Genomic DNA, 57,671 nt, shown 5'->3' on the forward strand with positions numbered 1-57,671 from the left:
CGTTAAGAGCCTTGTGCCGGATGGCCGGAATCCGGCCCCCCGGTGGAAGCTTTGCGCGCGTGATCCGGCGTGTGCTCCCGGTATATGTGGCCGTGCGCCCGGCCGTGCGCCTGTGCCGTGGCCTGGCCCCGGGGCTTGCATGGGGGCCGTGGGTCCGCCCACGCCCCGGCAGGCGGCTATGACGGGAAAGTGACGGGTCCAGGAGTTCCGCTGCCACAATCCCCGCGGGTGGCGGACCGGCCCGGGAGGTGGTCCGCCCCTCCCGGGCCGTCGCCCCGCGCGGCCCGCGACTCCCGCTGCCCGCAGGCACCCGTCCGGTCCGCCACCGGACCCACCCGCCGCCCCGCACCCCCTCCGCCGCCGGCCCGATCGCCTCCGACGCCCACCAGCACGCCAATGCCCGTCAGTTGACGCAGTGGCATATCAACTGCGGTATGTGCCGCGGAATTTGGCGCGAACCAGATGTTTCGCTCCGCGCTGCCGGACGGCCGCCCGCCCGCACCCGCAGCCACCGCAGACCGCCGTTTTCCCTTCGCATTGCGCCCACTTGCGGTCCGCGACGCGGCACTCCTTGGTGCACCCATGCGCCTCTTTGCGCGCTTCCACGTGGCAGCATGGTCTTTCGGACGTCGGACGTGGCGGCGGGCGGGGCGAAGAAGAGCGGTGGTGCCCGCGCCGGCTGTCCACACCCTGTGGAGGCGGCGATGCGGTGGTTGGTGGGGTGGAGCAGTGCCACCGCAGGTGCTTTTTCCGGCGGTCGCGCCCGCACCCTGCTGCCCGTTGCCGGCCAACCTCTGTGGTCGGGACCCGATCCGCTGTGGGCCGTCGGCGACTGGCGGCCCGACGAGATCCGCGTGGTCCACGCCGACCCCGTGCAGGGCGGCGCCAACGGCAGTGCGTACGGCGGCACTTACCCCGGCCACGACGGGTTCGGCTCCTACGGCTCCGCCGCCGGCTCCCGCAACGGCCGCCCCGGCTACGGCGCTGACGGCGGCCCGTCCGCCGCCGGCGACCCCTACGGCCGGAACGGCTCCCCGCACGGCATCGCCCGCCTCGCCGTCCTCGGCCGCTGCGGCGCCACCGACGCCCAGTTGCGGCTCGGCCTGGTCGCCGCCCGCGGCGGCGCGCTGCGGCACGTCACCGCCTGGCCCGGCAGCTACACCGCCGTCCTCCAACTCGGCCGCCGCATCACGGTGCTGGGCGACCTGGCCGGCGCCCGCCCGGTCTTCCACACCCGCTGGTCCGGCGGCACCGCCTACGCCACCGCCGCCCTCCCGCTCGCCGACCTCATCGAGGCCGGCCTCGACGTCACCCACCTCGCGGCCACCCTGGCCTGCCCCGACTCGCCCGAGGCGCTCGGCGACGGCACCCCCTACCTCGGCGTGCGCCGCGTCCCGCCCGGGCACGCCCTCATCCTGCGCGACGGCTCCCCGGAGATCGCCGGCTACGAACCCACCGCCTCGCTCGCCGTCGGCCACCAGCCCGCCAGCGCCGCCGAAGCGGAAGCCGCCGTCGAAGGCGTCCGCGACGCCCTCGTCGAAGCGGTGCGGGCCCGGCTCGCCCAGCCCCGGTTCGTCCCCGACCCCGGCGAGGCTCCCGCCCCCGGCATCGGCGCCGACCTCTCCGGCGGCAGCGCCTCCGCCACCCTGGCCCTGCTCGCCGCGGGACTGCCCGGCATGCCCGGGATGCTGCCCGGCGCCCCCGGCTCCCTCGCCGGCGAACGCCTGCTCGCCGTCACCTTCAACGACCTCGCCGCCGGCGGCCAGCCCGGCCGCGAGGCCGAACTCGCCCGCGCCGGGGAACTCGCCGCCGACCCCCGGCTGCGGCACGTCGTCGTCGCCGGCGGCGACGAGGCCCTGCCCTACGCCGACCTGACCGGCGACAGCCTCGGCCGCCTCACCGACGAACCCGGCCCGTCCCTCGTCGTCGCCGAACGCCACCGCCGGCGGCTGTCCGCCGGCGGCGCCGACCACCTCATGGGCTACGGCGCCCGCCAGGTGCTCGACGCGCACCCCGCCCGCCTCGCCGACCTGCTCATGGACCGGCGCCGCCGCCACCTCGTACGGCCCGTCGCCGCCCTCACCCGCGCCGACGTCGCCATGGCCGGCCACCCGCTGCGGGTCCCCTTCACCGTGCCCGTCACCGTCTACCGCGCCGCCCGGCGGCTGGCCCGCACCCCCTACCAGCGCGGCGTCGAGGACACCGCGACCGCGCTGCTGCGCCACGAGGCCGCCGCCCCCCTCATGCCCGGCGGGCCGCTCGCCGCCTCGCTCGCCGCGATGACCTGGGTGCGGCCGGGACCGGCCGCGCGCTGGCTCACCGGCGAGGCCCTCGCCGAGGTCTCGGCCCGCCTCCAGGACGCGGCCCGGCGCCCCTGGCCGCTGGAACGCCCCGGCGAACGGCGGGCCCGCGCCGCGCTCGCCCGCCACGCGGCGGACTTCCGCGTCCTGGAACAGGCCGCGGCCGTCCCCTCCCAGCGCCTGCACGCGCCGTTCCTCGACAACCAGGTCGTCCGCGCCTGCCAGGCGCTGCCCGGGGCGCTCCGCGTCCGCCCCGGCGCCCGCGCGGACGTCCTGCGCGAGGTCCTGCTCGGCGCCGGCGTGCGCGACCTGCCCACCGGCTGGGGCGCCCCGTCGCCGTCCGGCGCGGGCCCCTCACGCATCGGCCTGCGCTCCGCCCTCGACCCGCTCCTCGACCTCTTCGAGGCCCCACTGCTGGCCGACGCCGGGCTCGTCGAGGCCCGCGTGGTGCGCGACGCGCTGTCCGCGGCGGCGGACGGGGCGGCCGTCCCGCTGGACGGGCTCGCCGAACTCGTCTCCACCGAGCTGTGGTTGCGGCGGTTGCTTGCTCGGCGGGGGTCGTGCTGGACCGGCGCGGGGGCGCCGGAGCAGCGGGCGGTGGCGTCGGGGGTTCAGCGGCTCACGTTGTGACGCGAGCCTGAATCGGTCCCCTCGGGTTCGCCTTTTTGTCCCACCCGCCCACCCGTTGAACTCGTCCGTCGAGTGGACGTTTCTCGTGGTTGGGTCGGTGCCGCCCCGGGAGTATCTCCTCGGAACTGTGCGTGCGGCTTCTTCCTTTCGGTGGGCCGGGAGTGTGCACAGTTCCTGCGGGGACACTCCCGGACCGTCCCCTCCCGCTTCGTCGGCGGCTGCCGCCCGGTAGGGGGTGAACAGGTACTCCCGGGTTGCCCGGGAAGAGCCCCTCATCCCCCACCGGCCGTCAGCCGCCGACGAGAGCGGAGGGGACGGTGGGGCGGTGTCCCCGCAGGAACTGTGCATGTGCCCTGGGTGCCGTGCTGGAAGGAGCCGCACGCACAGTTCCGAGGAGATACCGGGCCGGCGGCCCCGACCCACCCACGGGAGACGTCCACTCGACGGACTGGTTCAACGGGTGGGCGGGTGGGAGAAAAAAGGCAACGGCGTGACAACCCGCCCCAGGTTGTCCGAGGGGTACCGCAGAATGGGAGGACACGCACCGAGAAGGGACCCGCACACCATGGCCGTATGGGACGACGTCATCGGCCAACCCCGCATCGTCGCCGACCTCACCGCCGCGGCCACCGCCGCCGACCGCATCGTCGAGGAGCACCTCGACGCGGAGGGGACGGGGCCGAACGTCTCCGGGATGACGCACGCCTGGCTGTTCACCGGGCCGCCCGGATCGGGACGCTCGACCGCGGCGCGGGCCTTCGCGGCGGCGCTGCAGTGCACCAGCCCCGACAAGAAGCTGGGCGCGGCCCCCGGCTGCGGGTTCTGCGACGGCTGCCACACCGCGCTGATCGGCACGCACGCCGACGTGGAGACGGTCCGCACGGACCTGCTGTCGATCGGCGTGAAGGAGACCCGGGACCTGGTGCGCCGCTCCAGCCTCTCGCCGGCCGGCGGCCGCTGGCAGGTGATCCTCATGGAGGACGCCGACCGGCTGACCGAAGGCGCCGCGAACGTCCTGCTCAAGGCGGTCGAGGAGCCGGCACCGCGCACCGTGTGGCTGCTGTGCGCGCCGTCCGTGGAGGACGCCCTGCCGACGATCCGGTCCCGCTGCCGCCTGCTGACGCTGCGCACGCCGTCCGTGGACGCCGTCGCCGACGTGCTGATGCGCAGGGACGGCATCGACCCGGCGCTGGCCGCCCAGGTCGCGCGGGCCACCCAGGGCCACATCGGCCGGGCCAAGCGGCTGGCCACGGACGAGCAGGCGCGGGCCCGGCGCGCGTCGGTGCTGCGGGTGCCGCTGCGGGTCGCGGACGTCGGGGGCTGCCTGCGGGCCGCCCAGGAACTCGTCGACGCGGCCGCTGACGACGCCAAGGCCGTCGCCGAGGAGGTCGACGCCAAGGAGACGGAGGAGCTGCGGGCCGCGCTGGGCGCCGCCGCGGGCGCGGGCAGCCGGATGCCGCGGGGTACGGCCGGCGTGATGAAGGAGCTGGCCGACCGGCAGAAGCGGCGTGCCACCCGCACCCAGCGCGACACCCTCGACCTGGCGCTCACCGACCTCGCCGGCTTCTACCGCGACGTGCTCACCCTCCAGCTCGGCGGTCCGCCCGACCGCGTCGCCAACACCGAGGCCCTCGACGGCATCGAGCAGATCGCCACCGCCTCCCGTCCCGAGCAGAGCCTGCGCCGCATCGAAGCGGTTCTCGCCTGCCGCGAGGCTCTCTCCGCCAACGTCGCCCCTCTCCTCGCCGTGGAAGCCCTCACCCTCGCCCTCCGCGCGGGCTGACCCCCACCGACCGCCACCCGGTCCGCCCCTCGCGCCCAGCCCGACCGCGGGCTGCGGGTCGTCACCGTGCCGGAGGGGCAGTTCGGTCCGTGCCGGACCACCGGCCGGTGGGGGGTTGCTCGCGCAGTTCCTCGCGCCCCTGCGGGGGCGCACCTCGCCGGACGAGAGCCGGTCACGGTGGCGGGTCGGTGTGCCCGCGGCGGTGCGGCACAACAGGGGCGCGGGGAACTGCGCGCCCAGCCATGAACCGGCCGTGCGACGGCAACGCTCCTTTGCCGGGCAGTCGTGCCCCGTCAGGGGCGCGGGGAACTGCGCGACCGGGCACAGTGGAGCCGCGCGTCGTCCGCGGCCGGGTGGGGCAACCCCTGGCGCACCCCGCACAAGGGAAGGCGGCGTACCCCGGGGACGGAAGGCGGAGCCACCCCCGCAGGGGGCAGGGCAACCCAGGGGCGGAAGGCGGGGCCACGCCCGGAGGGGGAGGGTGCGGGCAGTCCGGGGAGTGTCGTGCGTTCGGGTGACAGCGGCCCCGCCCACCCCGCGTCTCCCGCCGCACCGCCCCACGGCAAGCGATGGTGCAAGACAGTGCGCCCACTGCCCACATGGGCGCCCGAGCCGTCCTAAGAAGGTGCCGCCGTGGCAGACACCCTCCTCACCGTCCCGCTCCTCGCGGCGGCCGCCGCGGCCGCCGCGGCAACCGTCCTCCTCGCCCACCGCACCCTCCGCTACTGGCGCAACCAGCTCGCCGGCCGCCCGTACGAGCTGCCCGTCGACCGTCTCGGCGCGGCCCTGCGCGCGACCGCGGCCACCACGACCGCCGCCCTCGCCGCGACCCTGACCGTCACCGTGCTGCACGCCGGCCCCGCCCCGCACACCACCGCCGCGGCCACGGCCTCCAGCTCGGCCACCGCCGCGCACCAGCCCCCGCCGACACCGAAACCGCCCCCGCCTCCGCCGCGTACGCCGGAACCCGCGCCGCCCCCGCCGGAGGTCCGCACCGCAGGCCACCCCGCGGGCGGCACCCTCCAGGTCCTGCGGGACGGCACCCGGGTGTGGCTGCCACCGCACTACGACTCGCCGCGCGCCGCGGCCATCGCCTATCCCGTCGTGGTCGCGCACACCGGCGACGACCCGGACCTGTACGAGGGGTTCGCGCTCGGCGCGCAGCAGCACGAGGCGGACCTGTTCGTGCTGGTGATGCCGCCCACCTGCGCCCCCGCGCCCGGCTCCCAGGGCCCCTCGCCCGACACCGTGCTCGCCGAGGTCGCGTCCCGCTACCGCACCCTGACCTCGGTCAAGGCCCGCGGCGTCCTCGGCGTCGGAACGCAGGCGTCCTGCGCGGTCCAGGAGGCGCTGACCTCGGCCGGCCGCTACGGCGCCGCCGCCGGCGTCTCCGGGACCTACGGCGCCGCGCCGTCGCCCGCCACCGGGAAGGCCACCGCCGCCTGGACCGGCGCGGCCGCCCACCCGCCGCTGCTGCTGGCCACCGGCGCGGGGGAGGACGGTGCGCGCGACTCCGGCCGCCGGTTCCGCACCGCCCTGCACCCGCAGGGCGACGCCGTCCGCGTCCTGGACGGCATTGCGCCGCGCAGGCAACTGTTCGCGGAGGTCGCCGCGTACTTCACCGAGAAGCTCGACGGCCCGTCGCGGATCACCCACCCGCACACCTGACCCGGGCGACGGCCGGCCGGGAAGCGTCCGGTTTTCGCATTCACCCAAAAAGCGACAGGATGGACGATCATCGACCCCGCCCGGCCGATACGCTCGCACTTCACCCCGACGGGAGGACCCGAGCCGCCGATGCCGCACCTCACGCTACGCACGTTCAAGCGACCGACCCCGCAGGCGTCCCCGCAGCCGTCCCGGCAGGGACCGGCCCGGGCGGCGTCCGGCGCCCGCCGCGGCCTGCCCCTGCTGAGGTTCCCGGCCGCCGTCCTCGCCGCGGCCGGCCTGCTGCTGTCCGGCTGCACCTCGGGCAGCGGCGGCCACCCGGCCTCGGCGTCGTCCCCGCAGTCCGGCGCGGGCTCGTCCACCGCCTCGTCGTCCGCGACCGGGGCGCCCTCCGCCGACCTCGCGCCGTACTACGGCCAGAAGCTGACGTGGCACAGCTGCGGCGCGACCGGCTTCGACTGCACGACGATGAAGGTGCCGCTGGACTACGCGCACCCCGACGCGCACGACGACCTGAGCCTGGCCGTCGCCCGCAAGCAGGCCGCGGGCCCCGGCAGCCGCCTCGGCTCGCTGCTGGTGAACCCGGGCGGGCCCGGCGGCTCGGCCATCGACTACCTGCAGTACGCGGCCCTCGGCTACCCCGCGCCGGTCACCTCGCGCTACGACATGGTGGCCGTCGACCCGCGCGGCGTCGCCCGCAGCGCCCCCGTCGAGTGCCTGACCGACAAGCAGATGGACGCGTACACCGCCGTCGACACCACCCCCGACGACTCCGCCGAGGTCAACAAGCTCGCGTCCGCGGACAAGTCGTTCGCGCAGGGCTGCGAGCAGCACTCGGCCAAGCTGCTCGACCACGTCTCGACCGTCGATTCCGCGAAGGACATGGACGTCCTGCGGGCCCTGCTCGGCGACCAGCGGCTGAACTACGTCGGCAAGTCGTACGGCACGTTCCTCGGCGCCACGTACGCCGGGCTGTTCCCCAAGCGTGTCGGGCGGCTGGTGCTGGACGGCGCGATGGACCCGTCGGTCGACGCCCTGGAGAGCAGCCGGGCGCAGGCGGGCGGCTTCGAGGTGGCGTTCAAGGCGTTCGCGGGCTACTGCGTCAAGCAGGCCGGCTGCCCGCTGGGCACCACCACGGTCGCCGATGCCGGCACGCACCTGGACGCGCTGTTCAAGAACCTGGACGCGCACCCGCTGCCCACCGGCACCCCCCGCAAGCTCACCGAGGCCCTCGGCACCACCGGCGTGATCGCCGCGATGTACGACCAGAGCTCCTGGCCCACCCTGCGCGACGCGCTGAGCAGCGCCCTCAAGGGCGACGGCGGCCCGCTGCTGAAGCTCTCCGACAGCTACTACGAGCGCGACGACAGCGGCAAGTACAGCAACCTGATGTACGCCAACGCCGCCGTGAACTGCCTCGACCTGCCGCCGGCCCTGCGCTCCCCGGCCGACGTGGAACGCGCCCTGCCGTCGTTCGACAAGGCGTCCCCGCACTTCGGCACGACGCTGGCCTGGTCGTCCCTCGTCTGCGGCTACTGGCCGGTCAAGGCGACCGGGCACGCCGCCAAGATCACCGCGCCCGGCGCGGCCCCGATCCTGGTCGTCGGCACGATCCGGGACCCGGCCACCCCCTACGCCTGGGCCGTCTCGCTGGCCGACCAGCTCTCGTCGGGCCACCTCCTCACCTACGACGGCGACGGCCACACGGCCTACGCCCGCGGCTCCGACTGCATCGACACGTCGGTGAACGCGTACCTGCTGGACGGGAAGGTGCCGGCGAAGGGCAAGACCTGCACCTGACCCCTGGCGGGGGTGCCCGGGCCCCCGGGGCGCCCTGAACTCCGGAGTGCCCGGGCCTCCTGGCGGGGCGCGGCCTGGTCCCGGGCCTCGCCTCGCGCCGGCCGGGGCGTGCCGTCTGACCAGCCCCGCCTCATGATCCCCACCCTGGTCGGACCACCCCCCGGAACCCTGTAGACTTTCCCCCGCTGCTGCTGCCACCCTTGGTGCTCGCAGTTGCCAGCAAGCCGCCTTAGCTCAGTTGGCCAGAGCAACGCACTCGTAATGCGTAGGTCTCGGGTTCGAATCCCGAAGGCGGCTCCACCCAAGGCCAGGTCACATAGCCCGTGACCTGGCCTTTTGGCTTTTCCGGCATGCGCCGCATCCGGCCGCTCGGACGGTGGTGACCGGCTTGCGTGAGCGATGCGTGAGCGGACCGCTGACCAACGCCCCCAACTGTCGTCGACGCTCCTACGTGGCAACGTGGGATCTTCTGGCTGCCTGGTATACGTGCCCCTACAGGCCCCTGGGGTTCGCCTCGGTCATAGGAGGCGTGCCGAGCGCCTGCTGTACGGCAGCCGTGAAGCGTGCCCGACTGAGCTCCCGGGCCTCCCTATTTTGGGTGAGGGCGCTCACCAACTCGGCTGCATTTTCCACCGCGCCTACGAGCTGCGCCGCATCTGCTCTCAGCGCTCTCAGCGCTTCCTCGGACAGTCTCTGGTACTGCTGGCCGCTCCTCATCACCTCTCCCAACAAAGGGTGACCGTCAAGATCTCGCAGGCTCCCCCCTTGATCGAAATTCGCTTGCATGAGCGCAGCAAGTCGCTCCCTGTGCCTCACGAACTCATTGGTGGCCTCTTCGAAGGTGCCATCTGGCGTTGGCGAACTGTCGATTGCCGTAAGCGTGGCTTGTGTCATTTCAATAAATCTGGTGGTAATTTCGACGTCGCGCTGCATCGTCTCGGTCAGTTTGTGTGCTTCACGCGTGACTTCCGCGGGGCCGAGGAGTGCGATGCGTCGCGAGCGTTCTGCCATGCGGTCTGCGGCGTTCCTGAGGGGTACAAGGTCCGTCGGATCTGGATCATGATTTTCGGCGGATTCCTGAGTGACCCTGAGGCACTCGTCCCATGCTGCGAGGAAGCTCTCGTAGGTGTCGAAGCGCTGCTGTCTTAGCCAGTGGCCGTGCTCTACAGCACCCTGATCACGTACCTGTTGTCTAGCGGCTTCGGCGTTCTGTTCGGCGCCGAACCTGGCTGACCGTGCTCCGATGAGAGCGCCCACAGCAGTGGCAGCCAGTCCAATGACTGCAATCACGAGGGGAACCACGTAGTCCTTCACGACAGCTCATCATGTCGGTGCGCCGTGCCGAGGGAAACCCCGACGGGAGCAGACAAAGTGGGCCAAGGCCGCGACTCTACTTCTTGGACCTCTTCCGCTTGCCCTTCTTTCCGCTCTCGGGCTGTGCCTTTTTGGTCCGCTGGGCCTCCCTCTTGGCCTTCTTCGACTTGCGTGCGGCTTCATCGGCTTCCGCCTTCCGTTGAAGCGGGATGAGCTTGGCGGTGGCTTCCGCGGCGCGCTTGCCGACCTCGGGCAGGACGCTCTGGTAGATGTCCCGCGTGATCCGGGTGTCGCTGTGCCCGAGGGTGTCGGAGACGACCTTCACGTCGACGCCGGCGGCGAGCATGAGGGTGGCCGCGCCGTGGCGGAGGTCGTGCAGCCGGATCGGCGGCAGGCCGGACGCGGCGACGAGCCGCTCGAAAAGGTCGGTCACCTTGCCCGGGTGCAGCCAGGATCCGTCCTCCTGTGTGAAGACGAGCCCGGTCTCCACCCAGGCCGATGCCCACTCCTCCCGGTCGGCGTCCTGCCGCTCGCGGTGCCGCTTCAACACCTCCACGGTGTCGTCGTCCAGGGCGATCACGCGCAAGCCGCTGTCCGTCTTTGGCTCGGACGTCTCGACCTGCCAGCCGTCCTGGACGAGCTGGGCGGAGACGGTCAGGGAGTGCGCGTCGAGATTGGTCTCCGACCAGGGCTGACCGCACGCCTCACCGCGCCGCAGCCCGCGGAACGCGATCAAGTGCCACATCGCGTACAGCCGGTCCTCGGCGACGGAGTCCAGGAACGCGCCGGTCTGCTGGGGCGTCCAGACCATGACGGGGGAGGGCTTCTCGCCGCTCCTACGCCACTTCTCGACCCGCTCGTCTGTCCACACAAGGGCCTTGGGTTTGCGTACGGGGTCGATCTCGACGTGGGCGGCCGGGTTGAAGGTGATGATCTGCTGGCTGATGGCGTCGTTGAGCGCCGCCCGCAGAGTGGCCTTGACATGTAGCCGCGTCGCCGGACCAGTCACCCGCCGAATCGCCGGCATGGCGTCGATCGCTTCCTTCATCGCTTTGCGGCGTGCGCGATGCTCGGCTCCTTTCCATGGAACGGTGGCCAGTTCGGCTACCGCTGCTTTCCGCTGGGCGTTCTGCTCCAGGACCTCGGCGTTGCCGTCGGCGATGGCGGTGAACATGTCGCTGAGGTGGCTGACCCGCAGCCGGTCGAGACGGTGGTGCCCGATACGCGGCTTGAGGTGGATGCGGATGTCGGTCTCGTACCGGCTGATGCCCGACTTCCGTATCCGCTTGGCGGCGAACATCCCGGCCAGCAACCTCCTGGTCGTCGATGACGACGGCGGCATCCTCCTTCAGCGGCGCCGGAACACCGGCGAGTGGGCCCTGCCCGGTGGAGCTCAGGGCATCGGCGAGACAGCCGCCCAGTGCGCGATCCGCGAGTGCCTCGAAGAGACCGGCATCATCGCGGAGATCACCGGCTTCCTCGGCATCTACACCAACCCCAAGCACATCGTCGCCTACACCGACGGTGAGATCCGACAGCAGTACGAGAACACCTACATCGGCCACCCTGTCGGCGGCGAACCCACCATCAACGACGAAGCCGACGGCGTCCGCTTCGTCCAGCCGGCAGACCTCGACGCCTACGACATCCACGCCAGCATGCGCCAGTAGATCGGCGATTACCTCGCCGGCACCTACCCCTACCTCGGCTGAGCCGCTGCCAGAGCCGCTTGTACCCGCTCCACGGCCGCGAAGATCTCCGGCTCCGCCCGCCGGATGAGCCGCCCGACCACCGGTGCTGATCGGGGACGAATCGGGCCCCGGCCAGCGGATGAAACCCGTGACGGCCAACCGGGGTGCGTAGCCGACATCGTGAAGGGCCGCCGCGCTGCGCACAGGAGGTCGGTCCTGAGGGCGGCCGCGCACAGGGCCATCAGAGATGGGCGAGGCACCAGTTGTTACTCTGGATGCCCGGGCGCTCACTGGACCCAGGGGGGATCTTGAGTGATCTGACAGCAGACACCAAGCGCATTCGCGACTGCTCTCGCGAACTGCAACGGATCTACGATGAGTTCACCGGCCACGCCAACCCTGCCGACGGCTACTCTCTGGCCGAGCTGGGAGATTCCCGGATCACCGGCGCGTTTCATTCCTTCGGCAGCAACTGGAAGATTCACCGGGAGCACCTGGCCGATCAGATCCGGACGCTCGGCGTCGCCACCGAGGACGCGGCCGACACCTACGACGGGGTGGACAAGGCCCTGGCAGATGCGCTGCGCCGCGAGGACGCCGCGGCGAAGCTGCAAGGTCCTCCCGAGTGAGGCGCCCGCCCGTCCACGAGTGGGCCGTCCTCGACGAGGACACCGATCCGATACCGGGAGACCCGGATGCGGTCGCCCTACTCGGTACGGCGCTCGGCGAGACCGCGGAGCGGATCTGGCGTCAGGCTGGTGAGATCAACGCTCTCGCTTCGGTGGAATCGTGGAAGTCCAAGGCGGCCGACCGCTTCCGGGACGCGGCGGGTTCCGCTGAGGGAACCCTGCGCAAGGCCTATCACCGCTATCACATTGCCGCGCAGGCCATGGGTTCTCAGGTCCGGGAGGGTAGTGAGGCGGACTGGGCGAGCGCCCTTGAACAAGCACAGCAAATGGCGGACAAGGCGCTCAAGGACGCGCAGGCCGCCGACTCCGACCACAAGGCAGCGGCCACCAAGATTGCTGCATTGCCCCAGGGCACCGATCCCTCTGATCCGACGCTGACCGGTCTCAAGAAGAAGCAGCAGTCAGCCGCGTCAGCCTTGGGAGATGCGAAGTCGGCCCTGCAGGCGGCTAAGGACGTTCGGGACAACGGTGCCAAGGCCGCAGCACAGCGTATTCACCGAGCCATCACTCACGACGGGCTTCACGACAGCCGGTGGGACAAGATGCGCCACTCCGTGGGTGATGCCCTGTCCGATGTCGGTCATGCTCTGGAGGATGTCGGCGAGACCGCGCTCTCGGACCTCGCCTCGATCGGCAACGCGATGGCCCACGACGCGGGGGCCGTGATGGAGGTCCTAGGAGGCATCGGGCTGGCCACGCTCGGGGCCGGCGGGGAAATCGGTGGGGTTGTTCTCGACGCCACGGGTATTGGCGCACTCCTGGGTGTGCCGGCCGCCGTCGTGTCGGCATCGGCCATCGCGGGTGGGTTGAGCCTGGCGGGCCTCGGCGCGAGCACCATCGCCCACGACGCGGCAGGCCCGGACCGTGTGAACATGACCTCCGACGGTGGTTCCGGGGGCGGGGGTGACTGGGACCCGTCCGCGACCGAGTCGCGCACCGGCCCTTCGAACGAACCCAACCCCGATGCCTCACCGCGCGGGCGCCGGACTCCGATCAACGACAGCGATGCCCCGGAGAACAAACTGGCATTGCAGCGTGAGAACGAGTCGGCCGATACACTGGCCAAATCCGGGTACGACGTGGAGCAGAACCCCGATATTCCCGGTGACAAGAACCCTGACTACCGAGTGGAGGGCCAGGTGTTCGACAACGTCGCTCCCTCGACTGGAAATCCTCGCAACATCGCCAGCAGGATCTCCCAGAAAGTGGAAGACGGCCAGACCGACCGCGTTGTGGTGAACCTCGCAGACAGCTCAGCAGACGTCGGTAAACTGCGTTCCCAGCTTCACGACTGGCCGATTGATGGACTGAAAGAGGTCATCGTCATCGACAAGCAGGGAAACGTCCTGCACCTGTACCCGTAGAACATCGAGACGGACACATCTGACATGGCAATTTCCCACAGCTTCAGTATCGCTACGACCATGCCGGCGGCAGAGGTCGCAGAGGCGCTGAAGGATCGCGGCGCCGATATCGGCATCTTGGCTGGAACCGTGACGCCCGAGCTGTTGCTCGACCCGGGAGCGGTCTCAGAGCACGGCACCTGGATCCGGGTGGTTGTGACCCGCCCTCAGCCGTGGAGCCCGCTGGTCACCGACTTCGGCATCACGCCGAGCGTGCGGGTGGCGTTCGTGCTCGACAAGGAAGCGGACTTGGCTGTCCAGGAGGACGACATCGTCCACCTGGTGGCCGCTCTGCTGGAGCGGGTTCCCGGCGATGCCGCACTGGAGTTCCACGACGAGATCATCTGGCTGCTCCGGCGCGGTGGCGACGTGAGCCTGAACGAGCGGGACGACCTGTGGCCACCTCGGCGCCTCGCTGTGATGCGTCAGCCGTACCGCCGCGCAACGTACGCCTTTTCAGAGGAGTGATCGTGAAAGGGTCATCGATACGATGAGTTCCGACGACGCCTCCGAGGATGTTCGGTCCGCCGCGATGCCTGAAGGGCCCAGATCTCAGGTCTGGTTCAGAACAGACTCGTCACAATCCACGGCTGGAGCAGGACTGTGGCGAGCCGACAACCGAGTCGCCGGCCTGTTCCTCGGACACGCAGCACTGTTCGCCCAACTCCTGGGAGTTTCCTCGGGAATCGGCGACGTGGTCAACGGCGAGTGCTGCGTGGATACTTCCGTGCTCAACACGTTCTGTGCCGTCGCCTTGGCCGAGTACGGAGCGACGGACCAGGGGATCCAGCGCACTCTGACGGTGGGATTCATCGCCACTGCCCTGGTCCTCTTGGACCGCGCCGGACGCCCGGTCCCCGCCTGCGTCGCGCCTGAACAACAGGCTGCGTGGGGGGCTCTGCGGGATCAGCACTCCGCTGCCATGCTGCGCTGAGGCAGGAGCGCCGACAGCGAGCCCCCTTCCCGGCGCCCACCAGCGTGACGGCTACTCGGAGACGTGCGACCGCCCGAGATGGGGGCTCGAAACCGAGAGTCGTGAGGCGCAATACTGCCGACGGGCAATCCGGTCTCAAGGACTCGGCACACCACGCAGGTCGTAGTAGGCCCGCAGCGCGGCCTCGGTACCGGAGCCGATGGCGGTCATGATGCGCTGGAAGCGGCTGGAGCGGAGGTCGCCGGCGGTCATGATGCGGGGGTGCTGGTGGTCGGGTGGGCAGTAGCCGGTGGCGTCGGTGACGATCGCGCCTGCAGGAGGGACGGGGGCGCTGCCCAGGTTGAGGTAGGCGGCTGCGAGGGACTGCGTGCTCTGCCGTCCTTCGCGGTCGGTCCATTCGGCGGAGATCTGGGCGTTCGCCCCGGCGCGGACGGAGAGGCTGGCGATGGGATTCAGGGTGACGCGCGGGTCGTGGCGGACCTCGTCGACCTTGTACTCGTCCTCGGGCGGGTAGGCCACCAGGACTGGCAGGTCGAGTGCCGGGTGGACGCGGAGGAAGGTGCCGAGCGGGCGGTCGGCGCCGATGACGAGCAGTGGGCCGTGGTGGTCGTCGGGGACCTTTGCTCCCCATAGCGTGGGAAGCAACAGGCCGTCGGGGACCGTCAGCCAGGGGACATCCCCCGACCCCAGCGGGCCGACTCCTGTTGCCACGACTGCGTACGGCGCGACGAGCCGGCTGCCGCCGTCGAGGAGGACGGCGACGTGGTCGTCGTACGCCTGCACTTGGACGGCCCGGACGCCGAGTTGGATCTCGCACAGCTCGGTCCGGGCCAAGTCCTTGGCGATGGCCGCTGCCAGCTCCGGGCCGCTGGAGTGGCCGCCGACGACGTTGTTGATCGCTCCGATGTGCTGAAGTTTCGCGCACAGCGCGTCGGCCTCGACCAGAACCGAGCGCATGCCGACGCTCGCGGCCATCAGAGCGGCGGCGCAGCCGGCCGGCCCTCCGCCGACGATGATCAGTTCGGTGGGGACGTCGCGTGCTTCGCTCGCTGCCATGTGAACTATTCCAGCACCGGGGCCCGTAGCCGCGGGGCGAGTTCCCGCAGCACCTCCTCAGTGGTGACGAGTTGCCGGCGTCCGATGAGGCGGCGGGCCACGAGGAGACCGGCGTCGTGGACGGCGGGGCCCGCATCGCTGGCCGAGGCGTCGGTGACGATCCAGGGCGTGTGCCCGCGCTCGAAGGCGTCTGCCGCGGACTTCAGGACGCAGCTCTCGGTGGCGATCCCGCAGAAGACGAGATCCGTCCACCCGGCCTCGGCGATGATCGCCGCGCCCTGCTCGGTGTAGAGGGAGTAGGCGGGCTTGTCGATGACCGCGTGGGCGGCCGCTGTGGGTTCGACCAGCTCGGGCACGATGTCGGTCTCGGGGGCATGCCGGAGGCGCGTCCAGTCGAAGAACCGCTCGAAGGGGCTGTCGGCGTAGTTGAGATAGCGGGTGAAGACGACCGGCCGCCCCGCGGCAGCCCACCTCTCGACCAGGGCGACCACCGTGGGAACGACATGCTTGCTGTGATGGTTGACGAACCCGTTCTGCATGTCGATGACGATCAGCGCCGCGTGGTCGATGTCCATGGCTGCGGTTCTCCCGTCGTCCTCACGTCATGCTGTCCCGGAGCGCTTCCTGCGCGGCGCGGAGTCGTTCCGCGAGTCCGCTTGTCTTCATGATGGCCTCTCGCATGAGGACGTGCTGCGCGGTCTCCTGGGCGCGGGCGGTGGTGAGGCGGGAGAGGGCCGCGCGGAGGAAGCGCCAGCCGAACTCCTCGGACGTGGAGGGGTCCTGTCCGTCCTCGACGCGTTTCTGTATCTGTCGGGAGAAGCACCAGAGAGCTTGGACGGTGAGTTCGCAGGTGATGAGCTCGTCGACGGTGAGGCTGCGCTCGCTGGAGTGGGCTCTGTAGGCGACGCCGGACCAGCCCGCGTAGCCGGTGGATACGCCGCGAATACCGAACGAGACGATGTCGGGGTGGTCGAATCCGTTGGCGAGCAAGGATTCCTCGACCGACGGGTGGAGAGCGTCGGCGCCGCTGGGGACTCCGCGGTCGACGAGGACGGAGGGGGTGGACAGCAGCCGTAGCGCTGTGTCGAGCTCACGGCCCGCTGCCCACGGGCTGGACGTCACCCAGTAGAGGGAGAGGATGTATTCCGGATCGATCTGCTGCCCCGGAGCGGCTCCCAGCAGTTCCCGCGTCTTGGTGCCGGCCCAGGGCAGGTCCGTTGCGTAGGAGCGGTAGCGCCACACCGCAAGCTCGGTGAGCGAGGCCGGAGTCTTCGGCTGCCTGAGATGGAAGACGGCGACACCGCAGCCGAAGACGTGCAAGGTGCAGGTCGTGTCTGCGTCAGGGTGGTCCACCTTCGCCGAGGACGATGCCAGCCAACGGCCAGAGCCCGTGCCCATCTCGGCCTGTAAGCGTTGCGCCTGCGTCGCACCGATGAAGACAGGCAAGAACTTGTGCGAGTCGACCCCGATGCGTCCGTCGCCGGGTGCGGTGGTCTCCGGCTGCCCGCCCAGCGCCTCGGCGAACCGGATGCGGATCTCGTCGGTCGCACGACCGAGCGCGGTGTCCAGCATCGCCTGGGAGTCGGGTCGAGGGCAGTAGTTCTCCCCGCCCGCCTCCCACTTGGAGATCACCCGGTCGCTGACGCCCAGGTGAGCGGCGAAGTCACGAATGCTCATCCGCATCGCGGCACGCAGCAGCCGGGCCTCTCGTCCGGACCAGCTCTGCACCGTGACCACGATCTGCCCCTCCCCTCGTCCACCGCGAAATACCCAGCGTAACGAGTCGTGTTCGGCGACAGTACGGCGTTTGTGCGGCATCCGTACGTCACTTCCGGTGACCGGTGTGGAGCATGCTGTTCACCCGGCCAGCGCAGGCCGGGTGAAACGGCAGACACGAAGGAGTTGCGGCATGCCCGACATCGTCAAGCGCAGTGCCCGCGCCATCTTGCTCGACGGCGACGATCTGGTCCTCATCAAGCGCACCAAGGCCGGCCGGGACCCGTACTGGGTCACCGTCGGCGGCGGCGTGGAGGAGGAGGACGACAGCATCGAAGCCGCCCTGCACCGGGAGGTCTTCGAGGAGTTGGGCGGCACGCTCGAGCGCGCCGAGCTGGTCCACCTGATCACCGACGAACTGGACGGCGGCATCGGGATCCAGCACATCTTCGCCGCGCGCCTTGCCGGCATGGACGTGTCGGTGCGGACGGGTACGGAGTTCTCCAAGCCCGAGCGCGGTGACTACGAGATCGTCCGCATGCCGTTCACGGCCGACAGCATCCACGGACTCAACCTCATGCCGCCGGAGCTGGCCGAGTTCGCGGCATCCAACGTCGACGCGATCGGCTCCGTCCTCAACACGCCGATCCGCAAGGCGTGATCGGCGATGGGGAAGATGCCGGAGTTCATCAGCCTCAACGGGCCGGACAACGTGGGGAAGACCACGCAGTTACGGCAGTTGGCCGGGCGCTGGACGGGATTCCAGCTGCTGGGCGCCGTGCACGAGCATGACCCCGGTCCATGGGAGCGTGCGTCGGAGGCCGGCGACTACGCGACCTGGTGGTTCGAGAAGTCCACGACCGTAGAGCTGACCAGCATGCTGATCAGCGGCCACGCGAAACGCGCAACCGCCCGCACACCCGGCCGCACGGGCCTCCTCGACCGCGGCCTGCCCATGCTGATGGCGGTGGCCGCTGCGACCAGTGTCGTCAAGGAGGGCCTGTCCGCGCGCGAGGCCCTGTGGACCGTCCGGGAGATCGCGGCGCCCGTCCCGGCCCCGCAGGAGACCTCGGTGCTCCTCATCCCGTCGCTGCACCCTGAACGCAGCTACGCCATCACCAGCGTGCGCGAGGGCCGTGCGTGGACCGGGATCTACCCCAGGTACCAGCGAGTGCTGCACGAGATCCTGCTGCGCCAGGCCGAAGAGGGCACGTATGCCCTGGTCGTGGACTGCGAAGACCGCAGCCTGGATGAGGTCCACGGGTGCATCGTTGACGGCATTGCGCTGCCTCTGCCGACTCCGCCGCTCGGGATGGAGGATGACCGATGACGACCATCGCCCCGAGCCCTCCGCCGCTGCTGCTCCCCCCGGGCTTCTCCCGGGCAGCCGCGACGTTGACGGAGAAGGACCTGCGCCGTCTCGACGACGCGATCACCCGCCTCCACACGGTCAACGCCCGCCTGTGGAGAACCGAGGACCAGGTAAGGGCCACGAACCTGCCGGCCGAGCGGGTCGCGGACTTCAAGCGCGAGATCGACCAGCTCAACGCCGAGCGCAACGCTCTCGCCGAGCGGGCGGACGAGGTCCTCGGCCCGCTGGCCGGCAACGCGCACGCCGATGCACCGCTGCACACCGAAACCCTGGCCTCCGTACTGGACCGCCTCTCCGTCCTGACCCTGCGCATACAAGATCCGCAAGTGGCGATCTTCGCCGAACCTCATTCGGCAGGAAGAGGCCGTGGGTTCAAATCCCGCCACCCCGACGGTATAGCAGCAGGTCAGGGCCCTGATCCTTCCGAGGATCAGGGCCCTGAGTCGTTCCCGGGGGCGTCTTGGGAGCCATTTGGGAGCCAACCTCAACATCCGGCTCCCCAGCGGGAGCGGTCCGGCTCGGCGGAACGCCTGAGACGGCCCCCACGACGGCGCTACGGTCGCCTCCACGGACTGCCGACCCGGGGGGGGCGCCACATGCAGGAAAGATCAGCGGAACAGGGCTTGGGGGCCGTGACGACGTCGGGAACTCTCATCGCCGGCGAAGTCTCACTGCCCGAGGTCATGTCCCGACTCCAGCAGGCCCGCCCGGTCTTCCACTCCGAAGCGGACCTCCAGCACAGCTTTGCGCGCGTGCTGTGGGAGCTGGCCCCCAAGATCCAGTCCAGGCTGGAGGTCCGCCAGAACGCCCCGGAAGCCACCGGCGCCGAGTACCTCGATCTGCTGTGCATCGGACCGTCAGCCCGCACGGCCATCGAGTTCAAGTACTTCACGACGCAGTGGACCGGAACCGCCGGCCAACCCCCGGAGGAGTACGCGCTGAAGTCCCACGCCGCCACCGACCTGGCGCGCTTAGGCTTTGTCTCCGACATCGCCCGCCTGGAGCGCTTCGGCAACCCCAACCAGAACGGCCTGGCCCTCCTCATCACCAACGGAGTCGGCCTGTGGACCCCGCCGAAGCAGAACGACACCCGAGACCGCGACTTCCGCCTCCACGAGGGACGTACCCTCACAGGCCAACTCCTCTGGGGCGGCGGCTACCCAGACAACACGCGAACCCTGTGCGGCTCGTACTCCCTCACCTGGCAGCCGTACGCGCTGCAAGACGGGCGTTGGGGCGAGTTCCGCTACCTCGCCATCTTCACCGATCCGCAGCCCAGCCAGAGCTGACGGTGCGCTTTGGCATCATGCCCGTATGGACTTCGAGCTTCCGCATACCCGGCCGAGCCCCTCAGCCAGGCGTACCCGGAACTCTGACGCCGCTACCTGATGGTCGTCTTCGACGGCCTGCGCCCCGAGGGCGCCCACCCCCTCCCGCACCCACCGCCCCCGTTACAGCCGTATTAGGCCAAGGCCGCAGCAAGCCCGACACCCCCTCCGCTGGCCAGCCCCCGCGGATCGCGACGGCCACCCGTTCGTGCTGGCGACGAAAGCTTCGAGCCTGTCGCGCTTGAGGTAGAGGTCCCAGCAGTTGTCCGCGAGGCCGGCCGGGCCGAGGGACTCCGGCAGGATGCTCGGATCCCACTGCTCGGCGACAAACTTGGCCGCGTCGCTGATTGCCGGAGGGTGCACACCGCAGCGAGGTTGCGCCCGTTGAGCTTCTTTCGCTCCCTCGCAGGTAGCCGGTTTCAGCCCCTTGTCCCTGCCCATCCCATAAGCTGTTCTGTTCGCCGTCCGCTGGGGGAGCGGACTCCGGAAGATCCCATGCCACAAGACGAGGAACCAACCAGAGGGGTAAAGGGGTGGACGGCATCGCGCGGCGTGCTCGGGTGCAAAGGATGCATACCGAGGCGCAGAAGTGGGCTGACGCACTGATCGACTTAGGCCCGTACAACACACTGTTGCATTTCAGGGACACCAAGAGCACCACCGTCGACATCACTGACTGCCCCCAGGAGGCCCTGGGCCGCGTCGTGGCCGGCGGCAAGGTCCGCCTGGCATCCCTCTTTCCTGACTCTGTGGACCACAGCACCGCGTGTGCTCGGGCACGCGGGTTGCGCCGGAAGGTCGTAGAACTGGACGAGGAGCAGGGCGTGGAGGCGGGGCGTCTGGCCCATGGCCTACTCAACATCGCTGTTCCGACGACCAGGGGCGTTGTGCCCGTGCCGCCGCTTCGCGCCCCGCTCCTCCTGCAGCCGTTGACGATCTTGCCGCGCACCGTGGCTGAGAACGACTTCGTACTGCAGACAGGTGGCGAGGTCGAGATCAATCCCGTCCTGCTCTACGCTCTCGACCGGCAGTACGGGATGGACGGCAACGCGGAAGATCTAGCCGCGAAGGCGGCCAACGCGTTGGAAGAATGCGTTGTTCCAGGCGACCGCTTGGGAACCGTATACGAGCTGTTCGAGCAGGCACTCCGCCGAAGCAGGCTGACCGTCACGCTGGAGAACCGACTCGTCGCAGGCGTTTTCAACTTCGACCGGCTGCCCATGGTCAACGACCTCCGCAACTCAGCCGAACTGCTCGCTGAGCACCCGGTCATCGCCGCACTGGCCGGTGAGGAGGAAGCAACCCGGTCTCTCGAGGCCCCCAGCGGCGGTCGTGAACCTGTCGGCGCGGATGAGATCCACCCCCGCTCGGAGTACCTCGTCCATGACGCGGATTCCTCCCAGCAACGGGCTATCAGTGCTGCGCTGGCCGGAGAGCACCTGGTCGTAGAAGGACCTCCTGGAACAGGCAAGAGCCAGACCATCGCCAACCTCATCGCGGCGTTCTCTGCCCAGGGGCGCAAGGTGCTGTTCGTCGCGGAGAAGCGCGCTGCCATCGAGGCGGTGACCGACCGGCTGGCCCGAGTGGAACTGAGCGGTCTTGTTTTCGACCTCCATGCGAGCAAGCTGAACCGGCGCCAGATTGCGCAGCAGCTACAGGAGAGCTTGGAGCGTGCCGGCCAGGAACAGAAACCGCGCTTGGGGGACCTGCATCATCGACTCGATTACTTCAGACAACGGTCGGGAGTCCACATTCAGGAGTACCACCAGCCCCACAGCCCGTGGCAGGTGAGCGCCTACGACGCGTTGACTGCCTTGCCCGGCTGTCCGCCGGCGCACCACACCCGTCGACGGATACGCGGCCACGCCTTGCAGAGTATGGATCGCACCGCCTTGGAGCGCGCTGAGCGGGACCTTCGGAGATTCGTCTCCACCGATGGGCTGCAAATCCGCCGTGGCGAGTCACCATGGGCGCGCACCGCAGCGCGGGACATCGACGAACTGAGACCGGCGCTGGACGGCTTGGATGTGCTGACTGGTGCGGTGTTCTATGACACCCGCCGCGAGATGGACGAGCTCATAGTCACGGCAGGGCTACGGCCTCCTGCAGGCATAGCCGGGTGGCAGGAAGTCCTGAGCCTTGTGCAGGCAGTCGCAGCGACTCTCGAGCAGTTTCAGGAGGGTGTATACGGACCGCTCTTGCCTGATCTCATCGCGGCGACGGCCGATCGCGCGTGGCGGCGCAGCAACAACGCGAAGCTGGGATGGACCCGTCGGCGCCCACTGCTCAAGGTGGCGCGCTCTCTCCGACGCGACGGATTACGGGATCGTCGGGCGCTTCATCAGTCGCTCTCCGGTGCCTGGGCACACAGTCAACACTGGAAGGCCCTTGCAGCTACGGCGGACGCCACACCTGCGGCCGTACCGGGGTTGGCAGATGCCATGCAGCATTTCAGCCTCGTCCGCGAACGTCTCCTCGCGGTGGCGATGTGTGCACGGCTGGAGGGCTGGGAGACCAAGCCGACTCAAGAGGTCGCCGACGAGATCGAAAACCTGGACAACGACCGGCAGACGCTGCTCCATATGCCCGAGCACAACCAGCTCACCGACCGTCTGCAAGCCGCGGGCCTCGGTCCACTGCTCGACGACCTTGCGCGCCTGAACGCTGATCCCGACACAGCCGTGGGCACGCTGCACTTTCTCTGGTGGGCGTCGGTTCTCGACGAGATCACACTCAAGTCCTCCTACATCCGCGGGTTCAACGCACGTGAGCACGAGCACAATGTCGCCGAATTTCGGCGGAGTGACAGCGAGCATCTGGCCGCTAACGCTCAACGTGTCCGTTATCAGGTGGCCACCCGGCTACGGCAGGTCCGTGACGTGAAGAAGGACCAGAACGCGCTCGTACGCAGCCAGGCAAACCGCAAGACACGCCACCTATCGCTGCGCAAACTACTCGAAAGCGCCCCGGACGTCCTGCTTGCGGCAAAGCCCTGCTGGGCGATGTCGCCGTTGGTCGTCAGCCGCGTCCTACCAGCTCGCCGGCTGTTCGACGTGGTGATCTTCGACGAGGCGAGCCAGGTCCTGCCGCACGACGCCATCGCGTCGATCATGCGCGCGCAGCAGGTCATCGTTGCGGGCGACCCTCATCAGCTGCCTCCCACGTTCTTCTTCACTCGACAGCACAGCGGTGCTGTTGACCAGAACGACGCGAGTGAGGAGGAAGAACTCGTCGATGTCCCACCCGACGCCTTCGAGTCGCTGCTGGACATGCTCAGTAGCAAGCTCCCGCAAGTTCATCGGTTGCGCTGGCACTACCGGAGCACCGACGAGCGCTTGATCGCGTTCTCGAATCACCATATCTACGACGACGACCTGGTCACGTTTCCAGGAACGACGGTCGAGAGTCCGGTCCGTCTTGTCTCGGTGAACGGTCACGCGGAGCCCGGTCAAGCAGGTTCGGCCCCAGAGGAAGTCCAGCGTGTCGTAGAGCTGGTTCTTGAACATGCAACCGTCCGTCCGAACAAGAGCCTGGGCGTGATCACCATGGGCCAACGCCACGGCGACCGCATTGAAGCCGCCCTGCGCAGCGCACTGAGCGACCGCCCGGAACTCTCGGAATTTTTCAGTCCGGAGGCAGGTCCAGGGAAGCGATTCTTCGTCAAGAATCTCGAGCGCGTCCAGGGTGACGAACGCGACGCCATCATCCTGAGCATCGGGTACGCCAAGGCCGCCAGCGGTCGGCTCAACATGTCCTTCGGGCCGCTGATCAATGAAGGCGGTGAGCGGCGACTGAACGTCGCCGTCTCGCGAGCCAGAGAGTCCATGACCCTCGTCAGTTCATTCACCCATCAGGACTTCGATCCAGAGCGACTCAGGGCAACCAAGCACCGGGGACCGGGTTTGCTGCGCGATTTCATCGAGTACTGTGCCAACCGCGGAGACCTGGGGCGCACGAGCACACTGCATGCGGAATACAAGCTGAATCCGTTTGAGCAGCAAGTATTCGACGTACTGGAAGCGCAAGGCATCCCGGTGACGCCCCAATTGGGCGTGGGTGAGTATCGAATTGACTTCGCTCTCGGGCATCCCGAACGTCCGAGTCAGATGCTTCTTGCCGTGGAGACGGACGGCGACCGCTACCATCGAGCACCCAGTGCCCGTGACCGGGACCGGCTGCGTCAAGCTCATCTCGAGCGCCTCGGGTGGCGCTTCCACCGCATTTGGGCCGCCGACTGGTTCCGTAACCCAGCCCACGAAACTGCAAGGCTGGTAGAGGAGTGGAAGAGCGCTGTACAGGACGTTCAGCGAACCCCGGCCCTATCAGAACCACAAGCACCGTCACCGCCTGCCTCCGAAGACCAGAGTGAGGCTCGGCGCAGGCCACGCCCGGCGGTCGTGGCGGGCATGCGCATCATTGAGTACTCCGACAGGGACCTGACCGCCGTCGCTTCCTGGATTCTAAGCGACGGCTTCCAACTCGACCGCGATGCGCGCGTAGCGGAGGCCATGGCCGAGCTGGGCTTCAAGAAGCGCGGCAAGGTCATCGTCGATCGCCTGGAGCGAGCTTTTGATCGTGCTCAGCAGATCTCTGACAAGGAGAATCTGGGATGACGCGGACACTCGACCCGATGACGGTGGAACGCCTCGCCCGCCTCATCGTCGACATTGATGGTCCGTTCGAGCGTCGTGGCTACCAACTTGCCCAGCTCTTGGAGCGAGTCGATTGGCCGGGCAGGGAGGAGTACGACGGCTCACCTCGAGTCGCCTGGCTGACCACCGTGATCAGGGAAGGTACCGACGACTTCGCTGCTGTAAGCAGGCTGCTCTGCCGTGTCTGCGACCCGCTCGAATACGACGACGGACTGCCCTCGGCGGACGTCATGCGCAAAGAACTAAACCTTGTGCTCGCCTCGGAACAACTGGCGGTCATCTACGTTGCCGGCCGCCCGGTCCTCAGCAAAGTCACGGCCGACGGCAGTTCGACGGTCTTCAACGTTCCCGACGACCTCGAATCACGCATCCGTCAGCTCGTCAGCAGCGAGGCTTTCCTAGCCCAGTTGATGACTCGAGTGAAGGAAGCGCGCATCTGCGAGGAGCACGGCGCCTACGGCCTGGCCCTGATCGGTATTGGCAGTTTCACGGAGGCCATGCTGCTTGACGTTCTCACACATCGGGATCCGAGCCTCCTGCAAGGCATCCCCGTGCCCAACACCACAAAGACCTCGCCCCCCGAGCGTGCCAGCTTCTCGCTGCTACTGGACACTGCCAGGAACCGCGGGTGGATACAGATGGATGCTCACGACTTCATGAGCATCGTGCGGGAATACCGGAACTTCGTACACCTGCGCGCACAGCAGAAGCGGGGCGTGGATCCCGACCGAGACACTGTGGGGCTCTGCTGGGGTCCGGTCCTCGCCGTCATCAATGACTTGGAGGCCAGTAAGCAGTAGGCCCCGCGCATTCGAGTACTCAGCGACCCTTCGCCCAACATGGGCGAAGGGCAAAGCTGTTCGGCGGGGACCATCGACTGCTTGCTCCTGGGCGGCCAGCTCGGCTGCGGGTCCGCCACGCCCGTGGTGGACCCCACTGCGGGGCGGGGCCTCTCTCTGTTCTGTTCGCCGAGTGTGGATTGCCTGCCAGACCCGACTTACCGCAGGGCCATTCGCCGCTGTAGTCGTCGGCCGCGACGAGGAGAGTCAGCAACTGCCGCGCCTCGTCGATGGCGATCTCGTGGAAGTCCAGGTGCACTCCGCCCCAGTCATGGAAGCACGTGCGGCCGAGATCGCGGAGGCGGTAGAGACCGCTGGCCGAGTTCACCACGGTGAACAGCGCCATATCGATTACGTCCCCCAGAGAGTCCGGAAGGTCGCCGTGCTGGCACGCCCAGCGCCGCAGCGTCTGCGTGGCACGTTGCAACTGAGAGGCTGGTACCCGTCCGGGCTGACCAAGCGAAGCCAGTAGGGGCCGTGGCGGGTGCCGTCCGGGGCGACGCCGCCGCCCGCGTAGTCATCGCGGAACTGTTCGTGGGCGATGACCACTGCCAGCAGTTCCCCGTCTTTGCCGCCTTGCCGAAAGCGGAAGGACTTCAGGTCGACCCACCGAAAGCCGTGGGTGCTGCCCTCAGGGCCAACATGGTCCCGGAAGTTCACGAAGGTCGGGCCCACGAAATCCATCTCGATCACTGAAGTACGCTACCCCGAGGGCGGCTTGGCGGCCGACGGCGGCTTCACGGAACCCCGACCAGACCGGGTGCCACCGAATCTACGTCCTTCGGTGGCACCGGCCGTGCCCAGCGACTTGTTCCTACCGGCTCCCCTCCCGTGCACGCAGCAACCGATCGAGCGTGTCCACCGGTGAGGTGGGATGCATGCTCAGCCGGGCGTCGAGCGCGGCCTCCCACTGCGCGGTGAGGCCGGCCATCAGCCGCTGACGCATGGCCGGCGTGACGTGGGCGTACCGCGCCGAGACCGAGCCGTCGAACTGGCCCATGCGGTCGTCCATGAGGACCTTCTCCGTGCCCAGGTCCTCCATCACCGTCCGGTGGGTGTGCCGCAGGCCGTGCGGGGTGAGCCCCTTGGCGACCGGCGCCCAGCAAGCATCGGCGCGCGCCCCTGGGAGTTGCGTCCCCGCACCGGGATGCCGGGCAACGGCTCGCCGACGAGCGGCACAGGTCGGGATCCGCCGCTCGCCGGATACCGTCCCGAGACGGCCGGGGCGAACAGCCACGTGGCGAAGCTGCTGCGGCGCCAGTGCGGGGTGTGCCCGACGATGGTGCCGCCACGTACGAAGCCAAGGTCGGCGATGGCCTTCTCCACGCGGGTACGGGTGGCCTCGGTGACCCGGTCGGGGTGTTGAGGACGTTGGAGACAGTGCCGGCGGACGTACCGGCCCGCCGGGCGACGTCGACGAGCTTCGCGCCATCGTGGCCTCCGGTCGTTGCCGCCCGCTGGCCTCGGAAGACGTACGTCTTGCCGTGGCAGGAGCACGGGGTCGGCTTGGTCTGGGCGATGCGGTCGGCCAGCAGGGCCGTCAGCCAGGGCGGCAGGTCGATGGTGCGGTAGCTGTCGTCCTTGGGCCGGCAGCGCACCATTTCACCGTCGTCGAGCCTGTACAGCTGCCACTCGACGCGTATGGCGCCGGGGCGTACGAAGCCGGTCTCCAAGCCGACGACTTCGCCCCAGCGCATGCCGGTGAAGGCCATGAGGATCACGGCGACGAACTCGTCGTCTCGTCCGGACAGGAGGGCGGCTCGCTCGGCGATGAGCAGGGCGCCGAGCGGATCGGTGATGATCTTCTCCGGTCCGCGGTTAGGGGAGCGGCCGGCGCGCTTGCCCCGCCCGCGCCGTGTCGTGGCCGGGTTGGCCTCGATGAGGCCTTCGTCGACGGCGTCGGCCAGGATGAGGTGGAGCACCGCCCGCCAAGTCTTCACGCTGGTGGCGGCGTACTGCGCTTTCTCCTTCTTCTCCCACAGCGCGACGTCGGTCCGCAGGATGCCGCCGAGTGCCTTGTCCTCGAAGTCGGGGAGCAGGTGCTCCTCGATGTGGCGCCGGTAGTTCTGCATGGTCGATGCGGCAAGGTCCTGGGCGGCGTACCACCGGCTGGCATACTCGCCGAACGTCTCCTGGCCGAGTCCCGGATCTCGCCACTTGCCGCGCCGAAACGCGAACTCGGCCTCGTCCGCTGCACGCTTCGCCTCCCGCTTGGTCGGGAACTTGACCACCGCACCTGCCGCGTCGACGACGGCGCCGTGCTTGCCTGATGCGGTCTTGAACCGGCCGCGCCAGTAGCTTCCCCGCTTCTCCGCGAAACCCATGGTTCCTCCTCTCCAGTGTCGCTCTACGCGGCCGTATCGAACTGGTCGCGGCGTAGCCGACGGGGAGGACGCGCGCGAAGGCGTTCTACCTGGGCGGGATGGGCAGCCCTGGACACGGGTGCCCGGGGAACCGGCCTCTGAGCGGCCACGTCGGGCGTCGGCATCGGTGTCGGGCGCTCCTCGTTGAGGCGGATGATCTCGGCGAGGTGCTCTGCGGTGAAGCGGTACGCGCGGCCGACCCGTGTGAAGGGGATGAGGCGTCGGCGGGCGCGGTCCTGGACCCACCAGGCGGAACAGCCGAGGACGTCGGCTATCTCCTCGGGTCGGTAGAGCCGGGGCACCGTGGCCTCACGGTGGGGGCGTTCAGGCATGGGCGGTCGCTCCCTCCGCGCGGGCGCGGGCAGGGAGGTCGCGGGCATGGTGGGGTGACGCACGGGGTGTCCACTTCTGGCGGCGTGGGGAGCGGCAACTCCGTGGGCTCGCCGGTGTGGTGCTCAGGGATGGGCGGTGCGGTGCGGGGGCTTCGAGGCGGGGCTATTCGGTGTCCTTCTGGTTGGGGCTGGGGCGGTTGCGCAGTTGGTCGGGCTGGGGCAGGCCGGTGAGTTCTTCGGCGACGGCGACGGACGCGGCGGCTTCGGCTTCTTCGCGGACGTCGGGGTGTTCGTCGAGGTAGGCGTCGAGAGCGTCGCGGGCCTGGGCGGCGGCAAGGTTGGCCATGTGGGAGGCGCGGTAGGCGCGTCTGATGTCCTCGACCAGCTCCATCGCGCGGGCATGGGCGGCGAGCCTCGGGGGGCCGACGAGGTTGGCCAGGGAGATGCCGAAGACCTCGGCGAAGCCGAGGGCGTCATCGACAGTGACCCGGCGCTGGCCGTTCTCGATCCGCCAGACCGCGGAGGGGTTCATCTCGTAGCCGGCGGCGTTGAGGCGGTCAGACAGGGCGTTGGTGCTCCAACCGCGGGAGTCCCGTTCGAGCTTGATGCGCACCGCGATGTTCTCCTCGCTGGCGAGCTGGTTGACGCCGGCCCGGAGCCCCAGCGGCCCATCTCCCGGAAGGAGGTGGGGAACCGCACGTCGGACAGCAGCCGCGCGGCGCGCAGCTCGTCCGCCCACGCCGCCACGGTCCGCGCGGTCTCGGCGAACGCTGCGGGGTCGGGCAGGGCGATCCGCAGGCGCAGGTGGTGGTCGGGGTCGCGGAAGCGGACGAACCACCACGGCGGGCCGTCGAGGCGTTTCAGCAGGTCCGGGATGTGCCGGGCCAGCAGCTCGTCCTGGCGGCGACGGTCGCCGTACAGGGTGGCCAGTAGCAGAGTGGAGACGCCCGGGGTCTGGGTCTGCTCGGTGGACAGGGCGCGGGCGGGCGTCGGCGTCGGCAGGAGCGGCCATGCCGGCGGGCGGGTTGCTTTGAGCGGCACGACGACCTCGTGTGCCCGGCCCCCGCACCACCCGTAGGCGTCGGCGGCCGGTGCTTCGGCCAGCACGTGAGATCCGGTGTGCTCAAGGTGCAAGCGCAGCAGACGGCGGTGCGCACCGCGGTCGAGGTCGAGGAGCAGGCGGCGGTCGTCCTCGATGAGCTCGACGCGGGCCGGCATGCGGCGCCGGTCCCGCCACTGCTGCAGGGTGTCTGTCCAGTCGGTGTCGTCGTGGCCGGGCAGTTCTGCAGCGTCCAGCCGCCACCGGGCTGGCGCGAGGATCGTGCGCCCGTAGCGGACCCGCGGCAGGAACGGCAGCGCGCTGGCGGCACCCCAATCGAAGGCGATGACCTGCGCGCACTGCGCGCGGGACAGTTCGGTCAGGAACCGCACCAGCGGCGGGGTGTGCTCCTGCAGGTTCAGTGCGTGCATCCCGGCCGGCTCGATGCGCAGTCCGTGCCGGGGCGCGGCCAGATACATGCGGCGGCCGTCGCAGGCAACGGCCAGGTCGTCGGGGCCGAGCACGCCGGCGGTGGTGGGGCGGTGCTCCCCGACGCTGATCAGGATGGGCAGGACCCGCGGGGTACGGGTGACGTGGGCGCTGGAGGCCAGCAGCGGCGGGAACGAGAGCTGGGCTGCCACGGTGCGTGGGTCGGCGGTCGGCAGGTCTGCCAGCTCTGCCGTCAGTCGCTCGCGGTCGTCTGGTGCGAGGACGGGCAGGAACCGGCCGGTGGTGACGCCCACACCACGGGAGACGCTGGCCACCTCCAGGCGGAACCGTCCCCGGGCCAACTCCTCGGTGCTGGTCGCGTGTACGCGGAGGCCGATCTCGATGTGCGGCGGGACGCGGGGCGTGTCCGGGCCCAGGTCGAGGGCTGCGATCACATCGTCGGTGAGCACGATCTCGTCGCGGCCATCGAGGACGGCGGCCTGGGCCAGCCGCAGCAGCGTGTCGTGCCGCTCGTTCAGGCGGGACCGGCGAACGCCAGGCTCGCCCGGGTACCCGTCGGGTAAGCCGGTGCCGCTGTCGGCGACGACTTCGGCCAGCGGCACCATCGTGCCGATGCCGTACCGCTCGTAGAAGCGGCGCTGGTACGCCTTCCACGCCTCCGTGCCGTACGGCAGGGCGCTGACCCGGGCCAGGACGCCGGCGGCACGCTCGATCTCTCGAACCACGCCTTCGGGCAGCTCCACGTCGGCGTCCAGGCGCAGGTCCAGGGCCAGCGGGTGGCGGCGCAGGTTCGGCACCAGGCCGCGCATCCGGGCCGTAGCGCGTTCCCGGCCGTCCGCGGCGCCGCAGTCGCCCAAGGCCCGGTGCACGGCCTGCAGGTGACTGCTGACGTGGGCGGCACCGATCGCCTCCAACTGCCCCAGCAGGTAGGCCAGCGCGTCCGTCTCGGTGCTCGGCGCGCGCAGGTTCGTGATCAGTACCTCGTTGCGGATCAACTCCCCCACCAGGCGCTGGGCCCGCGCGACGTCGGCGGCCGGGAACTCGGCGGCCAGCTTCTCGGCCAGCAGCCCGGCGCCGATCGGCTCCCTGGCCGCCTCCACCACCAACTGCACCGGCCCGGTCAGAGCCAGGGACGCCTCGACTGCTCGCTGGCGCGTGCCGTCGACGTCCGAGCGGTAGGGCACCACCAGGCGGTCACCGCGCCGGGCAGCTGTGTTGTTGAGCACCACCTGCAGGCGGTCGACCAGCTCGGGCGCGGACTCCAGCTGCTCGATCACCCTCGCCAGCCACTTCGCGCTGGCCCGGCCGATGGCGGTGTGGCCGGTACCCCAGCGGGCGGCTGCCTTGGTCCCGAGAGTTGCGGTGGTCACGCCTGCGAAGAGGCCGAACGGGGTGGCCCGCTGTTCGGCACGTAACGCGTAGCGGGCGACGGAGGAGACTGCGCGGCGCGCGTCACGAGCGGGCGGCGAGGTGGCGGCGCACAGGGCTTCCACCTGGGAGGCCAGGGCAGGGCTGGCGTGCGACAGGGCCTCGGCGATGTCCGTCCGGGACCAGGTGTCGCGCAGCCACGCGAGGCGGTCTTCCGCACCCTGGGGTGAAGTGTCATCGAGGTCCGGGCACGGGGGCAGGGCAAGGTCCGGGCGCGCCACCGCGCGTACGAGCGCGGTGCGGCCGGCACGGAACGCGGTGCTCGAAGCCATCCGATCCTCCTGTTTCAGCCGGCGGCCGGTGCCCTTGGGCAGGGCACCGGCCTGGGGTGCGCGCCTTGGGTCAGGCCGCGTTGGTGACGCAGGCCCCGCAGCTGGAGCCGCAGCCGTCGTCGGTCAGGTTGACCAGCCCGGCGGTGTCGCCGACCTCGACCAGGGACACGTCCAGGTCGAAGGTGTCCGGCGCGGCCAGGGCGGCCGTCGGGGCCGCACTGGTGATGTGCGTGATGTTGGGGCTCATGCCAACTCCTCGTGTGGACTCGTGTGGAAGGGAATGGTGCTGCCCGGCCCGAGGTGCCATGCCCGCAACGGGGAGGTGCTGGCTGCTTGTCTCGGGCCGGGGCCTTGCGCCGCCCTGACGCGCCGGGCTCACGGCATCCGGCGCGCCGGGGCGGCAGTCTGTGGTCTCAGCGGGGTGTGAGCAGGACCGCGAACGCCCCAGCGAGGATGAGGGTGGGGATGGCCAGTCGGCTGGCCAAGCGACGCCGGATGCCGGACTTCTTGCGGCCGTGGGTGTGCCTGCCGTGCGGGACTTGGTGGATGGGCCGCGCTGGCGCGCGGTATCCCCCCTCGGCAACGGGCAGGCCCTGCACGAACACCTCGTACCTGGCCTGGTCGTCACTGAGGAGGAGGGTCACCGGCCGGCCGTCTCGCAGTCGGTAGTACGCAGACTGCTGCGCCCGGGAGGGTCATCCAGCCAGGCCCTGGCTGTCCTCTCCGCGGGGCCGTCGAGCTGCACAGCGGTCTCCCACACACGTCGGCGGATCCACTCCTGTGCCGCCTCCGGCGTGCGCGCTGTGCAGCTGGCTAACCAGTAGCGGCGCCGGTATCCGTCGCGCTCGAACGCGGTGTGGTTGCCGCGGTACTCCAGGCGTGGAGGTGCGTGGCGTGCACTCCAGGCGGTAGCGGTTCCTGTCGTCATGGGCGGCTCTTTCCGACGGTCGCCCACACGGTCTTGCCGGTCGGCTCACGGTCGCGGGTGCCGAAGTCGGCCGCTGCCGCCCGCACCAGCATCAGGCCGCGCCCGCTCTCCGCGTCGCTCGCCGCGGTCCCGGCCCGGGGGCGCTCGCGGCTGGGGTCGGAGACCTCCAGCAGCAGTTCGGGGCCCTCGTCGGTGATGCACACAAACACCATGTGCGCGGGGTCGTCGTAGTGGCAGTGCCGGATCGCGTTCGTCAGCAGCTCGCTGGTGATCAACACCGCGGTGTCCACCGCGTCTTCGGGTACGCCCCAGCCGGTCAGAGCCCGGCTCACCTGGTGGCGTGCGATGCGCACGGCCTTCGGACGCGGGGTGAACCACATGCTCCACGTCCGACGAGCGGCTGGCGATGTCCAACGGCTCGACGTACCTGCTCCTGGGCGACGGTCCCAACGCCGAGGCCGCAGCACAACGGGCCCTGCAGCTCATCGAGCGCCGCCCCGCCGCCCAGCAGTCCCCGCCCGTGCTCGGCGGTGCCGCAGCCAACCACGCCGCGGCCCGCCTGCTGAGCGGCGATCTCGACGGGGCCGAAGATGCCCTGCACCGGGTGTGGACCATCCCCGCACAACAGCGCGTCCACGGGCTGCTGGAGCGCACCGCCAGTGTCCGCCACGCCTTGACCGCCCGGCAGTTCCAGGGCTCGGCGACAGAGCAGCGGCGCTGGGCGAACGCCTGGAGGACTTCCACCGGGCCTCGGCGCAGCGCGCACTGGGCCCGGACAACCGGCCGGCCCTGGAAGGGTGAGCGGCCTCTGCTGAGCCCGTTACCGAGCACAGCCAAAACGCGGGCCTCCCGCTCGGGAGCCATGCCGTGCTCGGCCCAACGCGGGTGGTCAACCGGCCGCCCGTCAGCCCGGAGCCACGCCCAGGTGTCCGACACCGTCTCCACGAGCGGACGGCACGTCAGCCCCGCCGCGTAGGCGCCGGAGGCATCGATCCGCCAGACGCCCGCGTGAGTGCGCCATAGCGGCAGCTCCGTCCACTGCCGCACGCCCTGGTCGACGAGGAACGCGTCGGGCGCCCACACCAGTTCGCCCCCACTGCCGGTGACCTCCAGGCACGCGCCGAGGAAACCGCCCATCGTCTCGCGGCCCACGGGAGCAGTCACGTTGTACGTCCGGCCGGTCGGCGCTTCGGCCTGGTCGACGGCGAACCGTGCGACGTCACGGACGTCCACGGGCTGGATGGTGCGGGCAGGATCGCCCGGCACCAGGATCCGGCCGCCGGCCTCCGCGCGCCGCAGCCACCACGGCAGCCGCCCCACATACTCCCCTGGCCGAGGATGACGCCCGGCCGCAGCACCACCGAGCGATCCTTGAACACCTCCAGGACGGGGTTCTCCGCCCCGGCCTTCTGCGTGCCGTAGTGCGTGTTCGGGCCGTCGGCGCCGGGCGGCATCGCCCCGTACTCAGGGCCGGCGTCGGCCGGGCACGGCAGCACCGGAGACGACTCGGTCAAGGCCTTGCCAGCCCTGGTACACCGACACCGTCGACACGTACACGTACCGTCCGGTGGCCCCTGCCAGCGCCTGCGTGCCCTCCAGGACCACCTTCGGCGGCATCTCCGAGGCGGAGGTGCCCACGACGGCGTCCCACGGGCCGAGCTCGGCCAGGTACGCCAGGCTCGCCGGATCGGACCGGTCTCCGTGAACGGCGGTCACACCGTCGGGATCCGGCGCAGACCGGCCCCGGTTGAAGGTGGTGACGTCCCATCCGCGCCGCTTCGCCTCCTCGACGACTTCCCGCCCGAGAAACCAACTGCCGCCCAGCACCAGGAGCTTCATGGAGACGATCCTCCCTGGTGGAGGCTGTAGGCCGCCACCACCCCACGGCTTCCGGGGTGCGCGATGGTGGCACGGGGAGCCCTGCCCTGTGCCTGAGATCGCGGGCTGAAACGGGAGTGGCCGAGCGTGTAAGTGGTGGCGGCGAAATGACAGCGTGCCTGGGCGACCAGGCAAGTCCCGGGCTGCGTCATCTCCGGCGCACCTGAACGGCGGAGATGTCCGGAGCAGGGAAGCACCCGCGGCGGTCGCCGGCAGCGCCTGGTGGGTCACATCCGTCCCACCGCACGCAGCTTGGTCGTTCACCCATGACTAGTGCGACCTAGCCTCTATCATCGAAGATACGGATCGTAGAGCTCGGTAGGTTGCACGGCCTCGCTCGCCGTCGAGGGGGTCGCAAGGACCTAGATCAAACGCTGGTCACTCGAAGGGGGATCCCTGATGGAAAGGGTAGAGCCGGACGACGCTTTGGACCTCGCAGCATCTTCAGTCCCGTCGCTGGAGATAGAAAGTGTCGCCCTGAGGCGTCTGATTGAAGAGGTCCGGACGAGTGAACCGATAATGTCCGGTAATTACAACCGGACCCACAACCGCCACAACCGCTAGAGGTTGGGGTTGGCCCTGAATCGGGACATTGATACCGTACTGGTCAAGACGGCTAGTCGGTGCAACCTGGACTGCAGCTACTGCTACGTCTACAACCTCGGTGACGAGGGATGGAAGAGTCAACCTCGCCGTATGACAGATGCGGTGATGGGTGCTGTCATTGATCAGTTGGGCGCGCTCAGTCAGTCGCAGTCGCATCCGCTGAGCGTGGTACTGCACGGGGGCGAGCCCCTCTTGCTTGGACTCGGTGCCACAGAGCGTTTCATCAGAGGTCTCAAGTCGAGCCTGCGCGCAGATGCGGGTTTGCATGTCCAGACCAACGGCGTGCTGTTAACCAACGAGTTCATTGACGTTTTCGATCGCTTTGACGTGGGGATCTCGATCAGCCTTGATGGTCCGGCTGAATTGCATGATCGAAATCGCCTGGATCGACACGGCGACGGTTCTCACGAGCGCGTGGTGGCTGGCGTTGCTCGACTCGTTGCACACTCGGCGCGCGATCGGTTGTTCAGCGGATTGCTCGCGGTTGTCGATCCAACGTCAGAGCCTGCTGAGGTGTATGAATTCCTGAAGGCCACCGGGGCGCCGTCATTTGACTTCCTCTATCGGGACGGAAATCACGACGTCCTTCCTCCGGGGAAGAGCCAGAGGGACTCGACCGAATACGGCGACTGGATGGTGCGCCTGCTCGACCACTATCTCGCCGACTTGACCCCGCCTCGAATACGCGTACTCGATGACCTCATCCGTCTCATCCTTGGCGGCCAAGGTCGCAAGGAAGGTATCGGGCAAGACGAGTACGGAATTCTTGTCATCGACACCGACGGACGTATCACGCGCAACGATACGCTGAAAGTGGCTTTCCCAGGCGCTGATCGCTTCTCGTTTGAGCCCTCAATCGTCAACCGAGATCTCCTTGGCCAGCTCGCCGACACAGAATTCGACGATTACTTCAGCCTTCAGCATCCGACGTCTCCGACCTGCGAAGCATGTCCCGAGCTGACGGTCTGCGGCGGAGGAATGCCTGCGCATCGTTGGTCTACCAAGAACGGCTACTCCAACCCGACCGTCTTCTGCAGCGACCAGCTTAGACTGATCTCGGCTGTCAGGGGCCGTCTCGCCATCATCGCCGCCCAGGGACATGACCGCCAGGAGGGATCGCCGTGACAACCAACTCTCCGCCTGAACAAGGCACATTGCAGGCAAACGGCACCGCAGGTTGGCCGCGGCCAGATTTGGGTAGCCGCGAGCTGGCCGAAACTCCGTTTCGATACGCGACGTTGACTAAGTGCCTCACGCCGCGGATCGGCGAGCACCTGCTCGAATGGTTTGAGCGCGACGCGCCGTGGATCGCGAAGCGGACCGACTTCTACGAGCAGTACGAGTTCAGTTGCTGGGATAGTGCGTCGCCGGCAGCTTCCTACCTGACCAGACGCGACGTCCTCGATTCCGTCGGCATCGCGATGACAGGTATGTTCGGATGCGAATTCGAGCCGGACGTCAGTGTCGTGTGCCACAAGCTCGTACGTGGACATCGGATCGCCATACACAATGACTATCTCGTCGGAGAAGAAACGCACCGACTGACCATCCAGCTGAACCGTGGCCTCGCTGACACCGATGGCGGCTTTCTGATGCTCTTCAGCTCTGGCGATCCCGCCGATGTTCACCGTGTGCTCCGTCCTCAACATCTGAGCGCACTTGCGTTTGAAATCTCGCCCGATTCATTTCACGCGGTTTCCGAAATGCATGGAGGAGCTCGATACACGGTCATTTACTCGCTCCGAGCTCGACGTGACTAGCTCCCTCAGCCTGCGCTTGAGCGAGGAGAATCTGCTTTGGTTGCCTGGCCTGACGGTCGAGCTAATAGCGGAGTTCATATCACGCAATCGAGTCGAGCCAAGTCTCGTCGAAACGTATGGGACGTCACGTTGGTTGGCTGGCAACGCGAAGCCGCCCGCGCCCGACGGCGGTAACATCCGGCTTGGGGCTCACGTTGCGAAGATTGAGTATTTGTCGAGTGAGACAGCGATGGAATTCGAGGGTCTGCGCTTTCCTTCCAGTCGTGATCCGCAAACCCCTGAGCGAATCCAAGCGGCGGCTGATGTACTTACATGTATCCCGAGCATGGCTGAGAGTATCGGCTCAGTCGTGAAGGCGATTCACCCGATTCGATCCATGCGGGATCATGACGTTAGCCACAGCACGCCCGGGCTGCCATTCTCGATCTTTGTCTCGATTCCGGAAAAGGACGAGCGGGATGCCTTGCTAAGGGTAGCCGAGTCTATCATCCATGAGTCGATGCACCTTCAACTCACTCTTGTAGACTCAATCGAGCCGCTGGCCATGGATGATCGTTCAACTGGCTACTCTCCATGGAAGAATGAAGATCGGCCCGTCACCGGACTCCTGCATGGCCTCTACGTCTTTGCTGTCATCCACCAGGCGCTCGGAATACTGATTAACGTACGCCGCGAGTGGCGCCCGTACTGTCGGAAACGCAGCAGCGAGATCAAACGTGAGATCGCTACGCTCCCGGAGCCGCCGGAAGGACTCTCGCAAATCGGCATCGATTTGTGGCGTCGTTGCCTTCTAAGCATTGCAGCTTGAGCAAAGCGATCGAAGACCAACTACCGGTTATTGCGCTGGCTGATGCGAGCCGAATCTGGGCGGATTATTTGATATCGACGAAGCGGAAGGCCATATCGACCTTGGAGAGAACTCCGCCAGGCAGGAGCCAGCCTGCACCCGCGGCCTTCACCCGGTGACAGCGGCCCGCCATCACGTCGTTTGCGTGAGCTGAAGCCGCACGGGCTCCGCCAGGGTGGCAAGCGCGCCCTCGAAATCGGCGAGACGCGCTGCGACCGTGGCGATTGCGAGACGTTCGGGCAAGGCGGCCGAGAACTTGAGGCCGCGGACGGCGCGGTGGTCCACGTCGGGAAGCACCAGACGTGCTGACGTCCCGTCGCGCGCGGCGCTCCACATCGCCGGCGTGAGGTCTTCGCGTAGGCGTACCCAGCCGTCCGTCGGCCGCTGGACCGGGTCGGTGACCGCGGCGAAGCTGGCGACGAGGGTGGCGTTGGCCCGGTAGCCGGCCCACGTCCACCAGCGCACGTCGTTGCCGACCCGGGTCACCAGGGTTCCGCCGGGGTGGACGGTGCCAGGTGCGTCGATTTCACGCTGTTGTGCCAGATTGGCCGCGGCGCGCCGGGTCAGCGCAACAGGTGGATCCGTGCCGAGCAGCACCTCCCGCATGGCACGTGTGAGCGTGTACGACAGCCCGGAGATGCCGCCGTTCATCCACTTGGCGACGCCGCCGCTGTCGGCTGGCTCGACGAAGACCCGTTTGCGGAGCCAGTCGATGAAGGTGACCTGCCAACTGCGTCCGCCCAGCAGGAGGCGTCGTGGTCCTGGGCGTTCCTCGGTGAGGATGCTGGGGTCCATGCGGCCGATCTCGGCGCGTCCGGAGAGCACGGTGAACTGCGGTGGCGCGGTGAACGACGCGGTCAGTTCGATGAAGTGTCTTTTGCCGAAGCGGCGTTCGGCCTCGGGGCCGACGAACAGCAGCCCGCCGTCATTGTCGAGGAAGCCCTCATCGACCAAGTGCCGGAGAATCGGGGCAGCGGATCGGTCGAAGGGCGCGAGGCCGTTCCACTGAACGTCCCACCTGTGGTCGCCGAGCGTGTGTTCTTGCAGGGTGACGGCGAGCAGTTGTTGCGCAACCAGGTGCCTTGGATCGGGTGGCGGGACCACGGGCTCCACCCAGCCGCGTCCCCAGAGCACGAGCAACGCAGCGGCCTGCAGGAGGCTGTCCTCGCGCGTCGTGAGGAAGAGGCAGTTGCGGACGGTGTCCGCTCGTCGGCCTGTGCGTCCGATGCGCTGGAGAAACGACGCGACGGTGGCGGGCGAGTCGATCTGGATGACACGGTCCAGGTCCCCGACGTCGATGCCCAGTTCGAGCGTTGAGGTTGCGATGATGACGCAGTCGCGCGCTTCGGCGAAAGCCTGCTCGGATCGCTTTCGTTCGTCGACCGAGAGTGATGCGTGGGAGAGGAAAACCGTCACGTCGCGTGCTCTGAGGGAGGCTCCGAGCTCCTCGACCTGTCGGCGCGACTCGCAGAAGACCAGCCGCTTCTCGCCCGGGTGCAGCGCTGAGATGAGTTTTGCAGCGTTGTCCAGAGACCCGACATAGTCGAGTTCCACGTCGCCCGACGGTCGCGGCCGCTTCGCCGCAGTGTCGTACGGCGCGCCGGCCGCGGCGGGGTCGGCGGGAACACGGCCGGTCTCGACACCTGGAGCGACGACCAGGCCAGGGCGCTTGCCTGCGCCTGCGCCCTGCAACCACGTCAGTAGATGGTCCGGGTTGCCGACCGTCGCCGACAGTCCGATCCGCTGAACAGGTCGGCCCGTCACGCGTTCCAGACGTTCCAGGACCGCGAGCATGTGCCAGCCGCGGTCGTCGCCGGCGAAAGCGTGTACCTCGTCGACGACAACCGCCCTTACGGCGCTCAGCAGGCGAGCATGATCGGTCTTGACCCCGATGAGCATCGCTTCGAGCGACTCCGGCGTGGTGAGCAGTACATCCGGCGGCTCGCTGCGGATGCGCTGCCGCTGCGACTCCTTGGTGTCGCCGTGCCACAGGGCCGCACGGCGCCCCAGCCACTGGGCGTAGGAGTCGAGGCGGGCAACGAGGTTGTTGAGCAGCGCTTTGAGCGGGCACAGGTAAAGCACCGAAGTACCGGACCACCCCTGGGCCGCCATCGCGGACAGAAGCGGGAACGCGGCGGCCTCCGTCTTACCTCCGGCAGTCGGGGCCAGCAGCACCGCGTCCGTGCCGTCCAGGATCGGTACGACCGCAGCACGTTGGAGCGGGCGCAGGTCGGGCCAGCCGAGTGTGTTGACGATGTGGTGCAGCACAACCGGGTCGAGGCGGTCCACGGCCTCGGGCCCTGCATCGTCGGGCGGATTCACAGTTCCAGCTCGACGTCGTCGGCCGAAGCCGTTCCGGAAGCCACCGAGGCCGCCAGGTTCCTTTCGACGTCCGTGAGTTCATTCGTGGCGACCGTCAGCTTGTAATGCTGCCGAGGGTCGAAGTCGTCGAACTGGTCAACTCGGTCGAGGACATCCCCCACGAGTTTCTTCAGGAACAGCCGGGGGGCCACCCCGACCTTCCCGCCGAGAGCCCCGCCGACCGCCCGAGCCAGATCTGCGATATAGGAGTCGTCCACGACGTCGCCGATGCGCTGCGGTGATTGTGCCCCCGTCGCGAACAGGTCCCGGATGGTGACGCCGAGGCCGACCAGCGACTCCTGAGTGAAACCTGGGAGCCTGACCTGCACCGCGCGGGGATTGTCGAACCGCGGATCGGTGGTGAAGTCAGTGGCCAGGCGCTGCGCGAGAGGTGCGAGTCGCTGCACGCCCTGCTGGCCGTCGTAGAAGGCCGGAGTTCCGGTGATCACCAGGTAGAGCCCGGGGAAGCGCCCGGAGTGCACCTCGTCGATGAGCTGTCGAAGCGCGTTGAGCGCCTTGTCGCGGGCGTCGGAGCGCACCCGCTGAAGAGTCTCGACCTCGTCGAGCACGACGAAGAGGCCCGCGTGCCCGGAGTCGCGCAGGACAGTGAGCAGTCCCTGGAGGAATCCGAGGGCCCCGAAGTGGTCCAGGTCTCCGCGGACTCCGGCTGCCCGGCGGGCGGCAGCAGCGACGAGCGGCTGGCCGCCGAGCCAGGACAGCACCGCCGCCGCGGTGGCTTCGTCGCCTTCGGCTAGTGCGGCCCGGTAGCCGCGCAGCGCGGCGGCGAAGGAGGGCGCGTGGCGGGAGACTTCGGCGAGCCGTGCCAGCAGGAGCTTTTCGACCTCGGCCGGCAGGGTGTCCTCTGTCGCGCCCGCCGCCAGGGCGTCCTCCTCCAGCGCGTAGAACCACGCATCCACGACCGGCCGCAGCGCGCTCGGCGGGAAGCTGGACGTGGTGAGCCGCTCCGTGAGGCGCCGGTAGACGGTCTCGACCTTGTGCAGCGGCGTCTCGGTCTCCGAGATCTGAATCTCGGCTACCGCGAAGTTGCGGCGCTTGGCACGCTCGCCCAGCCATCGGGTGAAGAAGGTCTTGCCGGAGCCGTACTCTCCCCGCACAGCCTTGAATACCGACGCTCCGGACGCCACGGAGTCCAGCTCGGCGTCGAGTGCGGACTCGAACCGGTCGAGACCGGTAGCGAGTAGGTCGAGGCCGCTCTCAGGGACGGCGCCGCGCCGCAGGGCGTCGATGACGGTACGGCGACGTGCGGCGCTGACCTGAGTAGGGCGGCTGGAACCGGAGGCACTCACGTTCGCCAGTCTCCCATCTGCGTCACCGTCGCTGTGGCCGAGCGCACGGCCTCAGTGCAGTTCGAACTGGTCACGCAGTAGTCCCTTGCTCAGTCGCAGGGTCCGTCCGTCAGGAAGGATCTCCAGGACCTGTACGCCGTCGAAGTTGAGCAGTTGCCGGAGCACGGCGGCGAAGCCGTCGCCCCGTGCGGTCGGCAGACCCGCTCGTTGCGCGAGGGCGGTGGCAGGCAGGGTGCCGCCGGCGTCGAGGAGAGCGACCAGAGCCTTCTCCACCTGCTCGCGCTTCGGTTTACGTGCCAGCAGGCCGACTTGTGATTGGTAGGCGTCCGAGTCGAGCAGCGCGGCGACGAGCGCCTCATCCGCCGACACGAGTGTCGGGGTGAGCAACGCATCGTCGGCTCCGGCCGTCAGACTGACATCGAAGAGCGCTTCGTGCGTCTTGGCGATGGTCGCCTGGTCTTTCCTGGCCTTGGGTGCGGCCTTGCGCACCGCGATGGGCGCCGCCCCTCCCGTTGCGGGCGCGGCAGTGTCGTCGTCTCCGGGAGACCACCACCTCGGTCGCTGGTCCCCCAGTTCCCGCCATCCCGGCGGGGCTTCCGCGCCGAACGGCATGAAGGCCAGGACGGGGATGGTGAACTCGGCGAGGGACGCTCCGCCGTGGTATCCGGCCTTGCGGGCCGTGTAGCGGGAGTCAGCGTCCCACAGGGCCACGATCGACGCTCCCGGCTCGGGCCACACGACCCGCGGCCCGGACAGCACGACCTCCCTGTCGTCCAGGGCACCGCCGGGAAGTCGGTGGCGCGCGGAGCCTGGCTGCTCGGCACCGACCTGCACGCCGCGGCGGTCCACCACGTGACCGTGGTCGCTGGTGAGCAGGACGAGCATGCCCTGCGCGGCGGCGACCCGCAGCAAGTCGCGGAGCTTGCCGATCTCCTCGACGTGCCAGGCTCCGTCGCCGAGTTTCTGCTCCTTGGCCAGCCGGTCGTCCACGGTGTTGAGGACGACGGCCACGTGCGTCCTGCCGTCGGCCAGAGCGGCGGCGAGTTCGGCGCCGAAGGTGTCGCCGGCGGTCTCAGTACGGAGATCGTCCTTGTGGAACACCGCTGCCGGGGCGCCCTCCCACAGTTTGTGCCCGGGGAACGCCCGAGTCTCGTCGGCCTGCGTGCCCTTCGTGAGAACCCCCGTGAATAGCGAGGTCCGGGACACGGCGGTCACCGTGGGCAGAGCCGCCGCCATGGCCCGGCGCCGCGGAGTACCGCCCGTCAGCGGGTCGAACTCAGCCCAGGAAGCGCGTAGTTCCTCGCCCAGCTTGTTGGCGATGGCCGCGCTCATGCCATCCAGCACGAGGAGCAGGACGCGCCTGCCTCCACCATCCCGCACGGCCGGGGCCACGACTCGATCGAGGAACGTCTCCACGGTCAGCATGTCCCCCGGGCCGGTCCTGGACGCCGTCCACTCGGCAAGCGCGTGAGCGAAGGCACGGTCGATAGCGTGCCGCTGTTCCCTGACTCGCGCGCCGAGCGTGTCGTAGGCAACCTTCAACGCCGGGTCCGGATCGCCACCGGCCTCGATGTGCTCCAGAGCGAGGTCGACCCACCCTGTCTCGGCGACGTGGCGCTGTATGGCGTCGCCCACCGTGGGCGACTCGGTGGTCGGATCGCCGGCCAGCCAGTGGGCGAGCCGCTGCCCCATCCGTGCCCGTTCGACGCGGGGCGACTCCTGCGGCTCCCCGGCTAGTCCGTGGGATGCCAGGTGCTGCACGGCCTTGGCGACACCTCGCACGTCACCGGCACTGAGCGCGTGCCCCACAGCGGTGAACCGGGCCTGCAGGCCGCCGGTCATGACAGGGCTGCAAGCGACTGCCTTGTCCGCGCCGAACTGCCGGGCCAGAGCAGCCGCCCGTTCGAGGACCGTCCCGACCAGCCGCCGGGCCTCCCGCGCCCGATCCTGGTCGGTGCCGCCGCTCCGGCGGCCGGCGACGAGCAGGGCGGTGACATACGTCTCGGCGGCCCTGCCGAAAGCCGACACGAGGATGTCGAGCTGGTCGCCGGTCGCCGGAGGTCGATCGCCGAAGTAGCGTTCCGCCCGGCCGCGCGCCTGGTAGGTCTCCGGAGCCGGCTCGGCGTGCTCCCACAGGGCAGCGCACACCACACCGAAGGCGACGGCGTCGACGCCGCGTTCGGAGTCGACCAGGGCGAGCAGGGCCTGCCCCGCGAGTCCGGCCTGGTCGTCCTCCCCGAGGAAGGCTGTGAGGCCGGCACGTTCAGGGCCGCGCAGTGCAAGGAACCGCTCCGGACCGCCGGCGCTCGCGGACCACTGCAGCAGGGCTTGTGCGTCGAGCCGTTCGACGCCGGTCCGCTGAGTGGCGCCGACAGCGGCTTCCGTGTCGTAGACGCCGAGGCGCAGGCGGCGCTGGGCAAGGGCTGTCAGCGCGTACTGCCGGGACAGCCAGCCACCGGAAACCGGCGGCCAGCCGCCGGGAGGGGTGGCGTCGAGCAGCGCTTCGGCAGCCCAATTGGCATCCTTCAAGCGCGGGTCGATTTGATGCGCGCCAAAGGCCTCGCGGACCACGTCCCAGCCGTCTACGGTGTCGATCGCCTTCTTGTGGACGCGGGCAAGGATCGCTGGATCGAGTTCGTACTGCTCCCGGTCGGTGAGGACGGCCAGCACCGCGGGGCCTGGGGCGCGGCCCGACAGGTGGTCGAGGACCAGCTCGTGAACGGCCAGCGGGGAGAGCGCCACCGCGATCCGGGCGGTGCTGCCCTCGGCCCACACGGGCTCGGCGGGCCCGTCCCACTCAGGCGCGGAGCGCAGCAGGACGACCCGGCGTCGGTCCTCGCCCCCGGGCGTGAGGGACGCGGTCAGTTGCGACTGCGCGGAGAGGTACTGGGTGACGGTCGCCGTGTTCAGCCGGACCGCCCCGGGCACGGCGGCAAAGTCGGTGGCTGGGCTGGTGGTGCTCATCAGTCGACGACCCGCCAGCTGATCTCGATCGTTGCTCCCGGGTTGCTCTTCGCGATCTCCGCCAGCTCCGACTCCAGCGCCTTGACCGCTTGGCCGGCGGTGGTGGTACGGCGGCCCGCAGACCGGCCTGCCGCGCCGGAGTCCGCGGCGGCGCCGGGCTGCTGGGTGAAGGGGATACGCGGGTCGCTCGTCGGCGTGTTCAGGGACAGATCGTCGGCCGTCTCCGGGTCGGTGGACGTCGCCGGTGCGAGGGGCGCCGGCGGTGGGGTTGCTGCGGCCTCCTGGTTGCGCTTGACGAGCGCGATGACGTCCCGCTCGGTGCGCTTGAGGGCCTCGCGCAGGTCGGCAGTGCGCTGATCGCCGCGTGCCACGTTACGCAGAGAGTCAAGCAGAGCCGTGCCTTCGGCGCCGAGCCCACTACCGAGCTCCAGCGTGCGCCAGGACGTCTCGACGATCACCCGTGCAACGCTGCCAGCTTGCTTGACGGAGGTGCCGTACCGGTCTGCACTGACACCGCCCAGGTCGAAACCGGCCAAGGCTTCCACGGTCTTCTTCGCGCCGGCTCCGCCCTGTGCCGCGCCGCTGGTGAGCGTCTCCAGAAGCTGGAGGGAGCGCCGGGCGAGGGCGAGGCGCCCGGAGTCGTCGGTCTCATCCAGACCGAGGAAGGTCGCGTGCTCCTCCAACCGCCGTACGAGGTCGGCGGCGTCCTCTTTGAGGGCGCGGGCAGACTCGGTGATCTGGCGGGCGAACTGGTTGACCATGCGGCCGCGGCGCAGCGTGGGTGCCTTCTGGCCGAAGATCGTCTCGTACCGCTCGCGTGCGGTGGTCCAGTCGTCCTCGCGAGGTAGGGGCTGGCTGCGCAGCGCGTCGTGGTCCTTGATCGCGGCGAGTTCGGGAGCCGGATCGAGGACGGTGCCGCCGCGCACCCACACCCGGTCGTCCATCTCGGCGAAGGAGGCGACGACAAGCCGAGCGAGGAAGTCGGGCAGGCCGCGCGGCTCAGGCTGATCGGTCCAGTCGGTAAGCGTGATCAGGGTGAGGTCGCCGGTCACTCCCTGGGCGCTGGCAAGCTGCCGGAAGTGGTCGGCCCAGAACCGGGACAGCTCGAAATACGCCTCCTTCTGCTGCCCCAGGCGCAGCGGCCCGGCGACGCGCTGCATCAGCTTGCGGTCGCTCGCCGGCACCTCGACGCGCCCGTCGCGGGCCTCGGCGGCTGCGCGTACATGGCTGAACACCTTGCGCGCGTCGACGGGCTTGACGGCGCTGCCGGTCGCCTCGGGATCGAGGTCGGGGTGTGCCGGGTACTGATGGGCGAGTAGCTTGCCGGCGACATGCCGGACGCCGTCGTGCAGGGACTGCCCGAAGGACAGGGTGAGGTCGTCGACGTCGGGAAGCGCGACCAGGTGGTCGTCGAAGTCGACCACCACGTCGCCGGCCTGCTTCTGGGCAAGGCCGTACGCTTGCTTGAACGCGCTCTTGACCTGCTTCAGCAGCGCGTCCCGCTGGGTCTCCAGGAGGCCTTTGGCGCGGCTTCGGTTGTCGGCGTTGAGGTGACCCGCGTACTGGGTGTCGAAGCGGTGCTCGTCGGCGAGGGCTTTGTCGATGACAACGAGCCGGCGGAAGTCGGCGAAGCGCTGCGCTGACAGGTGCGCGGGCAGCCAGGCCACGGTGCGGGACCGCTCGCCCTGCTGCCGCTCGCGCAGCCGCTGCACTCGGTTGGCGTCCTCGACGGGTCCCCACTCGCCCTCGTCGAAGGGGAGGTCTATGGCGATCCGCCACAGGCCGTCCTGCTGCGGCATCAGGTCGTGGTCCGGCAGTTCGTCCTCGTCCGCGACGTTGCCAAAGACGACCTCGGCCGCCCGTGCGGTGCCGCGCCAGGTGAAGTTCAGCTCGTCGGTGAACTGGCCATGCTCGACGCCAAGTTCCTCCGAGAGGAGGCGGCGGGCGAGGGCGCCCCGGTTGCCTGGGTTGTCGTTGACTTGGGCGTTGGCGATGACGGAGTCGACGTCGACGCCGGACAACTCCAGTCGGACACCGGGGTTGGCGTCGGTGCCGGTCTCCTTGATCTCGGGGAACCTGGCCGCCCACTCGGCGACCTTGTTCTTGATGATCCCGACCTCGCTGCCAGGAATCGGCGCCATGACCGACCCGTGGTTCAACGCGCCGAGTCGGCGGATCGTCAGCTCGGACAGGGCTGGCACGCTGGGTGCGAGCGCGGAGAGGAGGAGGGTACAGACAAGCCGGTTGTCCCCGACGAAGAGGCGGCAGCGGTTGGCCAGTTGCTGGTCGCTCAGGGTGTCGGGACGGTGCAGGAACTGCTCGACATCGTCCTCGGTGATCGTGTAGGAGCTGAGCAGGTACGGCCGCAGCTTCGTCTTGTACAGCTTGTCGGCGGCCTCAAAGACGACCTTCAGGCTGTCGGTGAACGGCTTATCACCGCCCTCCGCGATCACCGGGTACAGGTCGCCTACCGGGATGAGCTGGCCGAGCCGGATCTCGTCGCGGTGGTCAGCGAGAAGCTGGCCCATCAGCTTCAGACCGGTACGGGAGCGCTGCAGCGCCGAGGAGATGTGGACGAGGGTGTCCATGAAGGCGGGTGAGAAGGGGTACGTCAGCCGGAACGACTCCGCGTCCGCGCCGGTCGTGCCTTTGTCGGAGCCGAGCAGCGTGTCCCACACCTGGGTGCCGACCCGCTTGGTCTGCTCGAAGGCCGCGTCGACGAGTCGCTCCGCGTCGGCGCTCTTCGGCTTCAGGAGACGGGCGTGGGCGATCTGCGGGAGGTTGCGGTCCTCCAGAGTGATCTTGTCGAAGCGGCCGGACGCCAGGTTGAGGGTGTCCTGGATGGACGACTCCGCTGCGCCAGATACCTCCTCGCCGACTAGCTCGCGCAGGTCACGCTGGCGGGCGATGAACGACACGACCGGGATGGCCCGGCGGGCGTCGCCCCCCTCCACGAAGTTGGTGATCTTGCTAGCTTCGCGGGCGACGAACTTCTGGTCATGGATGAGGGTGGCGAGCCAGAGGATCAGCTCGTCCATGAAGAGGATGAGTCCGTCGTAGCCGAGCGACTTGGCGTGCTCGGCGATGACCGAGAGGCCCGCGTCGAGGGAGATGAACCCGTGTTCGTCCTCAGCGGCGTTCTTGGCGAAGCTCGGAGAAAGGTGCGTCATCGCATCCTGGACGAGCCGGGCTCGCAGCTCCGGCGGGGTCGACGGATTGACCAGGTTCAGCGCTTCTCCGGCCTCGTGTACTTCCTCAGCTGCTAGCGCCGTGTCGAGGAGTTCGGGCGTCCACACGAAGCTCTCGCCCCACTCATCCTCGTCGCCCTCGTCAGATCCCCCCGAACCGAGACGTCGGATGACGGCCTCATCGCTGTAGCTGGCGCGATCGGCCCGAATGTCGTCGAAGAGTCCGTCAGTCCGATACACCTGGGGCGTCGGCGCATCAGGATGGAGCCGCTTGACATGGCGCACGTATCCGCCGAGGACGCGCTGCTCTAGGGCCTTCGCGCCGAGCATGTGGTAGGGCACGAGCAGGAACTTCTTGCCGTCCGTGTTGAGCCACTCGTGCCGGGTCAGCACCGGGTCGAACTCGGTACGAGCGCGGGCAGCGGGGTTGCCGCTGAGCAAGGCGTACAGCACGGCCATGAAGTGCGACTTACCGGAACCGAACGAGCCGTGGAGGTAGGCCGCCTTGGAGCGGCGGCCGTCAAGGGACGCCTTGATCAGGTCCAGCGCCTCGTCGAAGTTCTCCAGCAACCGTTCCGTGACGACGTAGTCCTTGAGCGCGTGGCCGGCGCCTTCGGGGGTCGTCGCCTCAGCGAGGGACAGCACGAAGTCCGAGGTGGAGATGGACTCCTTGATGTCGATGACATCGCGGAGGAGCGGCTGCTGGGCCATGGTGTGTCTCGCTCTCCTTGGCGGGTGCGATGTGGAGCGGGTGCGTCTGGGCAGTGGGTCGGTGGCGGTTCGGGCTACTTTTTAGCCGTCGCGCGACGGCCCTTGGTGACGGCCGGAGGACGCCATGCGCGCAGGTCGTCGTCGGTGAGGCCGTGCTCGCCCTGCTGGGTCTGTCGATAAGCAGCGAAGAAGGCGGCAGGGGAACCGCTGTAACCCATGTCGAACTCGTCGTGCCACTGAGAGAGCCAGGGTTGCAGTTCCAGCAGGCCGGCGAGGAACGGTGTGATCTCATAGGAGGTCAGCGCGGAGTTGGTGAAGTACGTCGCCAGCGCCTGCGCCTGCTCACGGTGATCCCAGCCGGCCCACCCGTACAGCTCGGGGGTGGCGGCGTTCGTCTGCCCGTACGAGATGAACCGCTCCTTGGGCACGTCCAGCTTGCCGCGCGCCTTCCAGAAGGAGGGCCGCAGGAAGTCGGCGGAGGTGTACTTGGGCGGTACGGGGATGGAGTCGCGGATCTTCCGCTTGGCCGCCTCGTCGGGAGCGCCGTCCTCCTTCCGCTGGAGGTCCCACACCTCTTCCCAGTCTGCGCGCTTCTTGAGCCCGGAAGGCTTGTAGCGCAGGGCTGCGAGGAACGGCACGTGCTCGCCGGTGATCAACTCGGCGACGACGGTGGGGAGATCTTTGCGAGGCGCGTAGAGCTTGGCGACGGAGACGAAGTCCTCGTCACGGGAGAGCGCGTCGGTGAGGCGGCCGAGGGTGAGGATGGCGGGCTGGCCGTTCCCGTCAAACCACAGGTCCCGGTTCTCCATCCGGTCGAGCAGCCAGGAGCAGAGCGCCTTGTCCTGGAGGGTGTCCCACCCCTCGGTGGCCCAGCGCCGCTTGTACTCGGGGCGCTCGACCATGCCGATCGCCCGATTCGACTCGATGGCGTCGATCCGCTTCTGGACGACCTCCCGATAGGCGGCGGGCCAGTGCGCGGGGATCTCCGTGATGGGCGTGGAGCCGTGCCGCTTGAACCACTCTCCGCTGGCCTCGCCTGCGGCCACGCGACGGGCGAGGACAATCTCGAAGGCACGCTCACCAATGGCGAGTTCAGGGATGACGGGGTCGTAGGGGTCCTCCGAGACGCGAAGGTCTTCGGAATGGAGGTTGTAGAGGGCGTAGACCTGCCAGTCCAACTCCTCTTGAAGGGCGATCATGCGAGCGCGAGTTGATTGCCAACAGGCTTGGGCCTCACGCAGAGGTGCGGCTGTGGGAGTGGCCTCGGCGGCCACGGTTGCGGGGCTGCTGGCCGTGAACCGCTGGACCAGAGCGTCGAGGGCCGTGGCCAGCGCGGTGGGGTAAGTGATGGGGAGAGGGAAATCGTGGAGTTTAGTGGCAGTAAACTCGTAGAACTGTTCCCAGGCCTCAGTCTTGATACCGGACTGATGCCCCTCGGTCCCCTTGCTATGGCTCACCATCTTCAACCAAAGCCCAGCTGTCGAACTGTTGAGCAGCCCCAGCAACTGTAGGTGTTGCTCCTCGCTCGCCCCATCCTTGAGCTTGATCACCGGCGCATGGCGGTTGAAGAATTTCCCACCGCGATCCAGTACAAAATGATTATGGGTTGCCACGAAAGAAAAGCCAATCGAAAACGGCTGCCGCAGCTTGTCGGTGGTCAACCGTCCGTATTCGAACCAATTAAGACCGGCGGAAATCTTAGTCTTCCCGCCAAAGAGGACCCCGCGGGACGCATCTGTTCGCCCTGGCCACAGGTAACGGAGAAGGTTCGGCGCGGCTCCCGCATCAGCAGGCCGGAGGTCCGTCTCATATGGAAAGATGACCGCGGTTGATGCTTCTTCAGTCCAGTCGCGCAGCGAATCACCCGTGATGAGGTCACGCAGATACTTCCCTGGTACCCTCTGTCGCCGGGCACTCTCAATGGGGAGAAAATAAAGATCATCGCATAGCGTGAACCCTATAATCCCGATGGATTCCGCGCTTCCGCCGATTTTCCCAGTAGCTCCGAGTGCGAGTTGCTCGGTAATTTCCAAACCGCCATCGACCAGAATCCAAGGCTGCCTACCGAAATACTTCTCCCGCGCCAGATCCTCCACGGACACCCATCGACTCACCGAACCCGGTTTGTCGATCTGATCGACGATCGCCCGCCAGACCAGACCATATTCGGCATTCTTCGGCGCGGACGGCTCGCCCTGCACGCTTCGGACGGTCCGGATGACTGACGAGCGTCTATTCCCCCCTCGGCACTTGCCCACGAGGATGACCGTCGGCGTTCCGTGCCCCGGAATGTACGCGCCCGAGGTGTCAATGACCTCGGTCAACTCCACCGCGTGCCCGAAGTACCCTTCGATGAGCTTCGCCCCAAACTCACGCTTCATGAACGAGTTTGCGGTGATCTGGCCGACCATGCCGTAGCCGCGTCCCTCGGCGTCGCCGCGGATGGCCAGCTCGAAGAACCTCTGTGCGAACGGCACCGACAACGCGTACTTGCCCGCGCACGCCGGATACAACTCCCGGTACAGCTCGTTGAGTTTCTTGTCCTTCACCGTGATGTATGGCGGGTTCCCTACCACCACGTGATACCGCCCTGGCCGCAGGATGTCCGGGTACTCGTGCACATCCTCCGTCGCGTACTTGAACTCGGCCAGCTCGTCGACGGCACCCTCGCCCTCTCCTTCGAAGAAGCTGCCCTGCTTGAATCGGTGCTTGATCAGTGAGTCCCCCACCGCCAGGTGCACCGGCCACTCGTACTTGGCCGCCTCCCCCAGCGTCCGCACCCCGCTCGCCGCCATCGCCGCAACGAGCAGCCGGAACCGCGCAATAGCCACCGCAAACGGGTTCACGTCCACGCCGTGCACCGAGTCCAGCGCCTCCCGCACGCGCTCGTGCACGTCACGCCCTGGCTGGCGCTCCCCCCACAGCCGCACGAGCCGCCGGAAGGCCCCCAGGACGAAGTGCCCCGACCCGCACGTGGGGTCGATCATCTTCAGGCCCCCGTAACCGAACTCCCGCACCGCCGGGTTCATCGTGCGGTCGAGGATGAACTCCTCCACGAACTCGGGGGTCTGAAGCAGCGCATACGTCTTGCGAGCGTTCTCACTCAGGTCCTGGTACAGGTCACCAAGGAACCGCGTGTCCCACCCCTCCGTACCGTCCTCGTTCAGCGGGTCCGTGAAGTCGTGGACGAGAACGCCCGCCTCGTCCCTCTGCCGCCAGAACTCGACCAGTTCTCGTGCACCGTCGTGTGACGGCGGGATCTGGTAGAGCGGATTGTGGTTGCTATCAAAGAGCAGACGGCCGGCTTGGCCCTCGCCAAGCTCCGCGAACGCCCGACGCAGCCAGCCCCGGTAAGTCGGGTCGTCCTCGGCCTCCACGTACGCCTCGTACCGCGCCTCCGCTAGCTCTCGTCGGTCGTCCTCCGTGCCCGTCAGGTAAGGCTCGGGGATCAGGCAGTTGTCCTCGCAGAAGCGGACGAACACCGTGCCGAGCACCCACGCCACCGCGACCTGCGTCACCCGCTCGTCGAGCCACGAGTTCCACGTCGCCGCCGTACGCCCCAGCTTGCGCGCGCGGTCGTACTCCGCGCGCAGCCGCGATCCGACGTCGGTCAGCGCCTTCACCTGCTTGCCGAGGTCGGTCTCGACCGCTTTGACCTGCTGCTTCAGGTCGTTCAACAATGCCTTGCGGTCGATCACTTTGCGTCTCCCTCGACACCGCGCGCAACTACCTTGCCGGACCCACGGTGGACGTTGTCCACCCACGTGTCCGGAAGCGGAATCCATTCCCCCAGGCCAGCCTGATATGGCACGGCCAGATGCCCGAGACGGGGCTCGCGCGTCGGGTCGCTCTGGGGGACGAGCAACCACAGGCCTCGGCGGCCCCGCCGGGCCGCCGAGGCGAGCCGGTCCAGGACGCCCAAGGCGTCGTACCGCGCGAAAGCCCCAGCCTCCGTCAGCAGCACGGGACCGCTCCCTGTACGGAGCAGCTCCTCTATCCGAGGGGCAACCACCCCCCACGCCGTCTGCGCGTAGTCCGCGAACCGCAGCGCTCCCGTGGATCCGGGCTTGGCGATGTCTGCCTTGAGGAGCGTCTCCCATGTGGGCTTAGTGCCCGGCGCGACCTGCTCATGGAGGGCCTCGATGAACAGCTCGGTCACCGACACTGCCTCGGCACCCAGCCGCTCGGAAGCAAGCTCCCGCATCGCCTCCCGCACGAGCCGCTGGCTCACCGTGAGCACCCGGTAGCCGTCCCGACGCGCGGACGCGATCAGGCGCTCCTCCGCGTGCACCGCGCCAGCGAGCAGCGGGTCGTCCGCGTACCGCGTCACCGCGCCCGTACGGGTGGACTGCCGCCACGCCCCGGTCGTGAGGTAGCTGGACACGTCCTCCACCCGCGTCGGCAGGTAGCGGAGCGTCTTCGTGTCCTCCCGCGTGCTCAGCGTCAGCTCGAATCCGGCGTCGCGCAGGGCCTTGGTCAGCGGGCCGCCGGTCGGCAGGTCGTGGGTGAGACCACCGCGGCCGTCCGGTACGCCCAGCTCGGGGAAGCGGGCACGCAGCCGCTCGTGGACCTCCTCGCCGGTCAGCCCCGGCTGAGTCGCCTCCTGCTTGCCCGGGATCCAGCGCACCAGACCGGCCTGGGTCAGCCGTAGTGCTCGCACCAACGAAAGGTCCCGCGGGTAGATCTCCAACCGCGGGGTCGCCGCGGCGTTCACGGACGCTGCGGCGGCCAGCTCGACCATGCGGCGGTCGTCCCAGTCAAGGGTCCCCGGAGGGATGTCCAGCGCGCCCAACTCGGCCAGTACCGCGGCAGCGGTCGGAAGGGTATCCAGCCGGGCCAGGCGGTCCGCCGTCCGGCCGAGCCGGCTCGCGTAGTCCAATAGTCCCGGCGCGGTCGGCGTGTCCGGGGCGTCGTCCGCTCGCACGTCCAGGGCCAGCAGCCCCGCCCCGAGTGCTTCCTCCGTCGCCTTGCGGTTCGGCTGATGCTGGAACTCCGCCTCGTCGGGAACAAGTTGCTCCACCTCGACAACCGCCCGTACGGCTGCCAGCGCCAGCGCCCGCCGCTGCTCGCGCCCCGCGAGTTGGCTGCCGCGCCGGACGGCGAGCGCGTCCGCGATCTCCACCGCCGAGGCGACTCGGCCCATGCCCGCCAGCAGTTCGAGGATCTCGGCGCGTAGCGCCTGCACCGCCCGATCTGCTTTCCAGCGCTTGCGCTCTTCTTTCAGCATCTGCGGGATACGACCGGCGCTGAGGCCGAGTGCCGCGGCGACGTCCTTCTGCATGGGCCAGACGCCGATGCTCGGCAGCAGGCCGTGCTCGTCGGGCAGGCGCAACAACAACCTGACCATCTCCGCCTTGTTGCGGTTCGAGCCGTTGTTGTTGACGACCGGGACGAAGATCGTCGCGAGGGCGTCAAGGCTGATGGAGCGCAGGGCACGCTCGGACAGCCCACCGGCCGCGTCGCCGGCAGCCAGGGTGTCCGCGAGAGCCGACTCGACAGCGCTGAGCTGGTCCAGTTCCTCCTTGGCCTCAGCCCGGCCTTCCGGTGTGAGCGGCGAGGCGGGTCGCTCACGCAGCTTCTCGCCCCACTCGCGCTGGCGCTTCTGCACCTCGTTGCGGGTCTTGGCGCCCAGGCCGGGGGCGTTGACGAGCTTGCGGCGGCTGTAGTCCAGCAGCCCGCCGACCGTGGTGATCCCGAGGCCGTAGAGGAAGGACTGGGCGGCGCCCGTGAGGCCGGAGACGGTCAGCGGGGTGTCGAGACCAACCTCGGCGGCCAGGCGGTCGCGCTGCTGCTCGGCGGTCTCCGGCTCGGCGTCCGCGATGGCGCCGAGCTGCACGGCTTCGCTGTCGGTTCCCGCCGCGGACGTCGTCGAGTGACGGGTGCGGTGGCTGGAGGGGACGGTCTGCGAGGCGTCGAGGAAGATCTTGCGCCAGGCGTCGCGCATGGGCTTGAGTTCGGGGAATCGCTTCCCCGCGTCGCGGTGCAGGGCCTTCTGGAAGAAGGCGACGAGCCCGTCCCGCACGGCCGGGTCGAACGCCTCGGCGGCGATCGTCGGGTACGGCCATTCCTTCGGGTCCGTCATCCGGGGCGGGACGCTGCCGTCGCCCCATTTGGGCAGCTCGCGCGACGCCATCTGGTGCAGGGTTACGGCGACCGCGTACCGCTCGGCGTGGGAGTCGTACGTACCTCGCGTGATGATGTCGACGAACGGGTCGAGGTAGCCCTCCGTGCCCGCGTCGGTGTTCCTGGCGGGGTAGCCGGCGAGCGAGAAGTCGATCAGGACGAGCTCGCGGGTGCGGTTGGGGCGGATGCGGATGGCGATGTTGTCCGGCTTGATGTCGCGGTGCCAGACGCCCTCGCCTTCCAGGAAGTCGACGGCGCCGAAGAGATAGTCGCCGTAGGCCTCCAGTTGATCGACCGGGAGCCGGCCGTCGTCGCGGATCTGGCGGGCCACCGTCTCCTCGCGGCGGCGCGGAGCCTTCCGGTCGCCTGCTCCGCTCACGCTGTCGTCACGCTCGTCGCCCACGTACTCCAGGGCGAGGACGGTACGACCCGCGATGCTCAGCGGCCCCGGTTCGATGAGGCGGATGATGCCGGAATGCGGACGCAGGCGGCCCATCACCTCCGCCTCGCGGATCAGAATGTCGCCTCGGTTGTCAGACAAGGCGACCTTGAGCACGGCCAGCGGACGGGTCCTGCGCGTTTCCGCCTCCAGGTCGCGGACCAGGAATGCTCGGCTGGTGGAGCCAGTACCCAGACGGCGGCGGATCTCCCAGCGGCCAGCGAGCACATCGCCGGGGACGGCCTCCAACGGGTCCTTCTCCGGGACGTCGGCCGTGTCCGCAGCGGTCGCGTCGGTGGACGGGACCGTCAGGTAGTCCTCGACGACCTCCAGCATCTCCAGGAAGTCCTGCACGCTGTGCAGGCGGCGGTCGGGGTTGTACGCCGTAGCCGCCTGCACCAGCTCGTCGATGTCCTCCGACAGGCCGTCCACAAGCGAGCTGGGGCGCAGTCCCTCCCCGGCCTCCAGGCGGGCGCGCAGCTCGGCCTGGCTGGCGGCCGGGGCCTTGCCGGTGACGAGCAGGTAGGTGAGGACGCCGAGTCCGTAGACGTCGAGAGAGACCGGGTCGGGGCGGAGCGCGGTCAGTTCGGGAGCGAGGTAGGGGTCCTCGCCGTCGGCCAGGTGCATCGCGGAGAACGTGGTGGGCGCAAGACGAGCGGCGCCCTGGCCCTGGGAAGACTCGGCGCTGCGCTGGGTCGCGATCTGCCAGTCGGAGATCTGCAGTTGCGGGCTGAGCCAGGCCGCCTCGTCGCCGAGCGCCTTGCCCCTGCTTCCACTCGAGCCCGGCAGTACGTGGATGGAGCGTGCGGCCAGGGCTCGGTGGTGGATACGGCGGGCGTGCGCGGACCGCATGGTCTCGGCGAGCTGGCGGACGAGTGCCATCCGTCCGAGGATGTCCAGCCTCTCCCCGTACTGGACCAGGTATTCGTCCAGTTTCATCGTTCGGTCGTCGTAGCCGAAGACGAGCGCCGGCCCGGAGGGGTGTCCGGTCGGAAAGTACTGCCGGTAGGGGACGGCGCCCGGGTGCCGGAAGCGCTGCAGGACGGCCGCTTCACGGCGGGCAGCGTTCTCCACGGACTGGCGCAGGGAAGCGTCGGAGCCGCGCTCGCTGAGGTAGACGCGGACGCGGGCGCGCTCCGGCAATTCGGTGTGGTTGGCCTTGTAGTCGGCCCAGGTCTCACCGGAGTCGAAGGGGGTCCGCTCCAGCTCGTACGGGCCGACCCTGTACTGCGCGTCGCTGCGGCGGATGCCGATGCGGTCCAGTGCGTTCTTGATCGCCCGGGAGTCGGTCGGGGTGATGCGGCGACGCTCGTCACGCGGTGGCTGCTTCAGCATGTCGACCAGCTTTTCGACGGTGTAGACGCCGTTCTGGTCGTGTGCGGGCAGGCGTAGGCGCAGCGAGTCGTCAGTGAAGCAGACAGCCTCGCCGACCCAGACGTGCCTTGAACCGTGCCCGTGAGCGATCAACCCGGACAGTTCCTTGGCCTTCTTGTTGACCAGGTGCAGCGGATTGCCATGGGTACGGCGCCGGCCGCTGGGGGTGGTCTGCACCCAGGTGCCGTTCTCGGAGGTGACCGATCCGTGCCAGTCCTTCAACTCGATCATGTACACGCCGCCGGGAGCGACGATGAGCAGATCGACCTCGCGGACGTGCCCGGTGTTCGCCGTGAACGTGAAGTTCGACCATGCACGCCAGGGATCGGCATCGGGCAGCAGTGAGCGGATGGCATCGAGCCCTCGGCGCTCGTGATCGAACTCGGACTCGGTGACCGTGGCCCACCGGCCTTCCCGCATGCCCACTGTCCCCGCTCTTCGGCCTGGTCCCCGGCGTTTCCACCCCAGGGCTGACCGGCCGGAGGGGAGAAACCGACTGGATCCTATCGGCTCGGTATGACTTGGGGGGAGGTTGTGAAGAATGCGGCATAACTGGATGCCGCTGTTGCCTGCCCTGCCGCTCGGCAGCGGCCTGATGACGGGCGTCACGGTCTGGGAGGGCCGTCAAGCGCTGAAGAGCCAGCGCTCGATCTCGTCCAGCCCGACCTCCCGCCCGGCCCGCGCCCTCTCCTCGGCGGCCCAGCGAGCCAGGAGTGCGCAGTAGCGCTGGTATGTGTGTGCTGGCCAGTTGCCCCCGCTGCGCAGCGAGCTCCAGCCGCATCGGGTGTGGAGGGTGTGGGCGACTCGGCTGTCGAGGATGGCGCAGGGGTGAGCGAGGAGGCCGGCGCCCGCGAAGTAGAGGTACTTGGTGAAGAAGGCCGGCCCTAGGTGGGGGATGGGGGTGCCGGTGGCGCGGTGGAACTGTGCGTAGGAGGCCTCGGGATCGATGCGGGCGAGGCGGGCGGCCTCGCGAAGCGTGGCGACTGCCGCGGTGAAATCCTTGGCGATGCCCGTGAGTCGCTTGTGGTTGTTACGGAGCTTGAAGCCGCTGCCCCATGCGAGGACGTGCCACAGCAGGCACAAAACTTCGTGCTCGCTCGCGAGATCGACGTCGGAAGCGAGCCCGAACAACTGCCCTCGGCTGATCATGGTCGCGCCATGATGATCGGTACGTCCCACAACCGGCCCGCCGGGCAGTTTGTGCTGGGCGAGCGCAGCATTCCACCAGCCCGCGGGGACCGCGACCTCGTGATAATCGATGCTCTCGGATCGGGGTCGGAACAGGGCTGTACGAGCCGCGGACGGTAGCACGAGGGTGCTGAGGACGGTTCCCGCGTCTGTCACTGACCAATTGTGCGGCGCGGCGCGGCCAACCGCTCAGGGGTTGTGCCGATGGCTCGATTCGGCAGTTGCCCACGTCCCGGAACAACATTGGGACATGCCTGGACGGACTTCCCCTTCCTGTACCCGGAGCACTCCTTGACCCGCCTCACCTCCGAGTAATCTGGCTCCATCGTCATCGCGGCCCGACGGGCTTCCGCTCCACCTCGGTGGAGTCTCGAAGGACACGCCCCCACCCGCACGAGTCTCTTCGTGCTGCCTGGGGGAAATCCTTGCTGCTCCGCATGTCCGCCAGGACTGTTGCCGACATGGCCCGTGACGGTTCGCTCCTCGAACGTCTCACCGAGCAGTTCCTCCACATGCACGGTTACCGTCCCGGAGCGTCCGAGGCCCGTTCCTGGGAGCGCAGCATTCCGATGCTGGCCGCGGCACTCAACGACGCCGGGCTCAGCGACGTCGAGGTGATGCTGGAGTATGCGCTGCCCCTGAACAGCAAGCGGGCCGACGCCATACTCGCCGGGGTGCATCCGGTCACGGGAGAGCCGTCCTACGTCGTGGTCGAGCTGAAGCAGTGGAGCCAGGCCGACCCGCACGACGACGATCCGGAACTCTGCCATATCGACGCCTACGCGCAGCCAGTGCTCAACCCCGCCGAGCAGGTTCGGCGCTACTGCGAGTACCTGGTCAACTTCAACGGCGCCCTGGCCGCGCATCCCACGCGCGTCAGCGGAGTGGCATACCTCCACAACGCGACGGAGTTCGGCGTGAGCGGGCTGCGGGAGAGG

Annotated in this window: 38 protein-coding genes, 1 tRNA gene and 2 pseudogenes (1 of these 41 running past the window's edge); 20 read left to right on the forward strand and 21 right to left on the reverse strand. The window is 68.9% G+C overall.

Annotated features, from left to right (window positions below; all coding sequences use genetic code 11):
* Positions 1–704: 704 nt before the first annotated feature.
* The 5 genes from ACH4TG_RS33510 to ACH4TG_RS33530 all read left to right on the forward strand — a co-directional run bounded on the left by ACH4TG_RS33510 (position 705) and on the right by ACH4TG_RS33530 (position 8,481).
* Positions 705–2,930, forward strand: a complete 2,226-nt coding sequence (locus ACH4TG_RS33510) for an asparagine synthase-related protein (protein ID WP_398246410.1) — start codon at positions 705–707, stop codon at positions 2,928–2,930.
* A 565-nt stretch (positions 2,931–3,495) separates the two neighbouring features.
* Positions 3,496–4,713 (forward strand): DNA polymerase III subunit delta', encoded by a 1,218-nt coding sequence (locus ACH4TG_RS33515; protein ID WP_398246411.1) that lies wholly within the window; start codon positions 3,496–3,498, stop codon positions 4,711–4,713.
* A 633-nt stretch (positions 4,714–5,346) separates the two neighbouring features.
* A complete protein-coding gene (locus tag ACH4TG_RS33520; RefSeq protein WP_398246412.1) occupies positions 5,347–6,381 on the forward strand; it encodes a hypothetical protein in 1,035 nt (344 codons plus the stop codon).
* A 129-nt stretch (positions 6,382–6,510) separates the two neighbouring features.
* Complete coding sequence (locus ACH4TG_RS33525) at positions 6,511–8,181, forward strand: alpha/beta hydrolase (protein ID WP_398246413.1); 1,671 nt, start codon at positions 6,511–6,513, stop codon at positions 8,179–8,181.
* Positions 8,182–8,404: 223 nt separating this feature from the next.
* Positions 8,405–8,481: transfer RNA gene (locus tag ACH4TG_RS33530), tRNA-Thr, on the forward strand.
* 192 nt (positions 8,482–8,673) lie between these two features.
* On the opposite strand, the gene ACH4TG_RS33535 is transcribed toward ACH4TG_RS33530, so the two are convergent.
* Positions 8,674–9,495 (reverse strand): hypothetical protein, encoded by an 822-nt coding sequence (locus ACH4TG_RS33535; protein WP_398246414.1) that lies wholly within the window; start codon positions 9,493–9,495, stop codon positions 8,674–8,676.
* A 76-nt stretch (positions 9,496–9,571) separates the two neighbouring features.
* Positions 9,572–10,837, reverse strand: a pseudogene (locus tag ACH4TG_RS33540) (tyrosine-type recombinase/integrase); the annotation flags it as partial.
* Here ACH4TG_RS33540 and ACH4TG_RS33545 point away from each other — a divergent pair.
* The 5 genes from ACH4TG_RS33545 to ACH4TG_RS33565 all read left to right on the forward strand — a co-directional run bounded on the left by ACH4TG_RS33545 (position 10,782) and on the right by ACH4TG_RS33565 (position 14,212).
* Positions 10,782–11,165 (forward strand): NUDIX hydrolase, encoded by a 384-nt coding sequence (locus tag ACH4TG_RS33545; RefSeq protein WP_398246415.1) that lies wholly within the window; start codon positions 10,782–10,784, stop codon positions 11,163–11,165. The pseudogene ACH4TG_RS33540 and the gene ACH4TG_RS33545 overlap by 56 nt on opposite strands.
* A 329-nt stretch (positions 11,166–11,494) precedes the next feature.
* Entirely contained in the window at positions 11,495–11,815 is a 321-nt protein-coding gene (locus tag ACH4TG_RS33550; protein ID WP_398246416.1) for a hypothetical protein, read from the forward strand.
* Positions 11,812–13,239, forward strand: a complete 1,428-nt coding sequence (locus ACH4TG_RS33555) for a hypothetical protein (protein WP_398246417.1) — start codon at positions 11,812–11,814, stop codon at positions 13,237–13,239. The genes ACH4TG_RS33550 and ACH4TG_RS33555 overlap by 4 nt, the downstream gene beginning before the upstream one ends.
* Positions 13,240–13,263: 24 nt before the next feature.
* A complete protein-coding gene (locus tag ACH4TG_RS33560; RefSeq protein WP_398246418.1) occupies positions 13,264–13,746 on the forward strand; it encodes a SitI3 family protein in 483 nt (160 codons plus the stop codon).
* Positions 13,747–13,810: 64 nt separating this feature from the next.
* Positions 13,811–14,212 (forward strand): DUF6086 family protein, encoded by a 402-nt coding sequence (locus ACH4TG_RS33565; protein ID WP_398246547.1) that lies wholly within the window; start codon positions 13,811–13,813, stop codon positions 14,210–14,212.
* A gap of 135 nt (positions 14,213–14,347) precedes the next feature.
* Here the strand turns inward: ACH4TG_RS33565 and ACH4TG_RS33570 are convergent, their stop codons facing one another.
* Genes ACH4TG_RS33570 through ACH4TG_RS33580 form a run of 3 tightly spaced genes read right to left on the reverse strand, consistent with a single transcriptional unit; the run spans position 14,348 to position 17,005 of the window.
* A complete protein-coding gene (locus ACH4TG_RS33570) occupies positions 14,348–15,268 on the reverse strand; it encodes a pyridine nucleotide-disulfide oxidoreductase (RefSeq protein ID WP_398246419.1) in 921 nt (306 codons plus the stop codon).
* A 5-nt stretch (positions 15,269–15,273) separates the two neighbouring features.
* Positions 15,274–15,843, reverse strand: a complete 570-nt coding sequence (locus tag ACH4TG_RS33575; protein ID WP_398246420.1) for an isochorismatase family cysteine hydrolase — start codon at positions 15,841–15,843, stop codon at positions 15,274–15,276.
* A gap of 22 nt (positions 15,844–15,865) precedes the next feature.
* Entirely contained in the window at positions 15,866–17,005 is a 1,140-nt protein-coding gene (locus ACH4TG_RS33580) for a multiprotein-bridging factor 1 family protein (protein WP_398246421.1), read from the reverse strand.
* A 172-nt stretch (positions 17,006–17,177) separates the two neighbouring features.
* On the opposite strand from ACH4TG_RS33580, the gene ACH4TG_RS33585 reads away from it, so the two are divergent.
* From ACH4TG_RS33585 to ACH4TG_RS33605, 5 genes are all read left to right on the forward strand, one after another.
* Entirely contained in the window at positions 17,178–17,645 is a 468-nt protein-coding gene (locus ACH4TG_RS33585) for an NUDIX domain-containing protein (RefSeq protein WP_398246422.1), read from the forward strand.
* 15 nt (positions 17,646–17,660) lie between these two features.
* Positions 17,661–18,314 carry a hypothetical protein gene (locus tag ACH4TG_RS33590; RefSeq protein ID WP_398246423.1) on the forward strand — a complete coding sequence of 218 codons (654 nt, stop codon included), beginning with the start codon at positions 17,661–17,663 and terminating at the stop codon, positions 18,312–18,314.
* On the forward strand, positions 18,311–19,645 hold the full coding sequence (locus ACH4TG_RS33595) for a DUF4254 domain-containing protein (protein ID WP_398246424.1): 1,335 nt from the start codon (positions 18,311–18,313) through the stop codon (positions 19,643–19,645). The genes ACH4TG_RS33590 and ACH4TG_RS33595 overlap by 4 nt, the downstream gene beginning before the upstream one ends.
* Before the next feature lie 572 nt (positions 19,646–20,217).
* Positions 20,218–24,297, forward strand: coding sequence for an AAA domain-containing protein (locus ACH4TG_RS33600; RefSeq protein WP_398246425.1), 4,080 nt, complete (start codon positions 20,218–20,220; stop codon positions 24,295–24,297).
* On the forward strand, positions 24,294–25,136 hold the full coding sequence (locus ACH4TG_RS33605) for a hypothetical protein (RefSeq protein ID WP_398246426.1): 843 nt from the start codon (positions 24,294–24,296) through the stop codon (positions 25,134–25,136). The genes ACH4TG_RS33600 and ACH4TG_RS33605 overlap by 4 nt, the downstream gene beginning before the upstream one ends.
* A 390-nt stretch (positions 25,137–25,526) precedes the next feature.
* Here ACH4TG_RS33605 and ACH4TG_RS33610 read toward each other — a convergent pair whose 3' ends face one another.
* From ACH4TG_RS33610 to ACH4TG_RS33650, 9 genes and pseudogenes are all read right to left on the reverse strand, one after another.
* The gene (locus ACH4TG_RS33610) at positions 25,527–25,868 is read right to left on the reverse strand and encodes a hypothetical protein (RefSeq protein ID WP_398246427.1); all 342 of its coding nucleotides are present in this window, start codon (positions 25,866–25,868) and stop codon (positions 25,527–25,529) included.
* 121 nt (positions 25,869–25,989) lie between these two features.
* A pseudogene (locus ACH4TG_RS33615) lies at positions 25,990–27,499 on the reverse strand (tyrosine-type recombinase/integrase).
* 23 nt (positions 27,500–27,522) lie between these two features.
* Positions 27,523–27,870 (reverse strand): helix-turn-helix domain-containing protein, encoded by a 348-nt coding sequence (locus ACH4TG_RS33620; RefSeq protein ID WP_398246428.1) that lies wholly within the window; start codon positions 27,868–27,870, stop codon positions 27,523–27,525.
* 163 nt (positions 27,871–28,033) lie between these two features.
* Positions 28,034–28,483: a helix-turn-helix domain-containing protein gene (locus ACH4TG_RS33625; RefSeq protein WP_398246429.1), complete on the reverse strand. Its 450-nt coding sequence runs from the start codon at positions 28,481–28,483 to the stop codon at positions 28,034–28,036.
* The gene (locus ACH4TG_RS33630) at positions 28,399–31,059 is read right to left on the reverse strand and encodes a lantibiotic dehydratase (RefSeq protein ID WP_398246430.1); all 2,661 of its coding nucleotides are present in this window, start codon (positions 31,057–31,059) and stop codon (positions 28,399–28,401) included. The genes ACH4TG_RS33625 and ACH4TG_RS33630 overlap by 85 nt, the downstream gene beginning before the upstream one ends.
* Positions 31,060–31,129: 70 nt before the next feature.
* The gene (locus ACH4TG_RS33635) at positions 31,130–31,306 is read right to left on the reverse strand and encodes an FxLD family lanthipeptide (RefSeq protein ID WP_398246431.1); all 177 of its coding nucleotides are present in this window, start codon (positions 31,304–31,306) and stop codon (positions 31,130–31,132) included.
* A 166-nt stretch (positions 31,307–31,472) separates the two neighbouring features.
* The gene (locus tag ACH4TG_RS33640; RefSeq protein ID WP_398246432.1) at positions 31,473–31,703 is read right to left on the reverse strand and encodes a hypothetical protein; all 231 of its coding nucleotides are present in this window, start codon (positions 31,701–31,703) and stop codon (positions 31,473–31,475) included.
* Positions 31,704–31,983: 280 nt separating this feature from the next.
* Entirely contained in the window at positions 31,984–32,367 is a 384-nt protein-coding gene (locus ACH4TG_RS33645) for an ATP-binding protein (protein ID WP_398246433.1), read from the reverse strand.
* 1,084 nt (positions 32,368–33,451) lie between these two features.
* Entirely contained in the window at positions 33,452–33,826 is a 375-nt protein-coding gene (locus tag ACH4TG_RS33650) for an NAD-dependent epimerase/dehydratase family protein (RefSeq protein ID WP_398246434.1), read from the reverse strand.
* A gap of 438 nt (positions 33,827–34,264) precedes the next feature.
* Here ACH4TG_RS33650 and yhhA point away from each other — a divergent pair, with 438 nt between their 5' ends.
* The 4 genes from yhhA to ACH4TG_RS33670 are packed head-to-tail and all read left to right on the forward strand — an operon-like array spanning position 34,265 to position 37,039.
* Positions 34,265–34,429, forward strand: coding sequence for a YhhA family cyclophane-containing RiPP (gene yhhA / locus ACH4TG_RS33655; protein WP_398246435.1), 165 nt, complete (start codon positions 34,265–34,267; stop codon positions 34,427–34,429).
* Between the two features lie 9 nt (positions 34,430–34,438).
* Positions 34,439–35,596, forward strand: a complete 1,158-nt coding sequence (gene yhhB, locus ACH4TG_RS33660) for a cyclophane-forming radical SAM/SPASM peptide maturase YhhB (protein WP_398246436.1) — start codon at positions 34,439–34,441, stop codon at positions 35,594–35,596.
* Positions 35,593–36,231 (forward strand): cyclophane-containing peptide 2OG-Fe(II) oxygenase YhhC, encoded by a 639-nt coding sequence (gene yhhC, locus ACH4TG_RS33665; protein ID WP_398246437.1) that lies wholly within the window; start codon positions 35,593–35,595, stop codon positions 36,229–36,231. The genes yhhB and yhhC overlap by 4 nt, the downstream gene beginning before the upstream one ends.
* Before the next feature lie 16 nt (positions 36,232–36,247).
* Positions 36,248–37,039: an aKG-HExxH-type peptide beta-hydroxylase gene (locus tag ACH4TG_RS33670; RefSeq protein WP_398246438.1), complete on the forward strand. Its 792-nt coding sequence runs from the start codon at positions 36,248–36,250 to the stop codon at positions 37,037–37,039.
* A 171-nt stretch (positions 37,040–37,210) separates the two neighbouring features.
* On the opposite strand, the gene ACH4TG_RS33675 is transcribed toward ACH4TG_RS33670, so the two are convergent.
* From ACH4TG_RS33675 to ACH4TG_RS33705, 7 genes are all read right to left on the reverse strand, one after another.
* The gene (locus ACH4TG_RS33675; protein WP_398246439.1) at positions 37,211–39,367 is read right to left on the reverse strand and encodes a DEAD/DEAH box helicase; all 2,157 of its coding nucleotides are present in this window, start codon (positions 39,365–39,367) and stop codon (positions 37,211–37,213) included.
* 29 nt (positions 39,368–39,396) lie between these two features.
* The gene (gene brxD / locus ACH4TG_RS33680; protein WP_398246440.1) at positions 39,397–40,746 is read right to left on the reverse strand and encodes a BREX system ATP-binding protein BrxD; all 1,350 of its coding nucleotides are present in this window, start codon (positions 40,744–40,746) and stop codon (positions 39,397–39,399) included.
* A gap of 51 nt (positions 40,747–40,797) precedes the next feature.
* Complete coding sequence (gene pglZ, locus ACH4TG_RS33685) at positions 40,798–43,710, reverse strand: BREX-2 system phosphatase PglZ (protein ID WP_398246441.1); 2,913 nt, start codon at positions 43,708–43,710, stop codon at positions 40,798–40,800.
* Positions 43,710–47,609, reverse strand: a complete 3,900-nt coding sequence (locus ACH4TG_RS33690; RefSeq protein ID WP_398246442.1) for a phage resistance protein — start codon at positions 47,607–47,609, stop codon at positions 43,710–43,712. The genes pglZ and ACH4TG_RS33690 overlap by 1 nt, the downstream gene beginning before the upstream one ends.
* 74 nt (positions 47,610–47,683) lie before the next feature.
* Positions 47,684–51,307, reverse strand: a complete 3,624-nt coding sequence (gene pglX, locus ACH4TG_RS33695; RefSeq protein ID WP_398246443.1) for a BREX-2 system adenine-specific DNA-methyltransferase PglX — start codon at positions 51,305–51,307, stop codon at positions 47,684–47,686.
* A complete protein-coding gene (gene pglW / locus ACH4TG_RS33700) occupies positions 51,304–55,965 on the reverse strand; it encodes a BREX system serine/threonine kinase PglW (protein ID WP_398246444.1) in 4,662 nt (1,553 codons plus the stop codon). The genes pglX and pglW overlap by 4 nt, the downstream gene beginning before the upstream one ends.
* A 204-nt stretch (positions 55,966–56,169) precedes the next feature.
* Positions 56,170–56,889, reverse strand: coding sequence for a hypothetical protein (locus tag ACH4TG_RS33705; protein WP_398246445.1), 720 nt, complete (start codon positions 56,887–56,889; stop codon positions 56,170–56,172).
* Positions 56,890–57,158: 269 nt separating this feature from the next.
* On the opposite strand from ACH4TG_RS33705, the gene ACH4TG_RS33710 reads away from it, so the two are divergent.
* Positions 57,159–57,671 carry the start of a DNA/RNA helicase domain-containing protein gene (locus ACH4TG_RS33710; protein WP_398246446.1) on the forward strand. The gene runs 1,374 nt beyond the window's last position, so the window shows 513 of its 1,887 coding nt (coding positions 1–513); its start codon is at positions 57,159–57,161; its stop codon lies off the right edge, out of view.

It is taken from the genome of Streptomyces sp. NPDC020917, from assembly GCF_044333795.1.
Lineage (GTDB): Bacteria > Actinomycetota > Actinomycetes > Streptomycetales > Streptomycetaceae > Actinacidiphila.

Bases quoted from the DNA above. Each gene is read 5' to 3' on its own strand.
- ACH4TG_RS33620 (WP_398246428.1), bottom strand. From the start codon at position 27,870: ATGCCTGAACGCCCCCACCGTGAGGCCACGGTGCCCCGGCTCTACCGA.
- pglZ (WP_398246441.1), bottom strand. From the start codon at position 43,710: ATGAGCACCACCAGCCCAGCCACCGACTTTGCCGCCGTGCCCGGGGCG.
- ACH4TG_RS33565 (WP_398246547.1), top strand. From the start codon at position 13,811: ATGCCTGAAGGGCCCAGATCTCAGGTCTGGTTCAGAACAGACTCGTCA.
- ACH4TG_RS33630 (WP_398246430.1), bottom strand. From the start codon at position 31,059: ATGGCTTCGAGCACCGCGTTCCGTGCCGGCCGCACCGCGCTCGTACGC.
- ACH4TG_RS33525 (WP_398246413.1), top strand. From the start codon at position 6,511: ATGCCGCACCTCACGCTACGCACGTTCAAGCGACCGACCCCGCAGGCG.
- ACH4TG_RS33595 (WP_398246424.1), top strand. From the start codon at position 18,311: ATGACGACCATCGCCCCGAGCCCTCCGCCGCTGCTGCTCCCCCCGGGC.
- ACH4TG_RS33560 (WP_398246418.1), top strand. From the start codon at position 13,264: ATGGCAATTTCCCACAGCTTCAGTATCGCTACGACCATGCCGGCGGCA.
- ACH4TG_RS33635 (WP_398246431.1), bottom strand. From the start codon at position 31,306: ATGAGCCCCAACATCACGCACATCACCAGTGCGGCCCCGACGGCCGCC.
- ACH4TG_RS33515 (WP_398246411.1), top strand. From the start codon at position 3,496: ATGGCCGTATGGGACGACGTCATCGGCCAACCCCGCATCGTCGCCGAC.
- yhhA (WP_398246435.1), top strand. From the start codon at position 34,265: ATGGAAAGGGTAGAGCCGGACGACGCTTTGGACCTCGCAGCATCTTCA.
- ACH4TG_RS33645 (WP_398246433.1), bottom strand. From the start codon at position 32,367: ATGTGGTTCACCCCGCGTCCGAAGGCCGTGCGCATCGCACGCCACCAG.
- ACH4TG_RS33605 (WP_398246426.1), top strand. From the start codon at position 24,294: ATGACGCGGACACTCGACCCGATGACGGTGGAACGCCTCGCCCGCCTC.
- ACH4TG_RS33570 (WP_398246419.1), bottom strand. From the start codon at position 15,268: ATGGCAGCGAGCGAAGCACGCGACGTCCCCACCGAACTGATCATCGTC.
- ACH4TG_RS33510 (WP_398246410.1), top strand. From the start codon at position 705: ATGCGGTGGTTGGTGGGGTGGAGCAGTGCCACCGCAGGTGCTTTTTCC.
- ACH4TG_RS33575 (WP_398246420.1), bottom strand. From the start codon at position 15,843: ATGGACATCGACCACGCGGCGCTGATCGTCATCGACATGCAGAACGGG.
- ACH4TG_RS33650 (WP_398246434.1), bottom strand. From the start codon at position 33,826: ATGAAGCTCCTGGTGCTGGGCGGCAGTTGGTTTCTCGGGCGGGAAGTC.
- ACH4TG_RS33690 (WP_398246442.1), bottom strand. From the start codon at position 47,609: ATGGCCCAGCAGCCGCTCCTCCGCGATGTCATCGACATCAAGGAGTCC.
- ACH4TG_RS33585 (WP_398246422.1), top strand. From the start codon at position 17,178: ATGCCCGACATCGTCAAGCGCAGTGCCCGCGCCATCTTGCTCGACGGC.
- pglW (WP_398246444.1), bottom strand. From the start codon at position 55,965: ATGCGGGAAGGCCGGTGGGCCACGGTCACCGAGTCCGAGTTCGATCAC.
- ACH4TG_RS33590 (WP_398246423.1), top strand. From the start codon at position 17,661: ATGCCGGAGTTCATCAGCCTCAACGGGCCGGACAACGTGGGGAAGACC.